At 72.5% G+C, this 56,101-nt stretch carries 56 protein-coding genes and 2 tRNA genes (2 of these 58 cut by a window edge); 28 read left to right on the top strand and 30 right to left on the bottom strand.

Annotated elements, in window-relative coordinates; all coding sequences use genetic code 11:
- Both dnaG and BM237_RS08975 read left to right on the top strand, forming a co-directional pair.
- A protein-coding gene (gene dnaG, locus BM237_RS08980) for a DNA primase (protein WP_093849017.1) crosses the window boundary here: on the top strand, positions 1–388 show its 3' end. The gene continues 1,550 nt to the left of window position 1, outside the view; 388 of the gene's 1,938 nt are visible here — the last part of the coding sequence; its start codon lies beyond the left edge, outside the window; the stop codon is at positions 386–388.
- A 138-nt stretch (positions 389–526) separates the two neighbouring features.
- Positions 527–1,798: an RNA polymerase sigma factor gene (locus BM237_RS08975; RefSeq protein WP_245793506.1), complete on the top strand. Its 1,272-nt coding sequence runs from the start codon at positions 527–529 to the stop codon at positions 1,796–1,798.
- Between the two features lie 58 nt (positions 1,799–1,856).
- Here BM237_RS08975 and BM237_RS08970 read toward each other — a convergent pair whose 3' ends face one another.
- From BM237_RS08970 to BM237_RS08950, 5 genes are all read right to left on the bottom strand, one after another.
- Positions 1,857–3,332, bottom strand: a complete 1,476-nt coding sequence (locus BM237_RS08970; protein ID WP_093849015.1) for an FGGY family carbohydrate kinase — start codon at positions 3,330–3,332, stop codon at positions 1,857–1,859.
- A 44-nt stretch (positions 3,333–3,376) separates the two neighbouring features.
- Complete coding sequence (locus tag BM237_RS08965) at positions 3,377–4,636, bottom strand: cation:proton antiporter (RefSeq protein WP_093849014.1); 1,260 nt, start codon at positions 4,634–4,636, stop codon at positions 3,377–3,379.
- Positions 4,637–4,638: 2 nt separating this feature from the next.
- On the bottom strand, positions 4,639–5,112 hold the full coding sequence (locus BM237_RS08960; protein ID WP_093849013.1) for a cation:proton antiporter regulatory subunit: 474 nt from the start codon (positions 5,110–5,112) through the stop codon (positions 4,639–4,641).
- A gap of 253 nt (positions 5,113–5,365) precedes the next feature.
- Positions 5,366–5,439: transfer RNA gene (locus BM237_RS08955), tRNA-Ile, on the bottom strand.
- Positions 5,440–5,651: 212 nt separating this feature from the next.
- Positions 5,652–5,724, bottom strand: a tRNA-Asn gene (locus BM237_RS08950).
- Between the two features lie 202 nt (positions 5,725–5,926).
- Between BM237_RS08950 and BM237_RS08945 the strand changes: the two genes are divergently transcribed.
- A complete protein-coding gene (locus tag BM237_RS08945; protein ID WP_093849012.1) occupies positions 5,927–6,238 on the top strand; it encodes a YtxH domain-containing protein in 312 nt (103 codons plus the stop codon).
- 20 nt (positions 6,239–6,258) lie between these two features.
- Here BM237_RS08945 and ligD read toward each other — a convergent pair whose 3' ends face one another.
- Positions 6,259–7,152: a non-homologous end-joining DNA ligase gene (gene ligD, locus BM237_RS08940; RefSeq protein ID WP_245793505.1), complete on the bottom strand. Its 894-nt coding sequence runs from the start codon at positions 7,150–7,152 to the stop codon at positions 6,259–6,261.
- A 207-nt stretch (positions 7,153–7,359) separates the two neighbouring features.
- On the opposite strand from ligD, the gene BM237_RS08935 reads away from it, so the two are divergent.
- From BM237_RS08935 to BM237_RS08925, 3 genes are all read left to right on the top strand, one after another.
- Positions 7,360–8,139: an IclR family transcriptional regulator gene (locus tag BM237_RS08935; RefSeq protein ID WP_093849010.1), complete on the top strand. Its 780-nt coding sequence runs from the start codon at positions 7,360–7,362 to the stop codon at positions 8,137–8,139.
- 93 nt (positions 8,140–8,232) lie between these two features.
- Positions 8,233–9,099, top strand: coding sequence for an SMP-30/gluconolactonase/LRE family protein (locus tag BM237_RS08930; RefSeq protein WP_093849009.1), 867 nt, complete (start codon positions 8,233–8,235; stop codon positions 9,097–9,099).
- A 63-nt stretch (positions 9,100–9,162) separates the two neighbouring features.
- A complete protein-coding gene (locus tag BM237_RS08925) occupies positions 9,163–10,155 on the top strand; it encodes an SCO2400 family protein (protein WP_093849008.1) in 993 nt (330 codons plus the stop codon).
- Between the two features lie 75 nt (positions 10,156–10,230).
- Here BM237_RS08925 and BM237_RS08920 read toward each other — a convergent pair whose 3' ends face one another.
- Positions 10,231–10,686: a MarR family winged helix-turn-helix transcriptional regulator gene (locus tag BM237_RS08920; RefSeq protein WP_093849007.1), complete on the bottom strand. Its 456-nt coding sequence runs from the start codon at positions 10,684–10,686 to the stop codon at positions 10,231–10,233.
- 85 nt (positions 10,687–10,771) lie between these two features.
- Here BM237_RS08920 and BM237_RS08915 point away from each other — a divergent pair, with 85 nt between their 5' ends.
- Complete coding sequence (locus BM237_RS08915) at positions 10,772–11,788, top strand: NADP-dependent oxidoreductase (protein ID WP_245793504.1); 1,017 nt, start codon at positions 10,772–10,774, stop codon at positions 11,786–11,788.
- Positions 11,789–11,914: 126 nt separating this feature from the next.
- Here the strand turns inward: BM237_RS08915 and BM237_RS29805 are convergent, their stop codons facing one another.
- The gene (locus BM237_RS29805; RefSeq protein ID WP_245793503.1) at positions 11,915–12,289 is read right to left on the bottom strand and encodes an antibiotic biosynthesis monooxygenase family protein; all 375 of its coding nucleotides are present in this window, start codon (positions 12,287–12,289) and stop codon (positions 11,915–11,917) included.
- 281 nt (positions 12,290–12,570) lie between these two features.
- Here BM237_RS29805 and BM237_RS08905 point away from each other — a divergent pair, with 281 nt between their 5' ends.
- The 5 genes from BM237_RS08905 to arfA all read left to right on the top strand — a co-directional run bounded on the left by BM237_RS08905 (position 12,571) and on the right by arfA (position 18,489).
- Entirely contained in the window at positions 12,571–13,926 is a 1,356-nt protein-coding gene (locus BM237_RS08905; RefSeq protein WP_093849004.1) for an extracellular solute-binding protein, read from the top strand.
- The gene (locus BM237_RS08900) at positions 13,923–14,882 is read left to right on the top strand and encodes a carbohydrate ABC transporter permease (RefSeq protein WP_093849003.1); all 960 of its coding nucleotides are present in this window, start codon (positions 13,923–13,925) and stop codon (positions 14,880–14,882) included. The genes BM237_RS08905 and BM237_RS08900 overlap by 4 nt, the downstream gene beginning before the upstream one ends.
- Positions 14,879–15,775, top strand: a complete 897-nt coding sequence (locus BM237_RS08895; RefSeq protein WP_093849002.1) for a carbohydrate ABC transporter permease — start codon at positions 14,879–14,881, stop codon at positions 15,773–15,775. The genes BM237_RS08900 and BM237_RS08895 overlap by 4 nt, the downstream gene beginning before the upstream one ends.
- A 106-nt stretch (positions 15,776–15,881) precedes the next feature.
- Positions 15,882–16,919: an arabinan endo-1,5-alpha-L-arabinosidase gene (locus BM237_RS08890; protein ID WP_093849001.1), complete on the top strand. Its 1,038-nt coding sequence runs from the start codon at positions 15,882–15,884 to the stop codon at positions 16,917–16,919.
- Positions 16,920–16,980: 61 nt separating this feature from the next.
- Complete coding sequence (arfA, locus tag BM237_RS08885; protein ID WP_093849000.1) at positions 16,981–18,489, top strand: arabinosylfuranosidase ArfA; 1,509 nt, start codon at positions 16,981–16,983, stop codon at positions 18,487–18,489.
- A 99-nt stretch (positions 18,490–18,588) separates the two neighbouring features.
- Here the strand turns inward: arfA and BM237_RS08880 are convergent, their stop codons facing one another.
- The 8 genes from BM237_RS08880 to BM237_RS08845 form a co-directional block, all read right to left on the bottom strand.
- On the bottom strand, positions 18,589–19,770 hold the full coding sequence (locus tag BM237_RS08880; protein ID WP_093848999.1) for an aldose epimerase family protein: 1,182 nt from the start codon (positions 19,768–19,770) through the stop codon (positions 18,589–18,591).
- Positions 19,767–20,972 (bottom strand): multiple monosaccharide ABC transporter permease, encoded by a 1,206-nt coding sequence (gene mmsB / locus BM237_RS08875; RefSeq protein WP_093848998.1) that lies wholly within the window; start codon positions 20,970–20,972, stop codon positions 19,767–19,769. The genes BM237_RS08880 and mmsB overlap by 4 nt, the downstream gene beginning before the upstream one ends.
- Complete coding sequence (mmsA, locus tag BM237_RS08870) at positions 20,969–22,537, bottom strand: multiple monosaccharide ABC transporter ATP-binding protein (RefSeq protein ID WP_093848997.1); 1,569 nt, start codon at positions 22,535–22,537, stop codon at positions 20,969–20,971. The genes mmsB and mmsA overlap by 4 nt, the downstream gene beginning before the upstream one ends.
- A 27-nt stretch (positions 22,538–22,564) precedes the next feature.
- Positions 22,565–23,698, bottom strand: coding sequence for a multiple monosaccharide ABC transporter substrate-binding protein (gene chvE / locus BM237_RS08865; protein ID WP_093848996.1), 1,134 nt, complete (start codon positions 23,696–23,698; stop codon positions 22,565–22,567).
- A gap of 5 nt (positions 23,699–23,703) precedes the next feature.
- Positions 23,704–24,714: a hypothetical protein gene (locus BM237_RS08860; protein WP_175540941.1), complete on the bottom strand. Its 1,011-nt coding sequence runs from the start codon at positions 24,712–24,714 to the stop codon at positions 23,704–23,706.
- Positions 24,715–24,815: 101 nt separating this feature from the next.
- Entirely contained in the window at positions 24,816–25,871 is a 1,056-nt protein-coding gene (locus tag BM237_RS08855; RefSeq protein ID WP_245793502.1) for a zinc-dependent alcohol dehydrogenase, read from the bottom strand.
- Between the two features lie 289 nt (positions 25,872–26,160).
- Complete coding sequence (locus BM237_RS08850) at positions 26,161–27,321, bottom strand: mandelate racemase/muconate lactonizing enzyme family protein (protein ID WP_093848995.1); 1,161 nt, start codon at positions 27,319–27,321, stop codon at positions 26,161–26,163.
- A 112-nt stretch (positions 27,322–27,433) separates the two neighbouring features.
- Entirely contained in the window at positions 27,434–28,402 is a 969-nt protein-coding gene (locus tag BM237_RS08845) for an SGNH/GDSL hydrolase family protein (RefSeq protein WP_245793501.1), read from the bottom strand.
- A gap of 341 nt (positions 28,403–28,743) precedes the next feature.
- On the opposite strand from BM237_RS08845, the gene BM237_RS08840 reads away from it, so the two are divergent.
- Positions 28,744–29,238, top strand: a complete 495-nt coding sequence (locus BM237_RS08840) for a DUF3145 domain-containing protein (protein ID WP_093654684.1) — start codon at positions 28,744–28,746, stop codon at positions 29,236–29,238.
- A 290-nt stretch (positions 29,239–29,528) separates the two neighbouring features.
- Here the strand turns inward: BM237_RS08840 and BM237_RS08835 are convergent, their stop codons facing one another.
- The 5 genes from BM237_RS08835 to BM237_RS08815 all read right to left on the bottom strand — a co-directional run bounded on the left by BM237_RS08835 (position 29,529) and on the right by BM237_RS08815 (position 34,492).
- Positions 29,529–30,791, bottom strand: a complete 1,263-nt coding sequence (locus BM237_RS08835) for a beta-ketoacyl-[acyl-carrier-protein] synthase family protein (RefSeq protein ID WP_093848994.1) — start codon at positions 30,789–30,791, stop codon at positions 29,529–29,531.
- Between the two features lie 87 nt (positions 30,792–30,878).
- Positions 30,879–31,127, bottom strand: a complete 249-nt coding sequence (locus BM237_RS08830; RefSeq protein WP_093848993.1) for an acyl carrier protein — start codon at positions 31,125–31,127, stop codon at positions 30,879–30,881.
- A gap of 86 nt (positions 31,128–31,213) precedes the next feature.
- A complete protein-coding gene (locus BM237_RS08825) occupies positions 31,214–32,218 on the bottom strand; it encodes a ketoacyl-ACP synthase III (protein WP_093848992.1) in 1,005 nt (334 codons plus the stop codon).
- Positions 32,219–32,232: 14 nt separating this feature from the next.
- A complete protein-coding gene (locus tag BM237_RS08820) occupies positions 32,233–33,189 on the bottom strand; it encodes an ACP S-malonyltransferase (RefSeq protein WP_093848991.1) in 957 nt (318 codons plus the stop codon).
- A gap of 100 nt (positions 33,190–33,289) precedes the next feature.
- Positions 33,290–34,492 carry a PucR family transcriptional regulator gene (locus BM237_RS08815; protein ID WP_093848990.1) on the bottom strand — a complete coding sequence of 401 codons (1,203 nt, stop codon included), beginning with the start codon at positions 34,490–34,492 and terminating at the stop codon, positions 33,290–33,292.
- Between the two features lie 153 nt (positions 34,493–34,645).
- Here BM237_RS08815 and BM237_RS08810 point away from each other — a divergent pair, with 153 nt between their 5' ends.
- Positions 34,646–35,215: a Uma2 family endonuclease gene (locus tag BM237_RS08810; protein ID WP_093848989.1), complete on the top strand. Its 570-nt coding sequence runs from the start codon at positions 34,646–34,648 to the stop codon at positions 35,213–35,215.
- Positions 35,216–35,233: 18 nt separating this feature from the next.
- Here the strand turns inward: BM237_RS08810 and BM237_RS08805 are convergent, their stop codons facing one another.
- Complete coding sequence (locus BM237_RS08805; protein ID WP_281253912.1) at positions 35,234–36,505, bottom strand: MFS transporter; 1,272 nt, start codon at positions 36,503–36,505, stop codon at positions 35,234–35,236.
- Positions 36,506–36,578: 73 nt separating this feature from the next.
- Between BM237_RS08805 and BM237_RS08800 the strand changes: the two genes are divergently transcribed.
- The 4 genes from BM237_RS08800 to BM237_RS08785 all read left to right on the top strand — a co-directional run bounded on the left by BM237_RS08800 (position 36,579) and on the right by BM237_RS08785 (position 39,058).
- A complete protein-coding gene (locus tag BM237_RS08800) occupies positions 36,579–37,190 on the top strand; it encodes a CGNR zinc finger domain-containing protein (protein WP_093848987.1) in 612 nt (203 codons plus the stop codon).
- Positions 37,191–37,359: 169 nt separating this feature from the next.
- On the top strand, positions 37,360–37,740 hold the full coding sequence (locus BM237_RS08795) for a type II toxin-antitoxin system RelE/ParE family toxin (protein ID WP_093849218.1): 381 nt from the start codon (positions 37,360–37,362) through the stop codon (positions 37,738–37,740).
- Positions 37,737–38,060: a helix-turn-helix domain-containing protein gene (locus BM237_RS08790; protein ID WP_093848986.1), complete on the top strand. Its 324-nt coding sequence runs from the start codon at positions 37,737–37,739 to the stop codon at positions 38,058–38,060. The genes BM237_RS08795 and BM237_RS08790 overlap by 4 nt, the downstream gene beginning before the upstream one ends.
- A 323-nt stretch (positions 38,061–38,383) precedes the next feature.
- On the top strand, positions 38,384–39,058 hold the full coding sequence (locus BM237_RS08785; RefSeq protein WP_093848985.1) for a pirin family protein: 675 nt from the start codon (positions 38,384–38,386) through the stop codon (positions 39,056–39,058).
- On the opposite strand, the gene BM237_RS08780 is transcribed toward BM237_RS08785, so the two are convergent.
- Positions 39,049–39,294, bottom strand: coding sequence for a hypothetical protein (locus BM237_RS08780; RefSeq protein WP_093848984.1), 246 nt, complete (start codon positions 39,292–39,294; stop codon positions 39,049–39,051). The two genes, BM237_RS08785 and BM237_RS08780, sit on opposite strands and share 10 nt — an antisense overlap.
- A 46-nt stretch (positions 39,295–39,340) precedes the next feature.
- Between BM237_RS08780 and BM237_RS08775 the strand changes: the two genes are divergently transcribed.
- Positions 39,341–39,565 carry a hypothetical protein gene (locus tag BM237_RS08775; protein ID WP_093848983.1) on the top strand — a complete coding sequence of 75 codons (225 nt, stop codon included), beginning with the start codon at positions 39,341–39,343 and terminating at the stop codon, positions 39,563–39,565.
- A 203-nt stretch (positions 39,566–39,768) separates the two neighbouring features.
- Positions 39,769–40,530, top strand: coding sequence for a sensor domain-containing protein (locus tag BM237_RS08770; protein WP_093848982.1), 762 nt, complete (start codon positions 39,769–39,771; stop codon positions 40,528–40,530).
- A 77-nt stretch (positions 40,531–40,607) separates the two neighbouring features.
- Here BM237_RS08770 and BM237_RS08765 read toward each other — a convergent pair whose 3' ends face one another.
- Positions 40,608–42,176 (bottom strand): N-acetylmuramoyl-L-alanine amidase, encoded by a 1,569-nt coding sequence (locus BM237_RS08765; protein ID WP_093848981.1) that lies wholly within the window; start codon positions 42,174–42,176, stop codon positions 40,608–40,610.
- Between the two features lie 854 nt (positions 42,177–43,030).
- Between BM237_RS08765 and BM237_RS08760 the strand changes: the two genes are divergently transcribed.
- Positions 43,031–43,486 (top strand): hypothetical protein, encoded by a 456-nt coding sequence (locus BM237_RS08760; protein WP_425443667.1) that lies wholly within the window; start codon positions 43,031–43,033, stop codon positions 43,484–43,486.
- Positions 43,487–43,570: 84 nt separating this feature from the next.
- Here BM237_RS08760 and BM237_RS08755 read toward each other — a convergent pair whose 3' ends face one another.
- The 3 genes from BM237_RS08755 to BM237_RS08745 all read right to left on the bottom strand — a co-directional run bounded on the left by BM237_RS08755 (position 43,571) and on the right by BM237_RS08745 (position 46,779).
- On the bottom strand, positions 43,571–44,917 hold the full coding sequence (locus tag BM237_RS08755; protein ID WP_093848980.1) for an SGNH/GDSL hydrolase family protein: 1,347 nt from the start codon (positions 44,915–44,917) through the stop codon (positions 43,571–43,573).
- A gap of 244 nt (positions 44,918–45,161) precedes the next feature.
- A complete protein-coding gene (locus BM237_RS08750; RefSeq protein ID WP_093848979.1) occupies positions 45,162–45,875 on the bottom strand; it encodes a type 1 glutamine amidotransferase in 714 nt (237 codons plus the stop codon).
- An 85-nt stretch (positions 45,876–45,960) separates the two neighbouring features.
- Positions 45,961–46,779 (bottom strand): serine hydrolase domain-containing protein, encoded by an 819-nt coding sequence (locus BM237_RS08745; protein ID WP_093848978.1) that lies wholly within the window; start codon positions 46,777–46,779, stop codon positions 45,961–45,963.
- Positions 46,780–46,879: 100 nt separating this feature from the next.
- Here BM237_RS08745 and BM237_RS08740 point away from each other — a divergent pair, with 100 nt between their 5' ends.
- Both BM237_RS08740 and BM237_RS08735 read left to right on the top strand, forming a co-directional pair.
- Positions 46,880–47,407, top strand: coding sequence for a MerR family transcriptional regulator (locus BM237_RS08740; protein WP_093848977.1), 528 nt, complete (start codon positions 46,880–46,882; stop codon positions 47,405–47,407).
- Positions 47,408–47,415: 8 nt separating this feature from the next.
- Positions 47,416–48,441, top strand: coding sequence for an aldo/keto reductase (locus BM237_RS08735; protein ID WP_093848976.1), 1,026 nt, complete (start codon positions 47,416–47,418; stop codon positions 48,439–48,441).
- 69 nt (positions 48,442–48,510) lie between these two features.
- Here the strand turns inward: BM237_RS08735 and BM237_RS08730 are convergent, their stop codons facing one another.
- Positions 48,511–49,407 (bottom strand): DUF4429 domain-containing protein, encoded by an 897-nt coding sequence (locus BM237_RS08730; protein WP_093848975.1) that lies wholly within the window; start codon positions 49,405–49,407, stop codon positions 48,511–48,513.
- A gap of 459 nt (positions 49,408–49,866) precedes the next feature.
- On the opposite strand from BM237_RS08730, the gene BM237_RS08725 reads away from it, so the two are divergent.
- Complete coding sequence (locus BM237_RS08725; RefSeq protein WP_425443673.1) at positions 49,867–50,316, top strand: peptidase inhibitor family I36 protein; 450 nt, start codon at positions 49,867–49,869, stop codon at positions 50,314–50,316.
- On the opposite strand, the gene BM237_RS08720 is transcribed toward BM237_RS08725, so the two are convergent.
- Positions 50,297–51,103, bottom strand: coding sequence for a potassium channel family protein (locus BM237_RS08720; RefSeq protein WP_093848973.1), 807 nt, complete (start codon positions 51,101–51,103; stop codon positions 50,297–50,299). The two genes, BM237_RS08725 and BM237_RS08720, sit on opposite strands and share 20 nt — an antisense overlap.
- A 60-nt stretch (positions 51,104–51,163) precedes the next feature.
- Between BM237_RS08720 and BM237_RS08715 the strand changes: the two genes are divergently transcribed.
- Entirely contained in the window at positions 51,164–51,454 is a 291-nt protein-coding gene (locus BM237_RS08715; RefSeq protein WP_093848972.1) for a hypothetical protein, read from the top strand.
- 107 nt (positions 51,455–51,561) lie between these two features.
- Here BM237_RS08715 and aceE read toward each other — a convergent pair whose 3' ends face one another.
- Positions 51,562–54,294, bottom strand: a complete 2,733-nt coding sequence (gene aceE / locus BM237_RS08710; protein ID WP_093848971.1) for a pyruvate dehydrogenase (acetyl-transferring), homodimeric type — start codon at positions 54,292–54,294, stop codon at positions 51,562–51,564.
- A gap of 420 nt (positions 54,295–54,714) precedes the next feature.
- Here aceE and BM237_RS08705 point away from each other — a divergent pair, with 420 nt between their 5' ends.
- From BM237_RS08705 to BM237_RS08695, 3 genes are all read left to right on the top strand, one after another.
- A complete protein-coding gene (locus BM237_RS08705; RefSeq protein WP_093654740.1) occupies positions 54,715–55,155 on the top strand; it encodes a DUF3052 domain-containing protein in 441 nt (146 codons plus the stop codon).
- 144 nt (positions 55,156–55,299) lie between these two features.
- On the top strand, positions 55,300–55,758 hold the full coding sequence (locus BM237_RS08700) for a peroxiredoxin (RefSeq protein WP_093848970.1): 459 nt from the start codon (positions 55,300–55,302) through the stop codon (positions 55,756–55,758).
- 120 nt (positions 55,759–55,878) lie between these two features.
- Positions 55,879–56,101: the 5' portion of a TerD family protein gene (locus BM237_RS08695; RefSeq protein WP_093848969.1), read on the top strand. 353 nt of this gene lie beyond the right edge of the window; only the first 223 of its 576 coding nucleotides appear in the window; it begins with the start codon at positions 55,879–55,881; its stop codon lies off the right edge, out of view.

Raw genomic sequence — 56,101 nt, 5'->3', positions numbered from 1 at the left:
CTACGGGGCCGACGAGTTCACCGCCGAGCCCTACGCCGAGGTGCGCCGGGCCGTGGAGAAGGCCGGGGGAGTGGAGCGGGCCGACGGGGAGTACCTGACGCGGGTGCGGGACGCCGCGCCGGACGACACCGTGCGGTCGATGATCACCGAGTTGGGCGTCGAGCCGCTGCGCACCCCGCGCGAGCCCGACGAGGCCTATGCCGGGGAGTTCCTGGTCAAGGTGCGGCTGGAGGCGGTCAACCGCCGGATCGCCGAACTGAGCAGCACCCTCGCACGCATGACGAACAGCGGGGACGAGGCCCAGACGGCCGTCGCCGAGCAGCTGTGGACGCTGGAGCGGTACGGCCGTTCGCTGCGCGACCGCGGCGCCGCCGCGCTCTGGTCGTAGGCCGCACGCGGAACGGGCGGGGCGGATCCCGTACCGGCCCGTTCTGTCACGTTCCGTACCCGTTCGGTCACCCGTGAGTCCAGAAACCGTGCGCACGCCCCTCGTGACGGGAGTGTGTCGTACCCCACACTGAGGGAGGTGCCTGAGCCCCCGGAGCGCGTACCCCCCTCGGCGCCGTTCGTCCGCCGCGGTGCGGGCAGCGGTGCGGCCGCGCCCGTCCTCGTCTCGCGTGTCGTCCCCGAACCGGCAGCGACCAACTTGGAGGCCGCCCCCGTGCAGACCCGGACCCTCGCTGCTCCCGCCGCACTCGCCGCTTCCGGCCCCCCGAGCGCTCCGGCCCTGGCCGTCGTACCGCCCGGGGACGGCCCGCGGGCCGTCCCCGGGCGGGAGGCGGCCCCCGGGCGGGAGGCGGCCCCCGGGCGGGAGGCGGAACCGGATGCCGAACGCCTCCGGGCGGAGCCCCCTCTCGCCCCCCGGACGGGCGGACCCGAAGCGACCGGTCCCTCCGCCGACCTCTTCCGCCAGTACCTGCGCGAGATCGGCCGCGTCCCCCTGCTGACGGCCGCCGAGGAGGTCGAGCTCGCCCGGCGCGTCGAGGCGGGGCTGTTCGCCGAGGAGAAGCTCACCCGCACCCCCGGCCTCGACGAGAGCCTCGCCCTCGACCTCGACCGGCTGGTGGTCATGGGCCGGGTGGCCAAGCGCCGCCTGATCGAGGCCAACCTCCGCCTGGTGGTCTCGGTGGCCAAGCGGTACGCCGGCCGCGGGCTGACCATGCTCGACCTGGTCCAAGAGGGCAACCTGGGCCTCATCCGGGCCGTGGAGAAGTTCGACTACACCCGCGGCTACAAGTTCTCCACCTACGCCACCTGGTGGATACGCCAGGCCATGTCCCGGGCGCTGGCCGACCAGGCCCGCACCATCAGGGTCCCGGTGCACGTCGTGGAGCTGATCAACCGGGTCGTCCGCGTCCAGCGCAGCATCCTCCAGGAGCGCGGCTACGAGCCGACGCCCGAGGAGGTCGCGGCCCAGCTCGGCCTGACCGGAGAGCGGGTCGGTGAGGTGCTGCGGCTGGCCCGGGAACCGGTGTCGCTGCACGCCCCGGTGGGCGAGGAGGACGACGTCAGCCTCGGCGACCTCATCGAGGACTGCGACGCCCCCTCACCCGTGGAGACCGCCGCCTTCCTGCTGCTGCGCCGGCACCTGGACGCGGTGCTGTCCACCCTCGGCGAGCGGGAGCGCAGGGTCGTCCAGTTGCGCTACGGGCTCGTCGACGGCCGGCCCCGCACGCTGGAGGAGATCGGCCGCCTCTTCGGCGTCACCCGCGAACGCATCCGCCAGATCGAGTCCAGGACGCTGGCCAGGCTCCGGGACCACGCTTACGCGGACCAGCTCAGGGGCTATCTGGACTGAGCCCCCGGCCCGCCCGGCCCCGGCGGCCCGGCTCCCGGCCGGGGCCGCCGGTGCGGGCTCAGCCGAAAGCACCCGGATGCGTCTGCTCCCGCACCGTCGCGTACTGCTGCCGCACCGCCTGGCCCACCGCCAGCTCCTCGCCCGGTTCCAGGACCCGGCCGGCAGGGGCGGGCCACATCGGGGGCTGCCGCGGCGAGAGCGTGCCCCGGGACACCCCCAGGGCCCAGGCGGCCTGGCGGGCGGCGCCCAGCGCCGTGTAGTCGGCGGGCTCGGGGACCACCACCTGCGCTCCCAGCAGGGCCGGGGCGATCGCCTGTACGGCCGGGAGACCGGCCGCGGCCCCCAGCAGGAAGACCCGGCCGACCGACACGCCCCGGCCGCGCAGCACGTCCAGGGCGTCGGCGAGACCGCACAGCATCCCCTCGAAGGCGGCGCGTGCCAGATGCTCCGGCTTCATGCTCTCGCGCCGCAGCCCGGCCAGCGTGCCGGCGGTGTGCGGCAGGTCGGGGGTGCGCTCGCCCTCCAGATAGGGCAGCAGCACCAGCCCGTGGGAGCCCGGCGTGGAGGTCAGCGCCAGCTCCGACAGGCCCTCCAGGGAGGTGCCGAGCAGTTCGGCGGCGCCGCGCAGCGCCCGTACGGCGTTGAGCGTGTGCACCACCGGCAGGTGCATGCCGGTGGCGTCGGCGAGTGAGGTGATCATTCCGGTCGGCTCGGCCAGCGCCTGATGGTGCACGGAGAAGACCGAACCGGACGCCCCCAGCGAGACCACCGCATCACCCGGGCCGACGCCCAGGCCGAAGGCGGCGGCCATCGTCTCGCCCGTGCCGGCCGAGATCAGCAGCCCTTCGGGGGTGTGTCCGGCGGGCTCGGCCGGACCCAGCACATCCGGCAGCCTCACCGGGTGACCGAGCGCCAGCTCGGCCAGATCCGCCCGCCAGGACTCGGTGGCGGCCGACCAGTAGCCGGTCCCCGAGGCGTCACCGCGGTCGGTGGTGCGGCGCTGCGGACGGCCCAGCAGCTGCCACACCAGCCAGTCGTGCGGCTGGAGGACCTCGGCCACCCGCCGGGCCGCCTCCGGCTCGTTCCGGGCCAGCCAGCGCAGCTTCGCCACCGGCTGCGCCGCCTGCGGCACGGCGCCCACCGCCTGCGCCCACGCCTCGCGTCCGCCGAGCGCGTCGACGAGGTCGGCCGCGGCGGTCTGCGCGCGCCGGTCGTTGCCGACCAGCGCGGGCCGCACCGGGTCGCCCGCCTCGTCGAGCGCGACCAGCCCGTTCTGCTGCGCCGAGACGCCGATGGCCTGGACGCCCTCCAGCACCCCGCCGGCCGCGGCGTCGCCGAGCGAGAGCAGCCACGCCTGCGGGTCGGTCTCGGTGCGCCTGCCCGCGGCCGCTCCGGTCCCGTCCTCCCCGCCGCCGGCGCCCCCGGGCGCGGGATGCGGGGCGTATCCCTGTCTGACGACGGCACCGGTGTCGGTGTCGCAGACGACGATGCGGGTGTACTCGGACGAACTGTCCAGACCGGCGACTGTCCCCATGGAGGAGATGATGCCTCACCGGCCGCGGGCGGCTCCTTCCGGCCCTACGGCTGGGTGGGGGAGTCCGCGCGGGCCGCCGTCTCGGAGGGAGTCCCGGACCCTTCCCTCATTCCGGCCGGCGGCTGCCCCGAGGAGCCGGAGGAGACCGGTACCAGCCGGGGCATCAGGGCCCTGACGGCGGGCTCCGTCCAGCGGGCGGCCAGCGGGCCGATTATCACCATCAGCAGCACGTAGGCGGTGGCCAGCGGACGGATCTCGGTGGCGACCCCGGCCGCCAGACCGGCGATGACGATGGAGAACTCGCCACGCGCCACCAGGGTCCCGCCCGCCCGCAGCCGGCCCCTGGGGCTGATGCCGGCGCGCTGCGCCGCGTACCAGCCGGTGGCGACCTTGGTCACCACGGTCACCACGGCCAGGATCAGCGCCGGGACGAGCACCGGCGGGATGTTGCCCGGATCGGTGGACAGGCCGAAGAAGACGAAGAACACCGCCGCGAACAGGTCCCGCAGCGGGGTGAACAGTCGCTGGGCGCTCTCGGCGACCTCGCCGGACAGGGCGATGCCGACGAGGAACGCGCCGACCGCCGCCGAGACGTGCAGCTGCTGGGCGATCCCGGCGATCAGGACGGTCAGACCGAGCACCACCAGCAGCAGCAGCTCGGGGTTGTCGGAGGAGACGGCCTTGCTGATCAGCCGGCCGTGGCGCAGCGCGACGTAGAGGACCAGGCCGACCGTGCCCAGGGCGACGATCAGGCTGACACTGCCGCCCATCAGGCCGACACCGGCCAGCAGGGTGGTCAGGATCGGCAGGTAGACCGCCATCGCCAGGTCCTCCATCACCAGGACGCCGAGGACGACGGGTGTCTCGCGGTTGCCGAGCCGGCCCAGGTCGGTGAGGACCTTGGCGATGACGCCGGAGGAGGAGATCCAGGTGACGCCGGCCAGTGCCACGGCGGCCACCGGCCCCCAGCCCAGGACGAGGGCGGCGACGGCTCCCGGCGTGGCGTTGAGGACGAAGTCCACCATGCCCGAGGGGTACTGCGTCCTGAGGTTGTCCACGAGCTCGGAGGCGCTGTACTCCAGGCCCAGCAGGAGCAGCAGCAGGATTACGCCGATCTCGGCGCCGATGGCGATGAACTCCTCGCTGGCGCTGAGCTCGAAGATCCCGCCGTGGCCGAAGGCGAGGCCGACCAGCAGGTAGAGGGGGATGGCGGACAGGCCGATCCGCCCTGCGAACCGCCCGATGACCCCCAGACCGAGGATGATGGCGCCCAGCTCGATCAGCAGCATGGTGGTGTCGTGCATGCTCAGCCCCCCGTGATGATCTGGGCGAGTTCCTCGACGCCCTGGCGGGTGCCCACGACCACGAGGATGTCCCCCGCCTCCAGTCTGAAGTCCGGCCCCGGGGCGGGGTGCGGCGCGGTGCGCCGCAGGACCGCGACGATGGACGCCCCGGTGCGGGTACGGGCACGGGTGTCGCCCAGCGGCCGGCCCCGGTAAGGGGACTTGGCGGTCACCGGGATCCGCTCGGTGGCCAGGTCCAGCTCCCCGACGGCCAGATCCGGCGCCTCGGGCTCGGGGGCGATCAGCGCGGCCAGGGAGGCGGCCTCGTCGGAGTCGAGCTGGAAGGAAGCCTGGCAGGTGTCGGGGTCCTCGGGGTCGTAGAAGCCCAGGAAGCGGCGGCCGTCCTGGTGGACGACGACGGACAGGTGCCGCCCGGAGCGGGTGGCGACGTCGTACTGGAAGCCGACGCCCGGAAGCGGTGTGCGTTTCATCGGCAAGGCTCTCCCCCCGTGGAACGGATCGGGCGGTCCCTGGACGTGCGACGCCGCCGGAAGAGCCCGTTCGCGTGGAATGTGGAATGGAGTCAAGTTTCGCACAGGGGGGTCTTCCGGCAGCCGGACGCCGATGCGTATCCGCTGTTCAGGAGAGCGGCCGCGGGCCCGGCCCGGTTCGGTCCGGGCGGCGGGGAGGGGCGGTGGGCGCGGAGCGCCTTCGCCCGGGAGTGTTTCCGCGATCCGGAAGGAGTGAGGGTGGGGCGGGTGGGACTCGAACCCACGGCCGACGGATTATGAGTCCGCTGCTCTAACCGGCTGAGCTACCGCCCCGGGACGGCGCGCCACGCACATCTGTGCGCGCCGTCTGCCGCAGCATAGCCGCTCATACGATCTCCCGCCTGTGTCGGGGTGAGGCAGGGGCGATGGGGCCCGTCACCCTGGGCCGGAGGCCGGTCGCCGGAACGGAGCAGGCCTCCCCGCAGCGGCCCGGACACGCGCCGGGCACACGAAGAAGGGCCCCTCGCGGGGCCCTTCTCGTTCTGCTCCCCCGACTGGACTCGAACCAGTAACCTGCCGGTTAACAGCCGGCTGCTCTGCCAATTGAGCTACAGGGGACTGCTGCTCGGAGGCGCCCGTTCCGGTTTCCCGGGGGCGTTCCCCGCTGGCGAGGAATACAGTAGCGCATGCCGGGGGGTGCTCTGAAATCGGTATTCGCGGCGCGCCTCGGGGTACCCGGTGGAACGTCCGCCGCAGACCGACAGGGCGCACACCCGCGCGGCCGGGGTGCGCCGGGAGAGACCTGAGAAAGGGTGGAGCCATGCGCTACCGGCTCACGTTCGTCGTAGGAGTGGCCGTCGGGTATGTGTTCGGCACGCGAGCCGGGCGGGAGAAGTACGAGCAGCTGCGCGAGAGGGCCCGCAAGTTCGCCGAGAACCCCGCGGTGCGCAACGCCTACGAGTCCGCCGCGCACAACGGGCGGGAGATGGCCGGCAAGGCGCTGAACACGGTCTCCGACCGGATGGGCGACCGGGTGCCGGGACCGGTGTCCGACCGGGTCCGCATGCTGCGCGGCCGTCGTGTCGAGCAGCGCACGCCGTTCGACGACGGCTGGGGCACCGGCAACGCCTGAGGCGCCCCCGTGGCCCGGTGTCAGGGGCCCTCCGGCAGCCGCCCCGCGCGGGAGGGCTCCAGGAGGGGAGCGAGCGGGTCACCGTGCCGCTCCAGCCGGGAGGTCAGATCGCCGGCCGTGAAGACGAGGTCGCCGGGCTGTTCGCAGCCGGCGACCTCGTCCCATGTCACCGGAGTGGAGACGGTCGGCCTCGGCCGTGCGCGCAGGGTGTACGGGGCGGCGGTCGTCCGCGTCCACAGGTTCTGGCCGTGGTCGATGAAGACCTTCCCCTCGCGCAGCCGCCGGGGCACCTGGTCCACGACGAGGTCCGGCAGCGCCTCGGCCGCCTCGCGGGCCAGCCGCTCGGCGTAGCCGGCCACGGCCTCGGAGTCCGCGGGCCGCAGCGGGGCAAGCACGTGCAGCCCCTTGGAGCCGGAGGTCTTGGCGTACGAGGGCAGGCCGTCGCGCTCCAGCAGGTCGCGCAGCCGGCGGGCGACCGCGCAGCACTGGACGATCGTCGCCGGGGGGCCCGGGTCGAGGTCGAACACCAGCCGGTCGGCCATCCCCTCGGCGGGGAGCCGCCACTGGGGCGTGTGCAGTTCCAGGACGGAGAGGTTGGCCGCCCACAGCAGGGTCGGCAGGTCCTGGACGACGACCTGCCGGTCGGTCCTCCCGCCGACGCGGTGGACCTCGCACACCGTCACCCAGTCCGGTGTGCCGGGCGGTACGTGCTTGGCCATGAACGAATCGGCCTCCACGCCGCGGGGGGCGCGGACGAAGGACGCCGGGCGGTCGCGCAGATGGGGCAGGAGCACCTCGGCGACGGAGGTGTAGTAGTCCACGACATCGCCCTTGGTGAAGCCCGAGGCGGGATAGAGGACCCTGTCCAGACTGGTCAGCTCGATCGTGCGGCCTTCCACGACGGTGCTCGTCATGGGGGTGCGGGTTCCACGGTCGGCGCCGTCCATGCGGGCGCCGCGCATCGTGGCGGGGTGGGCCGGGCGCCGGCGGGGGAGGGGTCGTTGCGGGGTGCTTCGGGCTGCGGCTAGCCTGTGTTCGTGATTCCGGTCATTCTTCGGAATCTCGAACGACTGCGGGTGCCGGCGAGCCCGGAGCCCCCAGGGGAGAAGGGGAGGGCTGCCATGGGGCGCCTCGTGCCGGCCGTGACCAGGGCTCTCGACATCCTGGAACTCTTCCTCGACGGGGACGGGACCCTGTCGGCGCCGGAGATCACCCGGAAACTGGGCCTGCCCCGCACCACCGTCCACGAACTGGTGACCACCCTGGCCGCGCGCTCGTATCTGGTGCCCGTGCCCGGGCAGTCCGGACGTTACCGGCTCGGGGTGCGCACCTACCAGCTCGGGAGCCGCTACGCCGAGCAGCTCGACCTGGCCGCCGAGGGGCAGCAGGTGGCCCGGAGCGTCGCCGAGACCTGCGACGAGACCGTGCACGTGGCCATCCTGGAGGGCGCGGACGTCATCTACATCGCCAAGGTGGACAGCACCCACGCGGTCCGCATGGTCTCCGCCGCCGGGCGGCGCCTGCCCGCGCACTGCACCTCGGTGGGGAAGATGCTGCTGGCCTCGCTGCCTCCGGACGAGCTGGACGCGCGTCTGCCCGGCCCCGGCGACGAGCCGCTGCGGGCCATGACGGAGAACTCCATCACCTCGCCCGGGGAACTGCGCGAGGCGCTGGCCGGGATCCGTGAGCGCGGCGTCGCCGTCGAGCGGCGCGAGTCCAACCCCGATGTGAGCTGTGTGGCCGCGCCCGTCCGGGACGGTACGGGGAAGGTGGTGGCGGCGCTCAGCATCTCGGTGCCCATGATCCGCTGGAGCGAGGAGCGGCGCGCCGAGCTGGAGAACCTGGCGGTCGAGGGCGCGGCCGAACTGTCGGCGCGGCTGGGGCACCGCGGCGCGGCGTAGCCGGACGGACGGGGACAGCCGACGGGCGGGCTGACGTCGGCGGGAGCCGGGGCGGACCGCGAGGAGAGCCGACGAGGAGAGGGGCGGGACGGCATGGCCGGAACGGGGAAGACGGCGCGACTCGAGGTCGCGGTGCGGCAGGGGGCGCTGCTGGGCGAAGGGCCCACCTGGGACGCGGAACGCGGGCGCCTGGTGTGGGTGGACATCCTCGCGAGCCGGGTGCACACCTATGCCCCGGCCGACGGCCGCCGCACGGTGCTGGCGACCGAGCAGCACGTGGGCGCGGCCAAGCCGCGGGCCGGGGGCGGCCTGGTGGTCAACCTCCGCGACGGGGTGGGCCTGTACGACGGGGACGGCTCGTTCTCCTGGCTGCACCGCGAGCCCGTCGCGGGCCGCCGGGGCAACGACGCCGCCGTCGCCCCCGACGGCGCGCTGTGGGCGGGCACGATGGCGTACGACGAGCGCCCGGGCGGGGGCACGCTCAGCCGTGTCGCCCCGGACGGCTCGGCCGTCACGGTCCTGGCGGACGTGGGCATCAGCAACGGCACGGGCTGGAGCCCGGACGGGCGGCTGATGTACTACATCGACACCCCCACCCGCCGGATCGACGTCTTCGACACCGACGGCCCCGAGATCCTGGGCCGCAGGACGCTGGCACGGATCGAGGAGGGCGCAGGCTTCCCCGACGGGCTGACGGTGGACGCGGAGGGCTGCGTCTGGGTCGCCCTGTGGGGCGGGGGCGCGGTCCGGCGCTACACCCCCGACGGCAGGCTGGACCGGACGGTCGCCGTCCCGGCCTCCAACACCACCTCGTGCGCCTTCGGCGGACCGGGCCTGCGGGACCTCTACATCACCACGGCCCGGACGGGCGCCGATCCCGCTGCGGAACCGCTGGCCGGTTCGCTGATGGTGCTGCCGGACGCGGGGGAGGGGCTGGTGCAGCCGCCTTTCGCGGGTTGACACCGGATCTTCACAGGGAGTGTCTTCTCCTCTTCCCGCCGAGCCTCGTACCCTGCGGACTCCATGACCTACTGCGTCACATGCCGTCGGCATCTCAACGGCGCCCTCTCCTGCCCGGGTTGCGGCACGCCCAGCCACGGCCTGGCGCCGGCGGACCCCTCGGCTCCGGCCTCCGCCGGTCAGTACGGCCACGGGCCCGGTCCGTACAGCCCGTACGGCACCGGCCACGGGCACCGGGGCGGTCACGGAGACGCCCACCAGGCGTTCGGGCGGGCCGGGGAGGAGACGCCCGGCGAGGAGATCCCCGGCGGGGAGTACGGCCTCCACGGCGGTGCCCGCGGCGCGTACAGCGACACGTACGACGATGTGTACGGCGCGGAGGCGTCCGGCGGGCACGGCGGGTACAGCGAGCGCGATGAGCACGGAGAACACGGCGGTGGTGGTCCGGAAGGCGGCCCGGACGACGGGGCCGGCGAGGGCCGGGCAGCGGCGCGCGCGGCCGCCCGGCGTGGCCGCCGGGCGCGTTCGCGGGCCGGGCGGCGGCGCCGTACCGCCGCCGTGGGCTTGATACTCGGCGCCGGGCTGGCCACCCTCGGCGTCGCGGAGTTCACCACCGAGGGCGTGCTGCATGAGCTGCCCATACCGGGCGTCTCCCCGGACGGCGGCGGGGATGAGCCCGGTGACGGCGCCAACGGCGAGGAGGGTGCCGGATCCGCCGACTCCGACGGCGCCGCCGAGCGGCCGCCCGGGGCGGAACAGCCGGGCGCCGGCCCGTCGGGCCCGCCGTCCGCCACCCCCTCCGCGTCGGGTTCCTCCTCGGCCGAGCCCTCGGAGTCGGCGGACTCCTCGGCGGACCCCTCGGCCTCCGCGGAGCCCTCGACCACCGCGGTCGAGAGCGGCGGCATCACCACGGCCCCCGAACCCACCGCCGACCCCACCCAGGCCCCCGAGCCGCCGCCCCAGGAGACGCGGCCCGCCGATCCGCCTCCGGCGGATCCGGAACCCGAGCCGGAGCCGACGCCCACCTGCGAGCGCTTCCTGTGGTGGTGCACCTAGAGCAGGACCGCTCAGCCCTGCCCGGCCCTGCTCCCGGCCCTGCTCCCGGCGCTGCTCCGCCCCGCCCCGCCCCGTTCAGCCCGCGGAGGTGTCCGGCGAGGCCTCGCCCAGTGTGCGCCTGAGAAGGTCGCGCAGGAGAGCGCGCTCCGCCGGCGTCAGATCGGCCAGGGGCTCGGCGGCGAAGTCCATCGACGCGCGCAGCCGTTCGGCCGTCTCGTGGCCCGCCTCAGTGGCGGCGGCGAGCTTGACACGGCGGTCGGCCGGGTCGGGGCGCCGCTCCACCAGGCCGCGCGACTCCAGCCGGTCGACGATGCCCGTGATGTTGGACGGCTCGCACTTCAGCCGCCGGGCTATCTCCCGCATGGGCAGGCACTGGTGGTGGAGCAGGGTGAGCAGCCGCGCCTGCGCTCCGGTCAGGGAGTGCCTGGCGGCGGCCTCGTCGTACTCCTGGTGGAAGCGGAGGACGACGGAGCCGATCAGCTCGACGACCTCGAGGGTGAGGGGGTCGACGGGGGCGGGACGGGAGGCCATGACCCCAGAGTACCGATTTGCTTGACAGCGTGAAACATTGAGGAGATGGTTGTTTCACACTCTTAAGCATATGGAGGCGTTTCTCATGACGTTGCCCGCCACCGGACGTGAGTGGCACCTGACCGCCCGTCCGCAGGGATGGCCGACGCCGGAGGGGTTCGCGCTGCGCGAGGCCCCCGTACGGGCCCCGGAGGCCGGTCAGATCCTGGTGCGCAATCTCCACCTCTCGGTCGACCCCTACATGCGCGGCAGGATGGACGACGTCAAGTCCTACGTCCAGCCGTTCGAACTGGACCGGCCGATGGACGGCGGCGCGGTCGGCGTCGTGGTCGCCTCCGAGGCCGAGGGGTTCGCCCCGGGCGACCATGTGCTGCACGGCCTGGGCTGGCGCGAGTACGCCACGCCGGACGCGAGGCACGCGACGAAGGTCTCCGCCGAACTGGCCCCGCTGACGACCTATCTCGGGGTGCTCGGCATGCCCGGACTGACCGCCTACGCCGGGCTGCTGGAGGTGGCTTCCTTCAAGGAGGGCGATGCCGTCTTCGTCTCGGGTGCGGCGGGCGCGGTCGGCGGCCAGGTCGGTCAGATCGCCCGGCTCAAGGGGGCCTCCCGCGTCGTCGGCAGCGCCGGCTCGGACGAGAAGGTCGCGCTCCTCACCGGGGAGTACGGCTTCGACGCCGCCTTCAACTACAAGAACGGCCCGGTGGCACGGCAGTTGAAGGCGGCCGCGCCCGACGGCATCGACGTCTACTTCGACAACGTCGGCGGTGAGCACCTGGAGGCGGCGATCGGCTCGCTCAGGACGCACGGCCGTGTCGTGGTCTGCGGAATGATCGCCCAGTACAACGCCACCGAGCCGCCCGCCGCCCCGCGCAACCTCGCGCTGGTCATCGGCAAGCGGCTGAGGATCCAGGGCATGCTCGTGGGCGACCACTCGGAGCTGCGGCCGCGATTCGTCGAGGAGGTCTCGGCCTGGATCCGGTCCGGGGAGCTGAAGTACCACGAAACGGTCGTCCAGGGCATCGAGAACGCGGTGGACGCCTTCCTCGGCATGCTCCGCGGTCAGAACGTCGGAAAGATGGTCGTCAGCCTGGAGGACTGACGGACCGTCGAAGCCGGAGGAGCCGGGGCGCGCCGGACACGGCGCGCCCCGGCCCGTGGCGCCCCGCCCGGCCCCGCCGCGACGCCCCCGGCGGTGCCCGGGGTGCGTGCGGCACGGGGGGTGTGGCTACTCCGGCCCCGGCTCCGCCTCCGCGGCGGAGAGATCGACGACGACGTCGTACAGACCCCGGCTCGAGGTGATCCGCGCACTCGGGTCGTCCTGCGCGGCCTGGGCGCGCTCGCGGAACTCGGGATCCGCCACGGCGGCCTCCCACGCCTCCTGGCTCTCCCAGTGGGACACGTTGACGAGCTGGAACCGGGCCTCCGCGGAACGGGCCCGGTGCAGCCGGGAGTCGATGAAGCCGGGCCTGGAGCGCATGAGCGCGGCACGCTGCTCCCACCGGGCGACGAACGCGTCGAGGTGCTCGGCGGATATCTCGAAGACGTTGATGAAGGTGACGGTGGTGTCCGGCGCGCTGTCGGGCCGGCTGTCTGCGGTCACGGGAACTCCAGCGGTGGGTGAGGTGACCCGATCGGCTCCGGGCGGACGGGCCGCCCGGCGGCTCGGGTTCCGCCGTGCGGGGCGGCGGCTCGCAGCGTAGCGAACTCCTGGGCGGCAAAGGCCCGTTGGGCGGGCCGGGCCCCGATTCCCCGTACCGGACGGCGGCGGCCGCCCGGCAGGGCTGTTTCTGCGCGAACCATTGACGCGAACGGTGTTCGATCCTACTTTCCCGTTCGGAGATCCGATCAACATTCGAGATTTCGAACATGAGGGTGGATCGTATGCGTCGAACCTCCGTGCCGGACCGCGCCCCGAGCCGTCGGCGCGTGCTCGGCGGTGTGGCCGCTCTGGCCGCCATGACGGCCACCGGGACCGCGGGCACCGCGGGATGCGCCGCTCCCGCCGCCGTGGGCGCGGGCCGCACCCGGTTGCGCTTCTGGCATCTGTACGGCGGCGGCGACGGCGTCAACATGCGGACGATGCTGGACGCCTACCGCGCCGCGCACCCCGGGATCGCCCTCCGGGCCTCCACGCTCCAGTGGGGCGCCCCGTACTACACCAAGCTCGGTATGGCGGGAGCCGGCGGCCGGGCCCCCGAGGTCGCCGCACTTCACCTGGCGAGGCTGCCCGGCTTCGGCCCCGGCCGGCTGCTCGACCCCTTCGACCTCGACCTGCTGGCCGAACACGGCCTGTCGGAGAAGGACTTCCCCGCCGACCTGTGGCGGCGCGGCCGGATCGACGGTGCGCAGTACGCCGTCCCGCTCGACACCCACCCGATGGTTCTCTACTACAACACCGACATCTGCCGGAAGGCCGGACTGCTCGGAGCGGACGGGAAATTGAAGCCGATCCGCGGAGCCGAGGAGTTCGCCGCCGCGCTGCGCGCCGCCGGAAAGGCCACCGGCAGGCCCGCACTGGCCGTCGAGACCCTCGGCGCCGGCACCGTCGGGCCCTGGCGGCTGTTCTCCACCCTGTACTCCCAGACCGGCGGCACCCTGCTGGACGAGACCGCCACCCGCATCACCATCGACGACACCAGGGCCTTGACGGTGCTGCGCTTCATGCGGCGGCTCACCGAGGAGGGCCTGGCCCACCGCCGCCTCGACTACAACGGCACGGTCGGCGTCTTCGGCGGCGGGGAGACCGCGTTTCTCCTGGGCGGCGAATGGGAGGTCAGCACCTTCACCAACCTGGACCTGCCGTTCTCCATGACCCGGGTGCCGAACCTGTTCGGGCGCCCCACCGCCCAGGCCGACTCCCACTGTTTCGTCCTCCCGCACCAGCGCGACCGCGGCGGCGAGAGCAACGAGGCGGCCCACGCCTTCGTCGCCTGGATGCTGAAGAACACCGTCGAGTGGGCCAAGGGCGGCCACGTTCCCGCCTATCTGCCCACCCTGGAGAAGCCCGGCTACCTCGAACTGGAACCCCAGTCGGAGTACCGGTCGGTGATCGACGACGTCGTCCTGGACCCGCCCGCCTGGTTCGCGGGCTCGGCGTCGTCCATGTGGATCGAACTCGGCGCGGTCCTCTCCGGGGTGCTCACCGGCTCCCGCACCCCGCAGGGCGCCCTCGACGAGGCCAGGGCCCGGCTCCAGACCCTGCTCGACACTCCCGACCCGCTCGGAGGCGACGCATGACCGCGACCGCGCCCACCGCTCCGGCGCCACCGGCCCGGACGGCCGCCCGCACCGGGGCCGGCCCCCTGGCCGCGGGCCGCCACTGGACCGAGCACGGCCTGGTCTTCACCGCGCCCTTCCTGCTGCTGTACGCGCTCTTCCTGGTCTGGCCGGTGCTGCTGGGCCTGAAGATGAGCCTGGGCGACGACAACATCGCCGGCACCGACAGCGAGTTCACCGGCCTGGACAACTACGCCGAGGCCCTGCGGGACCCCGAGATGTGGTCGTCGCTGTGGAACACGGTGTGGTTCACGCTGCTGTCCACCGCGCCCCTGGTCGTCACGGGCCTCGTCCTCGCACTGCTCGCGCACCATCTGCGGGTGGTCCAGTGGCTGTGGCGGCTGAGCTGGTTCGCGCCGTTCCTGCTGCCGTCGGGCGTCGTCGGACTGCTGTGGCTGTGGATGATCTACCCGTCCGACTTCGGCCTGGCCGACCTGCTGCTGAACTCCCTCGGCCTCGACCCCGGCATCGGCTGGCTGACCGACACCCGCTACGCGATGCTCTCGATCGCCGCGACCACCGTGTGGTGGACGGTCGGCTTCAACTTCCTGCTCTACCTCGCCGCCCTCCAGGCCATCCCCCGGCATCTGTACGAGGCCGCCGAGCTGGACGGCGCCGGGGCCTGGCGGCGGCTGCTCCACATCACCGTGCCGATGCTCAGCCGCACCACGGGGGTGGTGGTCGTCCTCCAGCTCCTCGCCTCACTGAAGATCTTCGACCAGGTCTACATCATGACCGGCGGCGGCCCCGACGAGAGCACCCGCCCGGTCCTGCAGTACGTCTACGACGCCGGCTTCACCGGCTACCGGATCGGCTACGCCTCGGCCGTCTCCTACGTCTTCTTCGCCCTGATCGTGATCGTCTCGCTGATCCATCTGCGGATGACCCGCCGTTCTCGTGAGGAGGCCGCCAAGTGAGTGCGACCGCGAAGGCCGTGAACCCGGCCGCACCGTCCGCCGGACCCGCCGGTGAGGCCGGCAGGCGGCCGCGCTGGACCCCGGGCCGCGTCGCGCTGCTGGCCGCCGCCCTCGTCCTGGCGGCGCTGTGGGTGCTGCCGCTGGCCTGGGCGGTGGCCACCTCGCTCAAGCCCGAGAACGAGACGACGCGCACCTCGCTGGAGTGGATCGGCTCACAGATCACCTTCGACGCCTATGAGAAGGTGTGGGCCTCCGGGGACCTGGCGCGGTGGATGCTCAACTCGGCCTACATCTCGGTCGTGACGACCGCGCTGACCGTCGCGACCTGCGCCATGGCCGCCTACGGCTTCTCGCGCACCGCCTTCCGCGGCCGGAGGACGCTCTACGGGCTCGTACTGGCCGGGATCATGGTGCCGCCGCAGGTGCTCATCGCCCCGCTCTTCGCCGAGATGGTCTCCCTCGGACTGGTCGACACCTACTGGGGCGTGATACTGCCCCAGGTCGCCGTCCCCGCCATGGTGTTCATCCTGGTGAAGTTCTTCGAGGGGGTGCCGCGGGAACTGGAGGAGGCCGCCCACGTCGACGGCGCCGGACGCTGGCGGGTGTTCTGGACGGTCGTGCTGCCGCTGTCGCGGCCGGTCCTGTCCGCCGTCGCCATCTTCACCTTCATCCAGACCTGGAACAACTTCCTGTGGCCGTTCCTGGTGACCACCGACCCGAACGCGATGACGCTGCCGGTCGGCCTGGTCAACGTCCAGTCCACCTACGGCGCCCGCTACGCCCAGGTGATGGCCTCGCTGGTGATCGCCGGGCTGCCGCTGCTGCTGGTCTTCGCCTTCTTCCAGCGGCAGATCGTGCGCGGCGTCGCCCACACCGGGCTGGCCGGCCAGTGACGGAAGGCCGGCCCGGCCCGGCCCCGCCCCGATTCGCGGGACAGGAGAGGAGGTCCCAAAAGGCCGTGAACCCCGACCGGTTACCGAGAACTTCCGAAGGAGCCCGATGAACAGTCACACCACCCCCCACACCACCCCCCACACCACCCCCCACCGCGCGTCCCCCCGCAGGCCCGCCCGCCGACGCCTGACAGCCCTGGTCGCCGCCCTGCTGGGCGCGCTGATGGCCCTCGTCCCCGGCAGCGCCTCCGCCTACCCGGGGCCCGGCCGGGTGACCGGCGACATCTCCGTGCACGACCCGTCGATGGTCCGCCTCGACGACGGCCGGTACATCCTCTACTCCACCCACAACGGCCCCCAGGCGCGCATCTCCACCGACCGGACCCACTTCACCCACGCCGGGGCGGCGTTTCCCAACCCGCCCTCCTGGTGGAGCCGGTACTCGCCCGAGCGCAGCCCCTGGGCCCCGGACGTCTCCAAGCAGGGTGGCCGGTACTGGCTGTACTACTCCCTGTCCACCTTCGGCTCCAGCCACTCCGCCATCGGCGTGGCCACCAGTCCCAGCGGACTGCCCGGCACCTGGACCGACCACGGCCCGGTGCACACCACCACCACCGGCTCGGACCACAACGCCATCGACCCCAACCTGTTCGTCGACGACGACGGCAAGTGGTGGATGACCTTCGGCTCCTGGTGGACGGGGATCAAGATGATCCGGCTCGACCCGTCCACCGGCAAGCAGCACCCCGGCGACCGCACCCTGTACTCCGTGGCCGCGCGCAACCCCACCAGCAACGGCATCGAGGGGCCGACCCTGGTCAAGCGGGGCGGTTACTACTACCTGTTCGCGTCCTTCGACAAGTGCTGCGCGGGCACCGACAGCACCTACAGCATCCGCGTCGGCCGCTCCGCCGGCCCCACCGGGCCGTTCCGCGACCGGAACGGCAGGGACATGCGCGACAACGGCGGGACGGTCGTCCTGGAGACCCACGGCCGGGTCGTCGGCCCCGGCGGCCAGTCCGTCATGTCCGACGTCGACGGCGACCTGCTCGTCTACCACTACTACGACCGCGACAACAACGGCTCGCCCACCCTCGGCGTCAACCTGATGCGCTGGGAAGGCGGCTGGCCGGTAGTTTACTGAAACCTTTCAACCCGGGGTGGGGCCCCACCGGGCCCCACCCCGCCCCCGACGGAAGGAATCCATGAGCACCGCCCACCCGGCCCGGTTCACCCTCGACCCCGCCTTCACCGTCGGCGAGGTCGACCCCCGGCTGTTCGGCTCCTTCGTGGAGCACCTCGGCCGCTGCGTCTACACGGGGGTCTTCGAACCCGGGCACCCCCGTGCCGACGAGCAGGGCCTGCGCACCGACGTCCTGGAACTGGTCCGCGAACTGGGTGTGACCGCCATCCGCTACCCCGGCGGGAACTTCGTCTCCGGCTACCGCTGGGAGGACGGCGTCGGCCCCGCCGAGCAGCGCCCCCGCCGCCTCGACGCCGCCTGGCGTTCGGTGGAGAGCAACCGCTTCGGCCTGGCCGAGTACATCGACTTCGTCCGCAAGGCGGGCGGCGAGCCGATGATGGCCGTCAACCTCGGCACCCGCGGCGTGGCGGAGGCTCGCGAGCTGCTGGAGTACGCCAACCACCCCGGCGGCACCGCCCTGTCCGACCTGCGCGCCGCCCACGGCGACAAGGAGCCCTACGGCATCCGGCTGTGGTGCCTGGGCAACGAGATGGACGGCCCCTGGCAGACCGGCCACAAGACCGCCGCCGAGTACGGCCGGCTGGCCGCCGAGACCGCCCGCGCCATGCGCCAGCTCGACGACTCCCTCGAACTGGTCGCCTGCGGCAGCTCCAGCCAGGCGATGGACACCTTCGCCGCCTGGGAGGCCACCGTCCTGGCCGAGACCTACGACCTGGTCGACCACATCTCCCTGCACGCCTACTACGAGGAGATCGACGGCGACCGCGACTCCTTCCTGGCCTCCGCGGTGGACATGGAGTCCTTCATCGAGAACGTGGTGGCCACCTGCGACCACGTCGGGGCCCGTCTGAAGTCGCCCAAGCGCATCAACCTCTCCTTCGACGAGTGGAACGTCTGGTACCAGCGCCGCTTCCAGGCCGGGCCGCTGCCCGACTGGGAGGAGGCGCCCCGGCTGCTGGAGGACAACTACACCGTCACCGACGCCGTCGTCCTCGGATCCCTGCTCATCGCCCTGCTGCGCCACGCCGACCGGGTGGCCGTCGCCTGCCTGGCGCAGCTCGTCAACGTCATCGCCCCGATCATGACCGAGCCCGGCGGCCCGGCCTGGCGGCAGACCACCTTCTTCCCCTTCGCCCAGGCCTCCCGCCACGGACGCGGGCGGGTGCTGGAGGTACGGGTGCAGTCGCCCACGTACACCACGGCCAGGTACGGCGAGGTGCCGCTGCTGCACGCCACCGCGGTACGGGACGAGGCCACCGGTGCCGTCACCGTCTTCGCCGTCAACCGCGGCCGGCACGGCGCCCTGCCGCTGGAGGTCGCCCTGCACGGGCTGAACCTGGAGCGGGTCGCCGAGCACAGCGTGCTGGCCGACGCCGACCCCGAGGCCCGCAACACCCTCGCCGACCCCGAGCGGGTCGCCCCCCGCCGGGGGGAGGGTACGGAGCTGGACGGCGGGACGCTGCGCGCCACCCTGGAGCCGATGTCGTGGAACATGATCCGGCTCGTGTGACGGGCTGACGTGCTGACGGACTGACGGCAAGGCGGCGGGGGCAGCCCGGTCCGGACCGCCCCCGCCTTACGCGTACCCGCCTTGCGCGCCCTGCCCGGTCTACTCGGCGCGGAAGGAGTGGACGGTGGTGGAGCGGTAGGTGTGCCCCGGCCGCAGCACGGTGGTGGGGAACGACGGCTGGTTGGGGGAGTCGGGGAAGTGCTGGGTCTCCAGGCAGAAACCGTCGCTCTGCCGGTAGACCCGCCCCGAGGTGCCCTCCAGGGTGCCGTCGAGGAAGTTGCCGCTGTAGAACTGCACGCCCGGCTCGGTGGTGGCGATCCGCATCACCCGGCCCGAGACCGGCTCGCGGACGGTGGCGAAGTGCTCGGGCTCGGCGGTGATGCCCTTGTCCAGCACCAGGTTGTGGTCGTAGCCCTGCCCGTACAGGATCTGCGGGTGCGCCTTGCGGATGTCCGTCCCGATCGGCTTGGCCCGCCGGAAGTCCAACGGCGTGCCCGCCACCCGCTCCAGCTCGCCGGTGGGGATCAGCGTCTCGCCCACCGGCGTGTAGCGGGAGGCGGCGATCTCCAGCTCGTGCTCCAGGACGCTGCCGGAGCCCTCGCCGGCGAGGTTGAAGTAGGTGTGGTTGGTGAGGTTGACGACGGTGGGCCGGTCGGTGGTGGCCTCGTAGTCGATGCGGAAGTCGCCGCGGCGGTCCAGCGCGTACTCCACCCGGACCTCCAGCCTTCCGGGGAAGCCCATCTCGCCGTCCTCGCTGGTGCGCGTCAGCACCAGCCCCACCTCGCCGCGCCGGGTGAACGGCTTCACCGCCCACATCCGCTTGTCGAAGCCGCGGTCGCCGCCGTGCAGGGTGTTGTCGCCGTCGTTGCGCGGCAGTTCGTAGGTGCTGCCGTCCAGGGTGAAGCGGCCCTGCGCGATGCGGTTGCCGTAGCGGCCGATGAGCGCGCCGAAGTAGGGGGAGCCGGCCTCGTAGGAGGCCGGGTCACCGAAGCCGAGCGAGACGTTCGCGAGCCGGCCGTGCCGGTCGGGCACCTCCAGGGACTGCACGATGCCCCCGTAGGACAGCACCCGCAGCCGGGTGCCTCCGTACGACAGCGTCCAGACGTCCACCTCCGTGCCGTCCGCCAGCTCGCCGAAGCGGCCGCGACGCGGCGCGGACGGCCGCCCACCCGGACCGCCCGGCTTCGCCTGCGCGGCCCCCGCGCCCGGTCCCGCGGTCGTCGCCGCCGCCAGTCCGGCTGCCGCGGCCGCGCCGATCACATTGCGTCTGCTGGTGCTCACGAGCCCACCTTTCTCTTGTTCCAGACGTCGAATCCCACCGCCGCCAGCAGGACCAGGCCCTTGATGACCTGCTGGTAGTCGGTGCCGATACCCACCAGGGACATGCCGTTGTTGAGCACGCCGAGCACCAGGCCGCCGATGATGGCCCCGAGCACGGTACCCACGCCGCCGCTCATCGAGGCTCCACCGATGAACGCGGCGGCGATCGCCTCCAGCTCGAAGTTGATGCCCGCCTGCGGGGTGCCCGCGTTCAGCCGGGCGGCGTACACGCAGCCCGCCAGCGCCGCCAGCACGCCCATGTTGACGAAGACCAGGAACGTGACCCGCCTGTCCTTCACGCCCGACAGCCTGGCCGCGGCCCGGTTGCCGCCGAGGGCGTACACATGGCGGCCGACGACGGCGTTGCGCATCACGAAGCCCAGCCCGATCAGGATGCCGCACATGATCAGCAGCACCACCGGGACGCCCCGGTAGCTGGCCAGGGTCAGGGTGAACGCCACCACCGCCGCCACGATCGCCACGCACTTGAGGACGAACAGGCTCAGCGGCAGCACCTCCAGCTCGTACTCCCGCTGCCGGCGCCGGCCGCGCCACTCCTGGAACAGCACGATCGCCACCACGACCACACCGATCAGCACCGTCAGGTCGTGGTAGTTCTCCAGCGGGCCGCCCTCGGGCAGGAAGCCCTGGCTGATGTTCTGGAAGCCGCGCGGGAAGGGCGCCAGCGACTGCCCCTCCAACAGGATCTGGGTGCCGCCGCGGAACAGCAGCATCCCCGCCAGGGTCACGATGAACGACGGGATGCCCACATAGGCGATCCAGAACCCCTGCCAGGCGCCGGCCACCGCGCCGATCAGCAGCGAGCAGGCCAGCGCCGCCGGCCAGGACATGTCGTGGTGGACCATCAGCACGGCCGCCGCGGCCCCGACGAAGGCGGCCAGCGAGCCGACCGACAGGTCGATGTGGCCGGCGATGATCACGATCATCATGCCCATGGCCAGGATCAGGATGTAGCTGTTCTGCTGGACGATGTTGGAGACGTTGACGGGCTTGAGCAGATTGCCGTCGGTCCATATCTGGAACAGCACGACGATCAGCGCCAGCGCGACGAGCATCCCGTACTGCCGTGTGTTGGCGCGCACGGTGCGCACCAGCAGCGCCCCGGCGGTTCCGCCCTTCCCGGCGGTGGTCTCTTTCGTCATCGGGCGCTCCGGCTTCCGTCCTCGGTCATGAGTCGCATCAGTACTTCCTGGCTCGCGTCCCCGCGGGCCACCTCACCGGTCAGCCGTCCGGCCGCCATGGTGTAGATCCGGTCGCACATCCCCAGCAGCTCCGGCAGCTCCGAGGAGATCACCAGCACCGCCCGGCCCTGTGCGGCGAGCCGGTCGACGACGGTGTAGATCTCGTACTTCGCCCCGACGTCGATGCCGCGCGTCGGCTCGTCGAGGATCAGCACCTCGGGATCGGTGTGCATCCATTTGCCGAGCACGACCTTCTGCTGGTTGCCGCCGCTGAGCCGGCCGACCTGCTCGGAAACGGTCGGGGTCTTGATGCTCAGCGAGGTGCGGTACCGCTCGGCGACCTGCCGCTCCCGGTGCTCGTCCACCACCCCGGCCCGGGCCAGCTTCGGCAGCGAGGCCAGTGAGACGTTGCGGCTGACGGTGTCGATCAGGTTCAGCCCGTAGGTCTTGCGGTCCTCGGTGACGTACGCCAGCCCGTGCGCGACCGCGGCAGGGACGGTACGGGTGTCCGCCTCCCGGCCGCCGAGGCGGACGGTGCCGCCGTCGTACACCCCGTAGGAGCGGCCGAAGACGCTCATCGCCAGCTCGGTGCGGCCGGCCCCCATCAGCCCGGCGATGCCGACGATCTCGCCGCGCCGCACCGTCAGCGACACGTCGTCGACGACCTTGCGCTGGTGGTCGATGGGGTGGCGGACCGTCCAGCCGGAGACCTCCAGCGCGAGGTGTCCGGCGTCCGGGCCGTCGTAGCGGGTGCGCTCGGGGAAGCGGTGGTCCAGGTCGCGGCCCACCATGCCGCGGATGATCCGGTCCTCCGAGAGCTCCGCCGCCGCCCCGGGGGAGGCGCGGACGGTGAGCGTCTCGACCGTCCGCCCGTCGCGCAGCACGGTGACGGTGTCGGCGATACGGCGGATCTCGCCCAGCTTGTGGGAGATGACGATGCAGGCGATGCCCTGGGAGCGCAGCTCCAGGATGAGGTCGAGGAGCTTGGCGCTGTCCTCGTCGTTGAGCGCCGCGGTCGGCTCGTCCAGGATCAGCAGCCGCACGTCCTTCGCCAGCGCCTTGGCGATCTCCACCAGTTGCTGCTTGCCCACGCCGATGTCGGCGACCCGGGTCTGCGGGTTCTCGCGCAGCCCGACCCGCCGCATCAGCTCGGCGGCGCGGCGGACGGTGTCGTTCCACCGGATGACGCCCCGGGAGGCGTGCTCGTTGCCCAGGAAGATGTTCTCGGCGATGGACAGGTAGGGCACCAGCGCCAGTTCCTGGTGGATGATGACGATGCCGCGCCGCTCGCTGGCCCGGATGTCCCGGAACGCGCACGGCTCGCCCTCGAAGAGGAACTCCCCCTCGTAACTGCCGTGCGGATGGACGCCGCTGAGTACCTTCATCAGTGTCGACTTGCCCGCCCCGTTCTCCCCGCACAGGGCGTGGATCTCGCCGGGGCGGACGGTGAGGTCGACCCCCGACAGCGCTCTGACCCCGGGGAAGGTCTTGGTGATCGAGCGCATCTCCAGAACGCTGCTGCTCATGGCTGTTCCTCGGTGGTCCGGCGCGGGCTACGCGAGCTGGTCGGCGGTGTAGTAGCCCTCGTCCACCAGTAGTTGAGTGTTGGACTTGTCGATGCTGACCGGGTCCAGCAGGTAGGCGGGGACGGTCTTGACGCCGTTGTCGTAGGACTCGGTGTCGTTGACCTCGGGCTTCGTCCCGTTCAGCACGGCGTCGGTCATCCGCACGGCCTGCTTGGCCAGTTCGCGGGTGTCCTTGAAGACGGTCTGGGTCTGCTGGCCCGCGATGATCGACTTGATGGAGGCCAGCTCGGCGTCCTGCCCGGTGACGACGGGGTAGGGCTTGGCACCGGTGCCGTAGCCCGCGCTCTTCAGGGCGGAGATGATGCCGATGGAGATACCGTCGTACGGGGAGAGGACCGCGTCCACGCGCTCGCTGCCGTAGTAGCGGCTGAGCAGGTCGTCCATGCGCTTCTGGGCGGTGCCGCCGTCCCAGCGCAGGGTGGTGACCTGGTTCATCTCGGTCTGGCCGCTGCGCACGACCAGCCGCTCGTCGTCGATGTACGGCTTCAGGACGCTCATCGCGCCGCGGAAGAAGAAGTTGGTGTTGTTGTCGTCGGGCGATCCGGCGAACAGCTCCAGGTTGAACTTCTCCGCCCCGCCCTTCTCCTCCAGCCCGAGCTTCTCGGCGATGTAGCTGCCCTGGAGCTCCCCGACCTTGAAGTTGTCGAAGGTGGCGTAGTAGTCGACGTTCTCGGTGCCGCGGATGAGGCGGTCGTAGGCGATGACGGGGATGCCCGCGTCCTCGGCGCGGCGGAGCACGTTGGTCAGCGAGGAGCCGTCGATCGCGGCGATCACCAGCGCGTCGTGCCCCTTGGAGATCATGTTCTCGATCTGCGCGACCTGGTTCTCCACCTTGTCGTCGCCGTACTGCAGATCGGTCTTGTAGCCCTTGGTCTCGAACTGCTCCACCATGTTCTCGCCGTCGGCTATCCACCGCTCGGAGGACTTGGTGGGCATGGCGATGCCGATGGTGCCCCCCTCGGAGTCGTCCCCGGCGCCGCCGTTCCCGCCGCCCTCGGAGTTCTGGCCGCAGGCGGTGAGGGACAGGGCGAGGGCGGCGCAGGCGCCGACGGCGGCTCTGCGGGCGCGGGTGCGGGCAAGGGCACGGATGCGGTCGCGCATGGTGGTCAGTTCCCTTCGGGCGTGGCGGCTGCGGCGGATGTTCCGGTTTCGTCGGGGAAGCGGTTCAGGGGGCCGGGCAGACGGGAGCCGGGCGGAGACATCCCGTCCCCGGCACCGAGGCGGGCCAGCAGGTCCAGGGCGAGCCGGCCGCGGCGGACCCGCTCGCGGGCGGTGTCCAGGGTCGCGTCACGCAGGTGCGCGCCGTAGGGGTAGATGGCGGGAGCCTTGCTGAGCCCGAACTTGAGGTAGACCGGCGCGCCGCGCCGGATCAGCTCGGCGGCGTCGTACATCCGCACATAGCCGCCGAGGTCGTCGGGGGCCTCCAGATAGAAGTCCATCGGGGCGCGGCTGACCCGGCGGATCTCGGTCAGGTGCTCCAGGGTCAGATCGGAGGGCACGTTGACCGAGTCGGCGCCCAGCCGCTCGAAGACGGCGTACGAGGCCGGGTTGACCGGGCCGATCAGCGCCGACACCTTGAGGGTGGTGTCAGCCGGCAGGACGCCGCGCGTCCGCATCCGGTGCAGTGTGTACAGCACGCCCTCGTCGGCCACCAGCAGGCAGCGCACACCGAGTTCGGTGGCGCGTACGGCGTCCTCGACGCATCCGGCGAGCGCGTCGTGGCCGCGGGCGCGCAGCCCGGCGCCGCCGGAGGGAGTGCGGGTGCCGGCGCCGGCGTCCCAGGTGCCGCGCGGCCCGGTGAACAGGCACAGCTCCACGTTCCGCTCGGCGCAGGCACCGGCCATCTCGGAGATCTCGGCGTCGGTGAGCATCCACACGCCGCTGCCCTGGCTGACGCGGTGGACGGGGACGTCCAGGGCCTCGGCCTCCTTCAGCACGGTGGCCAGCGCCTCGGGTCCCTCGACGGAGGGGATCTCGGTGCGCCAGGTGCCGCCGTCGGGGAAGGTGTGCGGGGAGGAGTCGCGGGGGTCCCGGTCGGGGCAGGGGTGGCCGAGGGAGGCGAGGGCGGCCTCGCCGGGGCGGCGGGGGCCGGAGGGTTTGATGGACGCGTCGGTCACGATGCTCCCTGGTTCGATCTGACTCGATCTCGTTCGGTATTTCGTACGTCGTTCGTATTCGAGGGCGCGGGCCGGGGCCGCGAGCGGCCGGAACGGCGGGGTCAGGGCCGCAGCAGAACCTTGCCGACCCGGGGATCGCCGCCGCCGACCAGCGCGACGGCCGCGGCGAAGTCCTCCAGCGGCAGCTCGTGGGTGATCAGGGGCGTGGGCGCGAGCAGCCCCGCGCCGAAGGCCCGCACCGCATGGGCCCAGGCGGCCGGCGGGGCGCCGAAGACGGACCGGACGGTGAGCTGGCTGACGGACAGATGGACGGGGTCGATGCCCCGCGCGCCCGGCCCGGGCAGCCCGGTCAGCACCACCCGGCCGCCGCGCCGGGCCAGCAGACAGGAGTCGTGGGCGGTGGTGGGCGCGCCGGCGGTCTCCACCACCAGGTCGTAGCGGCTGCGCAGACCGGCGGCCTCCGGCGGGGCGCACACCCCGGTGGCGCCCATGGGCAGTGCCTGCTCGGCGCGTTCGGTGCGGGGGTCGACGACCAGCAGCTCGGCGGGGGAGACCGCGGCCAGCAGCTGCACGGCCAGCAGGCCGAGCGTGCCCGCCCCGACCACGGCGATTCGCTCGCCCGGGCGCGGTCCGCCCGCCAGCACCGCCGCCGCCACCACGGCGGCCGGCTCCAGCAGGGCGGCCGAGCGCAGGTCGGCACGGTCGTCGAGGATGTGCAGCAGCCGGGCGGGCAGGACGAGGAAGTCGGCGAAGGCGCCGGGTCGGGTGAAGCCGGTCTCGTCGTAGCCGCCGGTGCACAGACTGGTGGCGCCCTCGCGGCAGCGGTCGCAGACCAGGCAGGCGCGGAACCCCTCGCCCACCACCTTCCGCCCCACCAGCGCCGGATCGGCCCCGGGACCGACCGCCTCCACCGTGCCGGACCACTCGTGGCCGGGCACGACGGGGTAACGGACGTAGCCCTCGGCGCGGTTGCCCGCGTACACCTCGCGGTCGCTGGCGCAGATCCCCGCCGCGTACACGGCCACCCGCACCTCGCCAGGGCCGGGTTCGGCGCGGGGCGCCTCCACCAGCCGGTGGCGGCCGGGCCGCTCCACGAGGACGGCGCGCCCGGCGGCGCGGACGTCGTCCGGCACCGGGGCGTGTGCGGATGCGTTCACCACTGGCTCCTCCCCGCGTCGCGCGGACCGCCGACGCCCCTGGCGCCCGCCGGAGGACGGACGGCCGCCCCCCGCAGTGGATTCTGCGCCGGATACCCGGACGTGTCACCACCGCCCGGGAGGCCGGCCGCCGTGTGGCCGGACGCGCCGCACCGGCCCGCGCCGCACCGGCGAGCCCGGCGCGTACGGGACCGCGCGCCATCCCCGGCTTCCAGAGGCGCGCCCGCGCACCGGTGTGCGGCAGGGGCGTGAGGCCCGGCCGCCGTGAGCCCCCGGTGCCCGCACCGCCTCACGACCGGGCTCCGCGCGGATCCCGCTTCTCCCAGCCCTCGGCCCACAGGTCGAAGCGGGCCTGCTGCTGCGGGAACTCCGCGGCCGCGTCGGTGTCCAGCTCCACCCCCAGGCCGGGAGCGTCGGGGAGGGAGAAGTAGCCGTCCACGACCTCCGGCGCGCCCCTGACCACCTTCTTGATCTCGGCGTCGGCGAAGTCGTTGAAGTGCTCCAGGATCTTGAAGTTCGGCGTGCAGCCGGCCAGTTGGAGGGAGGCGGCCGTCAGTACCGAGCCGCCCACGTTGTGCGGCGCCACCAGCGTGTAGTGGGTCTCGGCGGTGGCGGCGAGCTTGCGGGTCTCCAGGATGCCGCCGATGTGGCCCAGATCCGGCTGGATGATGTCGGCGGCCTGGGACTCGAACAGCTCGCGGAACTCGATGCGGTCGTGGATGCGCTCGCCGGTGGCGATGGGCATGTCCACCTTCTCGGCCACCTTGGCCAGCGCCTTGAGGTTCTCCGGCGGCACCGGCTCCTCCAGCCAGCTCGGCCGGAACGGCTCGACCTCGCGGGCGATGCGGACGGCCGTGGCGGGGCTGAAGCGGCCGTGCATCTCCAGCAGCAGCTCGCACTCCGGCCCGATCGCGTCCCGCACCGCCTCCACCAGCGCCACCGAACGCAGCGTCTCGGCGTGGTCCAGCTCGAAGTGGCCGGTGCCGAACGGGTCCAGCTTGAGCGCCCGGTAGCCGCGCCCGACGACCCGCAGGGCCGCCTCGTGGAACGCCTGCGGGGTGCGCTCGACGGTGTACCAGCCGTTGGCGTAGGCCTTGACCCGGTCGGTCACCCTGCCGCCCAGCAGCTGCCACACGGGCACGCCCAGCGCCTTGCCCTTGATGTCCCAGCAGGCCATCTCCACGCAGGCGATGCCGGACATCACGATCTCCCCGGCCCGCCCGTAGTCGCCGTACTTCATGCGCCGCACCAGATCCTCGACCGCGAAGGGGTCGGACCCGGCGATGTGGTTGGCCTCGGCCTCGCGCAGGTAGCCGACCAGGGCATCGGTGTGCCCGAGCATCCGGGTCTCGCCGACGCCGGTGAGCCCCTCGTCGGTGTGCACCTGGACATAGGTCAGGTTGCGCCACGGAGTACCGACGACATGCGTGCTGATCCCGGTGATGCGCACAGCGGCTGCCCTTCTCTGTCGTTCGATATCTCGTCACACGTTCGAAATGCTGGCGCGAATGTAATGACGGGGCTCGACCGGCGTCAATGGGGCGGGCGCGGATTTCCGCCGCTCAGGCGGGCGGGGAAACGGCGGTGACCTGTCGGTGCGCGATCTCGGCGAGCGCGCGCTGGCCCTCCGGGCCGGGGTGGAACCAGTCCCAGGAGCTCAGCTCACGGACGGTGAAGCGGTAGCCGTGCACCGCCCCGCCGTCGTGCCGGCAGCGCCTGTCGCGCTCGCAGACCTCCGCCAGCGCGGCGTTGTACGCCCGCACCCGTGCCGACACCTTCGCGCGGCGCTCCGCCGCCTCGGCGTCCGAGGCCCCCGCCCCGCCCAGCATCGACGGGCAGATGCCGAGCTGCCACACCTGTGCGGCCACCGGATGCGACCGGCCCAGGGACCACAGCCGCTCCAGGTCCGGCACGCCGGCCACGTACACCTGGGTCCTCGGCGAGGCCCGGCGCAGGATGCGCAGCGCCTCGGCGAAGTCGGCGCGGAACTCCTCCACCGGCGTCATCCGCCCCACTGTCGCCCGGCAGGCGTCGTTCGCCCCGATCAGCACCGTCACCAGCTCCGGCCGGTGCGTCGCCGCCCTCCGGGCCTGGGCGGGCAGCTCGGCCATCAGGGCGCCGGAGCGCGCGTGGTTCCAGGTCGCGTCGGCGGGGACGCCCAGCCGCCGCGCCAGGCTGTCCACCTCCGGGGAGGTGCCGGTGGCCCAGGACGCCTCCGGGCAGTCGTCCAGCAGCGAGCAGGCGTCGAAGGCACGGGTGATGGAGTCGCCCAGGGCCGCCAGTGAGCCGGGGCCGGTGTCCCATGAGGGAGAAGGAGAGGGCGAGGGAGAGGGCGAGAGGGACGGGGAGGAGGGGCGGGCGCCGGCGGACGCGCCCCGGGAGTGCGGCGCACCACCGCCGGAACCACCGCACGACACGGCGAACACGACGAGGGCCACGGTGGCGGCGACCGCGGCCCAGGCGGCGGGCGGCAGCCCCTTGCGGCGGGTGCGCCCCGTGGGCGGAGGGCCGGACGGCGTGTTGTCTCGCACGGGCGCTCCCCCGTTCCTTCCGGTGTCCCGGTGGGGTGATGGTTCGGACGGGTGGGTTGACCGCCTCGGCCGACGGTACGTCACCCCATGGGTGCCGTGGCACGGTAGCTTTTGCCATGACGGTCCGAAAATGGCCGCCGGACACGTTTGACAGATTACATCGCGTCACTTGCTGTCCCTTTTAGGGAGAATCGGCACGGATAGTGTTTACTGTTCGTAACTTCGGGAGCCGGAAGACACGTGACCGATGGGACAGGATGTCAACCGGTGACCCGGCGCATGGCCGGCAGGGATTCGAGGCCGCCACGGAAGGTCGCACTCGAACCACACAGGAGGTCCCGGTGACGACACGTGGAGTTCTGTACGTGCACTCCGCCCCCCGCGCACTGTGCCCGCACGTCGAATGGGCCGTCGCGGGAGTGCTCGGCGCACGCGTCAGCCTCGACTGGATCAAGCAGCCCGCCTCCCCGGGCACCTGGCGCGCGGAGCTGTCCTGGCAGGGCGAACCCGGCACCGCCTCCAAACTCGCCTCCGCGCTGCGCGGCTGGCGCATGCTCCGCTTCGAGGTGACCTCCGAGCCCTGCTCCACCGCGGAGGGCGAGCGTTACAGCTCCACCCCCGAGCTGGGCATCTTCCACGCCGTCACCGGCATGCACGGCGACATCCTCATCCCCGAGGACCGGCTGCGCGCCGCCGTGGACCGTGCCGCGCGCGGCGAGACCGAGCTGGAGGCCGAGATCTCCAAGCTTCTCGGCAAGCCCTGGGACGACGAACTGGAGCCCTTCCGCTACGCGGGCGAGGGCGCCCCGGTGCGCTGGCTGCACCAGGTGGTCTGACACCGGCGCGGCCGCGCGACGACGCGGCCGTACCCACCGGGCCCGGAGCCCGTCCGGGCCGTACACCCCGTCCGGCCGAGCCCGGTGGACAGGGAGGGTGCCCGCCCGTCCCCGGTGCCGGCGCCACGGGCGCGGTGACGGCTCACGGCCTCCCGCGCCGGCCCGGCCTCCGCCTCCGCCTTCTGCGGCCGACCCCCGTCCGGCTCCGTGTCCTCCGCACGCCCGAGGGGCCCGCCGGACGGTGTCCGGCGGGCCCCTCGGGCGGTGTTCAGCCCGCGTTCAGGCGGTGCTCAGGCGGTGCGGAAGGCCACGACGACGTTGTGGCCGCCGAAGCCGAAGGAGTTGTTGACCGCCACCAGCGGGCCCTCGCCCAGCGAGCGCGGTCCGCCGGTCACGATGTCGGCGTCGATCTCCTCGTCCAGGTCGTCGACGTTGATGGTCGGCGGCGCCGTGCGGTGGTGCAGAGCCAGCACCGTCGCCACCGTCTCGATACCGCCCGCGCCGCCCAGCAGATGGCCGGTCATGGACTTGGTGGCGGAGATGGCGACATGGTCCAGGTCGGAGCCCAGCACCTTGCGCAGCGCCTTGATCTCGGCGACGTCGCCCTGCGGGGTGGAGGTGGCGTGCGCGTTGAGATGCGCGATCTCGGAGGGGTCGAGGCCGGTGCTCTCCAGCAGCCCCTGCAGGGCGTCGGCGATGCCCCGGCCGGCCGGCTCGGGCTGCGCGATGTGGTGGTTGTCCGCGGACAGACCCTGCCCCAGCACCTCGCAGTAGACCTTCGCGCCGCGCCGGGCGGCGTGCTCGGCCGACTCCAGCACCACGACACCCGCGCCCTCGCCGAGCACGAAGCCGTCGCGGGCCTTGTCGTAGGGGCGCGAGACCTTCGCCGGGTCACCCTCGTTCTTCGACAGCGCCATCATGTTGGCGAACGCCGCGATGGGCAGCGGGTGGATCGCCGCCTCGGTGCCGCCCGCGACGACCACGTCGGCGCGCCCGGAGCGGATCATCTCCACGGCGTAGCCCACCGCCTCGGCGCCCGAGGCGCAGGCGCTGACCGGGGCGTGCACGCCCGCCTGGGCGCCCACCTCCAGGCCCACGTTGGCCGAGGGGCCGTTGGGCATCAGCATCGGCACGGTGTGCGGGGAGACGCGGCGTACGCCCTTCTCCTTGAGCACGTCGTACTGGTCGAGCAGGGTGGTGACACCGCCGATGCCGGAGGCGACGACGGTGCCGAGCCGGCCCGGGTCCACCTGGCCGTTCTCCCCGGCCCGGCCTTCGAAGCCGGCGTCCGCCCATGCCTCGCGGGCCGCGATCAGCGCGAACTGCGCCGAGCGGTCCAGCTTGCGGGCGAGCGGACGGGGCAGGACCTCGGACGGGTCGACCGCCGCCCGCGCGGCGATCCTCACGGGCAGTTCGGCCGCCCACTCCTGCTCCAGGGCCCTGACCCCGGAGCGGCCGGCGAGCAGGCCCTCCCACGTCGATGCGCTGTCGCCACCCAGCGGTGTGGTTGCGCCGATACCGGTGACGACCACGGTGTGGTGGGTCGCGTTCACAGGAATTTCTCCACTGGTAGGGGAAGTGCGGTCATCCGCCACCGCGGAGCGGGTGGCGACAAACGCTTCAACGGGCGTGCGGACCGGTCAGTCCTGGTGGTTGAGGATGTAGTCCACCGCGTCGCCGACGGTCTTGAGGTTCTTGACGTCGTCGTCCGGGATCTTGACGCCGAAGCGCTCCTCGGCGGCGACGACGACCTCGACCATGGACAGCGAGTCGACGTCCAGGTCGTCGGTGAAGGACTTGTCCAGCTGGACGTCCTCGGTCGGGATGCCGGCGATCTCGTTGACGATCTCGGCGAGACCCTCGACGATCTCTTCCTTGGTGGCGGCCATGGTGGCGCTCCTTCGTGTCGTGTTACGCGTGGTGGGTTGTGGTCCGGTGTACTGCGGTCCGGCGTACTGCGGTGCGGAACATCCGGCTATGGGAGGGTAACGACCGTCGCCGCGTAGACGAGACCCGCCCCGAAGCCGATGACGAGCGCGGTGTCGCCGCTCTTCGCCTGCCCGGTCGCCAGCAGCCGCTCCATGGCGAGCGGAATGGAGGCGGCCGAGGTGTTGCCGGTGGTCTCCACATCGCGGGCGACCGTGACGTGCTCCGGCAGTCCGAGGGTCTTCACCATCGAGTCGATGATCCGCATGTTGGCCTGGTGCGGGATGAAGACGTCCAGGTCGTCGGAGGTGATCCCGGCCGCCTCCAGCGCCTGCTGGGCGACCTTGGCCATCTCGAAGACGGCCCAGCGGAAGACCGTCTGGCCCTCTTGGCGGAGCGCCGGGAACTTCTCGACCCCGCCCTCGCGGTAGTCGTCCCAGGGCACCGTCTGCGAGATGACGTCCGCCTTGTCGCCCTCCGAACCCCACACCGTGGGGCCGATGGCGGGCTCCTCGGACGGGCCGACGACGGCCGCCCCGGCGCCGTCGCCGAAGAGGAAGGCGGTGGTGCGGTCCGTCAGATCCGTCAGGTCCGACAGCCGTTCGACGCCGACGACCAGCACGTACTCCGCGCTGCCCTCCACCACCAGGCCCTTGGCGATGGTCAGGCCGTAGCCGAAGCCCGCACAGGCCGCGGAGATGTCGAACGCGGCGGCCCTGCCGGTGCCCAGCCGGTGGGCGACCTCGGTGGCGATCGAGGGCGTCTGCTTGAAGTGGGAGACGGTCGAGATCACGACCGCGCCGATCTGCTCGGGGGTGATCCCCGCGTCCGCGATCGCCTTGCCCGCCGCGGCGAGCGTCATCTCGGCGACGGTCTCCTCCGGGCCGGCCCAGTGCCGGGTGGTGATGCCCGAACGGGAGCGGATCCACTCGTCGGACGAGTCGATGTGCTTGAGGATCTCCTCGTTGGGCACCACGCGGGTCGGACGGTAGCCGCCGACGCCGAGGATGCGCGCATACGGTGCGCCCTTCGCGGGCCTGATCTTCGCGGTCATGCTCTCGCAAGCTCCTATCGACTGCTGTCCGGCCGCTGGGCCGCGGGAGAGGCGTGCTCGGCGATCAGCTCACGGGCCGCGTCGAGGTGCTCGGGGGTCTTCAGCGCCAGCGTCTTCACACCCGGCAGGGCACGCTTGGCCAGGCCGGTGAGGGTACCGCCGGGGCACACCTCGATCAGCGCGGTGACGCCCATCCCCTTGAACGTCTCCATGCACAGGTCCCAGCGCACCGGACCGGCGACCTGCCGAACCAGCCGCCGCAGGATCTCGCCGCCGTCGGCGACCGCCTGCCCGTCCCGGTTGGAGACGTAGGGCACGCGCGGGTCCTTGGGCGCCACGCCCTCGACGGCCTTCGCCAGCACGTCGACGGCCGGGGCCATGTGGTGGGTGTGGAAGGCGCCCGCCACGGACAGCGCCTTGACCATCCGCACACCCTCCGGCTTGTCCTCGGCCAGGGCGGCGAGCTGCTCCATGGTGCCGGCGGCGACGATCTGGCCGGCGCCGTTGACGTTGGCCGGGGTCAGCCCCAGCCCCTCCAGATGCGCCGTCACCGTCTGCGGATCACCACCGATGACGGCGGTCATACCGGTCGGGGTGACGGCGGCGGCCTCGGCCATCGCCCGGCCGCGGGTGCGCACCAGCGCCATCACGGCCTCGGGGGCGAGGACTTCGCCGACCGCGGCGGCGGTCAGCTCGCCCACGCTGTGGCCCGCGACGGCGCCGAGGGAGTCCAGCGGGACGCCCTCCAGCAGTGCCTGCGCGGAGACCAGACCCGCGGCCACCAGCAGCGGCTGGGCCACGGCCGTGTCGCGGATCTGCTCGGCGTCGGCCTCGGTGCCGTAGTGCACCAGGTCCAGGTCGATGGCGGCCGACCACTCACGCAGCCGGTCGGCGACGCCGGGGAGTTCGAGCCAGGGGGTCAGGAAGCCGGGCGTCTGGGCGCCCTGGCCGGGAGCGACGAGTACGAGCACTCTCACACTCTCTCTTGTCGACGGATGTCCACGCCGGTGGGGACCGGCACGAAGAACGGTCAGGGGAATTGTGGGAGGCCGACAAAACCGATGGGCATGACTATATCTGCCCGCCCCCGTCTGCCAGGCGACCCAGGATCAGCGCGACGCGCAGAGTGAACGCCGAACGGACGTCCGAGGGGGACCATCCGGTGACGTCCGTCACACGTCGCAGCCGGTAGCGAACGGTGTTGGGGTGCACGAACAGCATCCGCGCGGCCCCCTCCAGACTGCTCGCCTGCTCCAGATAAACACTCAAGGTTTCCAGGAGGGCGGCCCCGGCCTCCTGGAGCGGTCTGTAGATCTCCTCCACCAACAGCGCCTGCGCGGTGGGATCCGCGGCCATCGCGCGCTCGGGGAGCAGATCGTCCGCGAGCACCGGGCGCGGCGCGTCCGGCCACGCGGCGCACGCCTTCAGCCCGGCGGCGGCCGCCTGCGCCGAACGCGTCGCCGACCGCAGGTCGCCCACCACGGGACCGGCCACCACCGGGCCCGCGGCGAACGGGCCGATCAGCGATTTGGCGACGTGCAGCGGATCGTCCGAGCCGCCGGCGACGACCACCAGCCGGTCGCCCAGCACCCCGGTCAGCACCTGGAGTTTGGAGTGCCGGGAGGCACGCCGGATCGCCTCCACCGTCAGTTCGCTGTCCCCGTCGGGCGCGGTGCCCAGTACGACCGTCACATGCTCGGGGGAGTTCCAGCCCAGCGCCGCCGCGCGGGAGACGGTCCCCTCGTCGGCCTCGCCGGAGAGCACGGCGTTGACCACCAGCGACTCCAGCCGCGCGTCCCAGGCGCCGCGCGCCTCGGCGGCCTGCGCGTACACCTGGGCGGTGGCGAACGCTATCTCGCGGGCGTAGACCAGCAGCGCCTCGCGCAGCACGCTCTCGTCGCCGGGTGCGGCGACCTCGTCGATCGCCGCCTCCACGACCTCGATGGTGGTGCGGACCATCTCCACGGTCTGCCGCAGCGTGATCGCCCGCGTCAGCTCGCGCGGCGCGGTGCCGAACACGTCGGTGCTGATCGCCTGGGGCGTCTCGGGGTGCCGGAACCACTCGGTGAACGCCGCGATGCCCGCCTGTGCCACCAGGCCGATCCACGACCGGTTCTCCGGCGGCATCGCCCGGTACCAGGGCAGTTGCTCCCCCATGCGGGTGAGGGCGGCGGCGGCCAGCTTGCCGGAGGACTGCTCCAGCCGCCGCAGCGTCGCGGGGTGCGGGTGGGGGCGCTGCTTGTCGGGTGCTGGTGTCTGAGTGGGTTCTGGCACGGGACAAGACTGCCCTATTGGTACGGCCGTATGGGTGGCGGGTGTCGGATCCGTACAACGGAGGGGTCCGGAACGGTGCCCGCCCGGCGCCGGCGCGTACGGCCTACGATGACGGCGGAGCCGGTCAGGGAGTTCTGTTCCCAGGGGAGCGCTATGTCCGTCGACTACGAGCGTATGACCGAGATCGCCGAGGAGCTGAGCAGGCACCTCCCCGAGGAGGTCCGGGCCGTCGAGATCAGCGGCGAAGAGATCGTCATGATGATGTCCCCGGGCAATCAGCACGAACTGATCGTCCGCCGGGTGGGCAAGCAGCTCGACGCCCAGATCGAGCGGCAGGGGGTGGATCTCATCGCCCACGGCGGTGCCGACCTGGAGGACCCCGCTGTGGGGGTCAGACGGCGGCCGGACGTGATGGTCTTTCCCGAGAGCTGCCTGGAGACGGGCGAGGCCGTCCACCCCCGCGATGTCGAGGTCGTGGTCGAGGTCGTCTCGAGGACCAACCCGGAGAACGACTACGAGGGGAAGACCCGCGACTACCCGGCGATGGGCATTCCCTACTACCTGTTGCTCGACCCCCGGAAGGGCACCGGGGCACTCTACTCCGGCATCCACCGCACCCCGGAAGGTCCGCGCTACGGCACCTCCACGGAGTTCGCCTTCGGCGAGACGGTGCGGGTGGGCGACTGGACGGTGGACACATCCGTCTTCCCGACGTACGGCTGAACGCCCCGGCGCGGAGGCTCAGCCGGAGGTTCGCTGCCCGCGGGCCGGGGCACCGGCCCGGGCGGCCGGCTTCCCGGCCGGTCGCGGACGGGGACGCAGGAGGCGGTGGAGCCCGGCGGCGGCGAACTGGAGGGCCGCGATCCCCAGCAGCAACAGCTGTGGTGGCAGCCCCGCCGCGGCTCCGGCGAGTGCCGAACCGCAGGCCGCCGCCGAGATCTTCAGCCCCGCCCCGATGGTGAAGACCTGCGCCCGAACCCCGGGTGGGGAGTGGTCGGCGCGGATACGCAGCGTGGCGCTCAGCAGCGGCCCCTCGAAGACGCCCGCCACCGCGAACAGCGCCACCTGCACGGCGAACGAGGGCGCGGCAGCGGCGGCGGCCAGGCCCAGGCCCGCACCGGTCAGGCAGAGGGGGACCAGACGCCGGGTGGGGAATGACCGCAGCCACCGGGCCACCGCCAGGGACCCTGTCAGCGCCCCGAGCGCCAGCGCCGTCATCAGCACGCCCCCGGCGTCCGGGCGGCCCCGGACGCCGGCGAGGAGCACCGCGGTGGTGGTCAGGCCGCCGACGCCGACGAAGGCCAGGGAGGTGGCGGCGGTGACCGCCCGCAACTCCCGCACGTGCCACATCGCCGCCAGGCCCGCCCCGAGGTCGGCCGGCAGCGTCCTGCGGGACTCCGGGCCGGGCGCCGCGGTCCCGTCCCCGCTTTCGCCTTCGCCCGCATCCGCCCGCCCGTACGGCAGCGCCGCCGCGGTGACGGCCGCACTCGCCGCCGAGATGGCCAGCAGCAACACGGCCGGGGCGGGCGAGGCCAGCGCGGCGATCACGCTCACCAGGGCGGGACCGGCCACCGACACGGCGTTGTAGGTGGCCGCGTCCAGGGCGTACGCGCGGTCGCGGCCGGTCTCCTCGGGCACCAGACGGGCCAGCAGGCCGGACAGCCCGCCGGTGGCCACCGGGCCGCAGCCGCCGCCGAGGGCGGCGACGGCCAGCACCACGGGCAGGGGCGCGCGTCCGGTGATCGCCGCCAGCACCGCGATGCCGGCCGCCATGCCGCCCAGCGCGCACAGGTAGAACAGCCGGGGATCGCGGGCCCGTTCGGCCAGCGCCCCCGTCAGCGGCGCGGCCAGTACGTGCGGTGCCATCCAGGCGGTGAGCACGAACGCGCCCTGCGCGGCGCTGCCGGTGCGGTGCATCGCCAGCATCACCACGGCCACCGCCATTCCCTCCCCGGCGAGCCGCGCGAGGAGGGCGGTGACCAGATAGGGCCTCAGCCCGGTGTGCGGACGCACGGGCGCCTCCCGAGATGTAACGCCATTCAGAAAAAAGACGTTACCCTGTGTGGGCCGGTGAGGGGAGAGATACATGAACGACGTGGTCGCCGGACGCGGATTCCGGCCGGCCCGGCGGCTGGTCGAACTCGCCAACGCCCTCCGCGCCGACCCGGAGCTGCCCCGGGAAGAACTGGCCGTACTGCTCGCCCGCCACGGTGAGCGGCCCGAGGACCTCACCGAGGAGGCGTTCCCGTCGGCCTGCGCGGCCGAACTGCGCTCCGCCGTCGCCCGTATGACGGCCGTACTGGCCGAGACCGACACCGGCCGGGCCGCCCGCGCGCTCAACGGGATCCTCGCCGAGTGCGGTGCCCGCCCCCGCCTGACCGACCATGGCGGGCGCCACCCCTGGCACCTCCACGTCGACCGGGACGAGGACGCGGGCTGGGTCGACTGGTTCCTGGCCGCGAGCGCCCTGGCCCTGGCGCAGATCCTCACCGAGTACGGCCGCGCCGCCTGGGGCGAGTGCGCCGCCCCCGGCTGCTCCGCCTTCTACCTGGACACCGGCCCCGGCAGCGCCCGCCGCTACTGCTCGGCCACCTGCGCCTCCCGCGCCCGCGTGGCGGCCCACCGACGCCGCCGCAGGGAGGACGGCAGGGGCGACCCGCCCGCCCGGCCGGATGGGCGGGCGGGCGGTGCGAGGTGAAGTGGAAGAGTCGGCCGCCTTCCGGGTCGGCCGGTCTTTGACCTTTGGGTGTTGCCTTGTGTCAGTTTCGCCGATCTGATCACTCGATCGGGTGGCTGTCGCCAGTGCAACGAAGGCTGACGGAAGGCATCGGGTTTAGTGATTGCTAAACCCGATGAAGGGGTGCAGAGTGGAGGACCGGTGGGATGTATACCTGACCGACGAGGTGGATCAATGGCTTCATGAGCTCGAGAAAGTCGACTCCGAGTCGTATGCGCTGGTCAACCAGGACATCTGGGCCCTGGCGTGCAGCGGTCCGGCTGAAGGGCGCCCTCTCGTCGATCGGGTCAAAGGGTCGGTGCTGCATAACCTCAAGGAGTTGAGGCCGGGATCGGCAGGGCGCAGCGAGGTGCGCATCCTGTTCATGTTCGATCCATGGCGTTCGTCGGTTCTGCTGGTCGCGGGTGACAAAGCCGGCAACTGGAGCACTTGGTACCGCGAAGCGATTCCCCGAGCGGAACGGTTGTACGCGGTCTATCTGGCTGAGCGCGAGGAGGAGATGGGACAGTGAACGGTTTCGTCAAGTGGTCGGAGAGCGGGCATCGTCAGCGTGCGGAGGAACTGGCCGGGGGGAAGGCGGAGTTCGAGGAGGGTGCACGCCGTCTGCTGGTCGAGGCGCGAGCCTGGAGGCTGGTCGAGATGAGGCGGGAGCGCGGCTTCACCCAGACCGAGGTGGCCGAGCGGATGGGGATCAGCAAGGGGCGTGTCTCGCAAATCGAAAGCGGTCAGGTGTCGGGGAGTGGGGTTATCGCGCGATATGTCCAGGCGCTCGGTGGCAGCCTCATGATGGTCGCCGTCTTCGACGACGGGGACCTGCGCAAGGTGGGCTGAGCCCGTTCGCTCGTTCGCACGGAGAGACTCGGCGGAATCCGTGGAGGAAGCCGCCCCGGGGGAGCCGCCGAAGGCCCGCAGCCGCCTCCAGCGGGCCCGGCGGCGGACGACCCCACCGGGCCGGGGGTTGCTCCCCTGCGTTCCCCGCAGGGGGGAGGGGGCGGGCGGTATGGACCGGAGCATCCGCACAGTGGAGGACGTACTGAGGCCGCTGGACGGGCTGCTCCCCGGGGGGCGACCGCTGGACGGCCCTGTTCCGCCGGGAGGCGGGAGGGCGTACGGGCGTCGTGTGGGATGTCGGCCCGTCCGCGTACCGTGGAGGAATGCTGCACATATGGCGCGATGCGGACCGTTATCGGGGCGGGGATCCGGCAGTCGGCATCGAGACACGGCACGCCTTCTCCTTCTCCGGCTTCTACGACCCGTCCAACACGCGCTTCGGGCTGCTGGTCGCCTGCAACGAGGAGCGCCTCGCACCGGGCGCGGGCTTCGCCGAGCACCCGCACGCGGACGTGGAGATCGTCTCGTGGGTGGTCGAGGGAGAGCTGACCCACGAGGACTCGGCCGGCCGCCGCGTGACCGTGCGGCCCGGGGACGTGCAGCGGCTGAGCGCCGGCCGCGGCATCCGGCACGTGGAGCGCAACGCGGGGGGCGAGCCGCTGCGGTTCGTGCAGATGTGGCTGGTGCCGGGGGTGTTCGGGGGCGAGGCGGAGTACGAGGTCGTGCGCGGCATAGCGGACGGCACCCCGTACGCCCTGGACCGTGCCGACGCGGTGCTGCACGTGCGGCGGCTGGGCGCCGGGGAGCGCACCGCGGTGCCGGACGCGCCGTGGGTGTACGTGCACGTGGTGCGCGGCGGGCTGCGCCTGGGCGGTGAGTCGCTGGAGGCGGGCGACGCGGCGCGGATCGGGGGCGCGCAGGGGCTGGAGGCGTCCGGGGGCGGGACCGGGGCCGAGGCGCTGGTCTGGGAGATGCACTCCGAGCCGTCCTACGGCTGAGACCGCCCCTCCACGGCGGGCTCCACGGCGGAATCCCGTACGGCCGGCTCCGGGGCCGGGAGCGCGCCGGAGCAGGTGGCTCGCCCGTAGGACCCGAAGGCGGTGGAGCGCTGGACGTGCCTGCCGCGGATGGCGAGGGTGCAACTGGCCTCGCCGCCCTCCTCGCCGAGGAGGATGCTGACGGTGGGCTCCTCGCCCAGGGGCACCTCCACGGTCTTCTTCCACGGCAGCGTCACGTCCGAGGCGATGGTGGCCTTCCCGGCCTCGCTGCGGGCGAGGTAGGTGGCCGGGGAGGCGCACCGCGGTGAGGCGGAGGCCGGGTTCCCGGACCTGGCGGAGGAGTGCCGCAGGGCCGCCGGTGAAGGGCTGTGGGTGCTCTACCGGGAGGCGGCCTCGGGAGACGCGGAGGCTGCACTGGACGTGTTGGAGTTCGCCGACCCGGATGAGCAGCGGTTCCACCACTTCCGCTCCGCCCTGGAGCGGCGTACGGGGAAGCGGCGATCCTGAACCGGGCACTGAACCGGGCGGGCGGGGTGCGTGGGCGCGGCCGCTTGTTCGGTCCTCCGACGGTGTGACAGCGTGTGCCGACCGTGGAGCACGGGGCGGCGGATGTTCCGCCGGGCGGTTGCCGGTGATCGTACGAGGCCGCCTCGGCGGTGGATCCCCGCGTGTGCGAGACGGTGAACGGACAACGGGAGATGGGAAGTTCGGTGGGGAAGAGCAGAGCCCTCCTGGTGGCCGCGATGGTGGCGCCGCTGCTGGCGTTCACGGCGGCGTGCGGTGGTTCGGACGACGCCTCCGGCAAGGACGCCGAGAAGCGGCCGGGGAGCGGGAGCAGTGCGTCGCCGGAAGCGGGGGAGCAGAACGGGAAGGCCGCGGGGCCGGTCCTCGACGAGGCGGCGCTGAAGAAGGCGCTACTCGCCGACGGCGAGGTGAAGGGGTATCAGGTCGCCGCCGCCGACCAGGAGTCGGTGACGCCGAAGGCGGACCGGGACGAGTGCCGACCGCTGGCCGACCTGACCGCCCACGGCACCGGGCGTACGCCCCGGGCGCGGGCGTTCGCCACCCAGGGGTTCGCCGGGACGGGGCAGGGGACGGCCGGGCGGATCGTGACGGTGTCGCTGCTGTCCTACGACGGCGACGGCGCGGCCCGGACGGTGGAGGGCGTGCGGTCGGCGATCGAGGCGTGCGGCGACGGTTTCACCACCTCGGGCAACAACGGCGGGGAGACGGTCCGCTACACGGCCGTGGAGGAGATCGAGGCGCCCGAGGGCGGCGACGAGGCGGTCGCGGTGCGGCTGGTGGGTGAGGCGGAGGGCACCGAGGTGCCGATGCACTTCGCGGTGGTGCGCTCCGGGGCGTCGCTGGCGCAGTTCATGGGCCTGAACATCAAGTCGCCGTCGGGTGCTTCGGTGCCGCGGGACATCGTCACCGCGCAGGTGGACAAGCTCGCCGGGACCGCCGCCGGCTGAGCAGGGGGTGAATACGGGACCGGCCGCCCCGGTGTACGGGGCGGCCGGTCCTGTTTCCGGTCAGTCGTGGGAGTGGGTCAGGAGGAGGAGGCGGCGGCCCTGGTGCGGATGGCCGGGAGCTGGGAGTAGAGGTCCGCTCCCGGGCACAGGGTCGCGTAGCCGTCACGGTGGCCGGAGATCCGGTACAGCGTCGCCCGCTCGCCGTTCTTCCAGACGCCGGTGTCGGCGGCCGCGGTGAGCGTCACCTTGCCGGCCGGGTCGGCGCCGTACAGGCCGAGCTTCCAACCGGAGATCCGGGCGATGGCGTCCAGCGCGGCCTGGGTGGGCCGGCCGCCGTCCTCGTAGTTGCCGAGCAGGGAGACGCCCGCGGAGTTGCCGTTGAAGCCATAGGTGTGGGCGCCCCGGACCGCCTTGTCGACGCCTCCCGCGCGGCCTTCGAAGATCGTGCCGCACTTGTCGACGAAGAAGTTGTAGCCGACGTCGTTCCAGCCGTTGGTCTTGACGTGGTAGGTGAGGATGCCCCGGATGATGGAGGCCGACTGGGTGCAGGTGTAGCTGTTCGTGCCGGCGGTGTGGTGGACGAAGACGGCGTCCACCCGGCTCATGTAGGAGGGCGGGTCCTCCACCAGCGACTCGTCGGCGCCCCACTGGGCGCGGCTGACGATCCGCGGCGTCTGCGGCTCGGACGGCGAGGGGGCCGGGGCGGTGGTGGACGGCTCACCGGTGGGTTCGGTGCTGGGGTCGGCGGACGGTTCGCCGGTGGGTTCGGTGGAGGGTTCCGGTGTCGGCTCTCCGGTGGGGGTCGGGTCGGTGGAGGGTTCCGGGCTCGGCTCCCCGGTGGGTTCGGTGGAGGGTTCCGGTGTCGGCTCCCCGGTCGGCTCCCCGGTGGGTTCGGTGGAGGGTTCGCCGGTCGGGTCGGTGGAGGGTTCCGGGCTCGGCTCTCCGGTGGGAGCCTCCGTGGTGGGCTGCTGCGACGGCTCCTGGCTGGGCTCGGGCTCCTCCGTGGCGGAGGCGGAGGGGGACGGCTCCGTGGAGGACTCGCCCTGGCTGGGCTCCGGCGTCGGCTCCGTGGTGGGCTGCTGCGACGGCTCCTGTGAGTTCCCGCCCCCGTTCATGTCGCCGACCTTGCGCCAGCCCTTGCCGATGTCCTCGCCCAGCACGCCGGGGTCGATCATCACCAGGCGCAGTCCGCCGGGCAGTTCGGCCGACTCCCCGCCTTCCGCCAGGACCCGTGCCTCGACTCCGTCGGACTCGCCGACCCACAGGGGCTCGGAGGCTCCACGTACTCCGCTGTCCTGGCCCTCGTCGGTCTCCGGCGGCCGTATGCCGAGGTCGAGGTCCTGCCACCGCGTCCACTGGCCGCTCTGCGCGCTGCGGGTGCGGATCTGGGCGGTGCCGTCGAGTTCGGCCTCCGGGTCCTCCCAGGAGACGCCGAGCATGGAGAAGGGCCGGGTGTCCTTGCGCGGCACCGAGCGCTTCCCCGGGTCGCCGCCCTGGAACGTCTCGGTGTAGGCGGCCACGGGCCGCATCCTCTCGCTGCGGGCCTGTTCGTCCGAGGTGTCCGAGGTGGTGGCGACGGCGACCGTCGCCACCACCGACCCCCCGAGCACGACGGAGCCGACTGCCAGCCAGGTCCGGCGCTTCATGTTCGCCGGCCTGCGGCCGCGGCCTCTGTTCGATCCCACGTGTTCCAAACCCCCTCTGGAAGATCCCGGTGCGTCCGGTGGCCGCCGCTCTGTCTCCGCCCCTTCGGCGGTCGGAGGGCTTGGGCCCCGACGCGGACAGCGGACGGGAGCGGCGGCTCGTCGTACGTGCCGGGGCGTTCCGCCCGCACGGCTCGCGGGACGCGGGCCGTCCTGCCCTCCCCGGTGTGCGGTGACGGCTCCCGGCCCGGGGCAGCGGCGGCACCGCGCCCCGCGACCGGTACGCACGGCAGGCCGGGGTGCGGCCGGCCCTCCGTTCACTGTCGGACGGGCCGGTTATACCCCAGGGCGTCACCGTGCGTCATTCGTGCAGAGAAAAGCCTGAAAAGGGCGCATAGCGGCGTGCTGAAGGGGAGGGGCAGCGGGCGGCCACCGGTTCCGGTGCGTCCGATGGGCGCCGCCCGCACCGGAACCACAGCGCCCGGGAAGTCTGCTGCCACCAGGGGGTTCGTGAGAGCCGGCACTGGGTTTGAGGTGGTGGCGACGGAACGGGGGCGCGGTTCCGCATGGCCGCACGGAGCACGCGCACCCCCCGTGCCGCCCGGGCTCCGGCGGACGTTGTGTACGGCTGAAGTTCACATGGAATTCCCCTGGGCGCGAAGGCGGTGCGGCCCCTCTCCCCGGCTCGGTTCCGGGAGCTTCGCCGACACCGCGTAAACGTGAGTACCGCCACACCATGAGGGCGTGACCAGGCAGTATGCGGCGGCGCTGGGTGAGAGGGGGAGGGTGGATCCCTCCCCGGGCGGCGTCCGGGGTGCCGCCGCCCGCTGCCGAGCCGAACGCGAGGGGAGACGCTCATGGGCACGGAGACCACGGCGAGACCCACGGCCGGAAGGATGCGCGGGCATGTGGCGCACTTCGTCACGGACCTGACATCGGGGAGGGCCGGGCACCGGCTGCCCCTGGACTACTCGGTGAACAGTCTGCGCATCGTGGACGCGGTGATCGAGGGCATGCGCCGCCAGGGTGCGGAGCCCGCCGGACGTGTGGCGGAGGTCCTGTTCGGTCTGGGCGGATACCTGGGGGAGGTGATGGTCCGGCAGGCCGGGGCCGTCTGGGTGGACTTCGACGCCGGGCAGTGCGAGCGGTTCGGGCAGCCGGTGGGTGTGCGGATGCCCGACGGGCGCGTGTGGAATCCGCTGGGCAGAGTGGCCAACCGCTTCGCGTACGGCTCGCGGGAGTCGGTGCGGACGTTCTACCTGATGCTGCACGGCCGGCACCGTCCCGGCGAGGCCGGCTCCGAAGCCGCCTGACGGCTTCGGCCCGTCCACGGACACCGCGCGTGCGGTCGTGGACGGGCCGGAGGCCGGCGCGGACGGCCGGCGTGGGCGGCCGGACTAGCGGAACAGGCGCCCGGGTACGGCGGCGGCCAGCCGGCCGTAGCCGGCGGGGTTCAGATGGAGCCAGTCGCCGTCGTGGAGGCCGGGGTGGAGCCGCTCGGGGTCGGCGGGGTCGCGGACGGCGCGGTCGAAGTCGATGACGGAGTCGAAGCGGCCGCTGGTGCGGATCCAGTCGTTGACCGTCCGCCGGGCGCTCTCGCGGTGCCCGGCCGGGTCGTCGTACATCTCGTTGCCGCCGAAGGGCAGCAGCGTCGCGCCGTGGACCTCGATGCCGTGGGCGCGGGCGCGGGTGACGATCTGCTCGTAGGCGGCGATCAGATCGGCCGCGACCCGCTTCTGCGCGGCCTCGGCGGCCGCCGCGGTGCCGATGTCGTTGACGCCCTCGAAGACGATCAGCGATTCCACCCCGGTCTGCGCCAGCACATCGCGGTCCAGCCTGGCCAGGACGTTGGGGCCCAGCCCGTCGTTGAGGACGCGGTTGCCGCCGGCGGCCTGGTTGAGGACGGCGAGGCGGGCGGTGCCGCGGCGGGTCTGGAGCCGGTCGAACCACTGGTCCGTCCAGCGGTCGTTGCCGTTGGTGGTGGAGCCGCGGCCGTCGGTCAGGGAGTCGCCCAGGACGGCGACCGCCCGGGTGGACCTCGCCGACCAGGTCTCGACTCCGCTGAGGAAGTACCAGTGGTTCGTCGCCGTCGCGCCCGGCAGGTCCTCGGCCGCGAGGTGGTCGCCGCGCAGGAGGTGGGAGGTGGTCCGGGAGCCGGGGTGGGAGGTGATGTCGTTCGACGCCTGGCCGTCCGCCAGATAGAGGGTGACGGCGAGATTGGCCCCCGCGGCCACCTTCATGTCCACCGGGTCGGAGACCACCTGTGCTCCGACCGGGACGAGAGCCGAGGGCCGGCCGCTGAAGGTCAGCGGGCGGGAGGTATCCGGGAGTATCGCGTCGGTCCCGGCTCTCCCGCCCTCGGGGAAGGCCACGGAGGCGGCGGTGATGGGCAGGTCCGCGCCGCCGAAGGCGTTGGAGAAGCGCAGCCGCACCTTGTCGCCGCCGACCGTGACGCGGACGGTCTGCCGCAGCGTGGTGTCGTCCATGACCAGCCCCTCCTCGGTGAAGGGGGCGGGCGGCATGTTGTGGGGCTCGGTGAGCTGCGGCATCGACGTCCAGGTGTTCACCCAGTGCCGCGCGGCCCGCTTCGACGCCGCCGAAGCGGCGGAGGAGTGGGTGCCCGCGCGGTCCCCGGCACCGGGAGCCGCGCTGTCCAGGGCGCCGGTGGCCTGGGAGGCCACGAGCACGGTCGCCGCGAGGGCTCCCGCGGTGAGCAGGCTCGTCAGGGACGATCTCCGTCTCATGGGCACTGCGACCTCCAGGGTCCGTCGACGTCCGGTGGGCGTGAGCGACCCTAATGGGCTCGGACGGAAAGACAAGAGGAATTCGTGAACTCGCCTGATTAATTTGCTCGGTGGGGACCGGGGAAGTACCGGGGAGCGCCGGGCCGGGATCTGCGGGACGCCCGGAGCGCGGGAGGGGGAGAGGAGGCTTTGCGACCGTGTTGTCCGAGGCTTTGCCGAACGGCGGACCGCGCAGCTCAGCAGCTCAGCCGCCGTGTACGAGCGAGGCGAAGCGGAGGGCGACCGTGCGCCACACCTCGGCCGAGGCGGGCTCGTCGGCCTCCGCCCGGCGTACGGTCTCGGCGGGGTCGAAGCCCAGGCGCCGCAGTCGCTCCGGATCCCACCCCCGCACCTGTGCGGCCGTCACCTCGGGGTGGAACTGCGTGCCCCACGCCCGGTCGCCCACGGCGAACGCCTGGTACGGACACCGCTCGCTCCGCGCCAGCCACCGGGCGCCGGGCGGTAGTTCGGTGATGGCGTCGACATGGTTCTCGATCGCGGCGGTACGGCCGGGCAGCCCGTGGAAGAGGGGGTCGCCCGCGGCCTCGGGCCGCAGCGTCAGCGGTGTGCTGCCGACCTCCGGCTCGCCGTGCTCCGCCGCGACCTTGCCGCCCGCGACCTGGGCCAGCATCTGGCCGCCCAGGCAGATCCCGAACACCGGGACGCCGCCGTCCAGTGCCCCGGCGACCAGGGCGCGGGTGGGGGCGAGCCAGGGGGCGCGCGTGTCGTCGTCCGGCAGATAACCGCCGCCGAGCACGAGGACGCCCCGGTGGCGGTCCGTCCGGGCGGGCAGCGGCTCGCCGTCGTACGCGCGGACGACGTCCAGCGCCAGGCCTTTCTCGGCCAGCCAGGCGCCGAACCGGCCCGGCCCGCCGTTCGGGGTGTGCTGCACCGTCAGTACGCGCGGCTGCCCGCCCATGTGCCGCTCCTTCTCGCGCCGGCCTGGGGCCGGGTCCGTGGTCGGTCCGTGCCGTTCCTTGCCGGTCTATGCCGGTCGGCGTGTCTCAGCGCCCGCGCAGTTCGGCCAGCACCGCGTCGGTGAACGGCGGCCACGCCTCGATCGCCCAGGGACCGAACGCCCGGTCCGCCAGGGCCACACAGGCGGCGCCCGCGTCCGGGTCCACCCACAGGAACGTACCCGCCTGCCCGAAGTGGCCGAAAGTACGCGGTGAGGAGGAGGCACCCGTCCAGTGCGGGGACTTGCCGTCGCGGATCTCGAAGCCCAGCCCCCAGTCGTTGGGCTTCTGGTTGCCGTAGCCGGGCAGGACACCGGGAAGGCCCGGGAAGACCACGGACGTGGCCTCGGCGACGGTGCGCGGATCCAGCAGGCGCGGGGCCTGGAGCTCGGCGGCGAAGCGGACCAGATCGGCCAGGGTGGAGACGCCGTCCTTGGCCGGGGAGCCCGGCAGGTCGGTGGCGGTCATGCCCAGCGGGACGAGGACGGCCTGGCGCAGATACTCGGGGAAGAGGATGCCGGTGGCCTTGGCGATGTGGTCGCCGAGCACCTCGAAGCCGGTGTTGGAGTAGATCCGGCGGGTGCCCGCGGCGGCCATCGTGCGGTGCTCGTCGAAGGCCAGGCCGGAAGTGTGGGCGAGCAGATGCCGCACCGTCGAGCCCTCGGGACCGGCCGGCTCGTCCAGCTCGATCGCGCCCTCCTCGACGGCGATCAGCGCCGCGTACGCCGCCAGCGGCTTGGTGACCGAGGCGAGCGCGAAGCGGTGATCGGCGGGGCCGTGCGTTCCGGCCACCGTGCCGTCGGCGGTCACGACGGCCGCCGCCGCCGTCGCGGCCGGCCAGTTCTCGATCATGCGCAGGCTGTCCATGCTCCTGAGCCTAACGTGGGGCCCGGTGGGCCGGCGTGGCGGGATTTCGCCCCCGTTATTCGCTTGCCTGGAGCGCACTCGAACTCCGTAGCGTTCCCCCATGACCGTGACGCAGACGCAGACGCAGACGCAGACGCAGGTGCAGACGGGGACGGACACGGGCACGGGCACGGAGGCCGATGGGGAGACCGGGGAGCCGCGGGCGGATGTGTGCGCGACGACCGGCGTGTCCCATCCGCGGCCGGACGGACGGGACCGTTACACGATCAGCGAGGTCGCCGCGTTCACCGGCCTGAGCGCCCACACGCTGCGCTGGTACGAGCGGATCGGGCTGATGCCGCACATCGACCGCTCCCACACCGGACAGCGCCGCTTCACCAACCGCGACCTGGACTGGCTGGTCTTCGTCGGCAAGCTGCGCCTGACGGGAATGCCGGTGGCGGACATGGTGCGCTACGCGGAACTGGTGCGCGCGGGCGACCACACCTTCGAGGAGCGGCAGGAACTGCTGCGCGCGACCCGCGAGGACGTCATGCGCAGGATCGGCGAGCTGCGGAGCACACTGGCGGTCCTCGACTTCAAAATCGACTTCTACGCGGATGCCCGCCGGGCGTCGGAGAGGTTCTGAGGAGCCGGATGAGCTGGGATGGAAGTGAACGGATCGCCACGGCGCGGCTCGGCGCGGATGGGCCCGAGGTGGGCGTCCAGGGACTGGGCTGCATGGGCATGAGCTTCGCCTACGGGCCGACGGACGCCGGTGAGGCACGCGCCGCCCTCGAGCGTGCCCTGGAACTGGGCGTCACGCTCTACGACACCGCCGACATGTACGGCTTCGGCGAGAACGAGAGGTTCATCGCGCCCTTCGTGAGGGCACACCGGGACGAGGTGGTGGTGGCCACCAAGTTCGGCATCGTCATGGACCCGGCGGACCCGGCGAAGCGCGACATCCGCAACGACGCCGCCTACATCAGGCAGTGCGCCGAGGGCAGTCTGAAGCGGCTCGGCGTCGACGTCATCGACCTGTACTACATGCACCGCCGCGACACGCGCGTGCCGATCGAGGAGACCGTCGGTGCCATGGCCGAGCTGGTGGCCGAGGGCAAGGTCAGGCGGCTCGGGCTGAGCGAGGTGACCGGCGGCGAACTGCGCGCGGCGCACGCGGTGCACCCGATCGCGGCGATCCAGTCGGAATGGTCGGTCTTCAGCCGCGACGTGGAGCGCACGGCGGTGCCCGCCGCGAAGGAGCTGGGTGTCGCCTTCGTGCCGTACTCGCCGCTGGGGCGCGGTTTTCTGGCCGGGGCGTTCACCAACGCGGCCAAGGAGCTGAGCGACGACGACTTCCGGCGCACGATGCCGCGCTTCACCGGCGAGAACGCGGCGGCCAACGCGGTCCTGCGGGAGCCGCTGCACGCGATCGCGAGGACGCGCGGGATCACGCCCGGGCAGGTCGCCCTGGCGTGGGTGCAGCAGCGGGCCGCGGTGCACGGGCTGCCGGTCGTCCCGATCCCCGGTACACGCCGGCGTGCCCGGGTCGAGGAGAACACCGCCGCCACCCGCGTCGAGCTGACGGCGGACGAGCTGGCTGCGCTGGAGCCGATCGCCGGCCGTGTGGCCGGCGGGCGCTACGCCGACCCGGGGTTCACCTCGGCGGGGCGGGAGTAGGGGCGGGCCCGTCGTGCCTCACGGCCCGGTGCGGCCCACGGCCCGGTGCGCCTCGCGAGGCGGCACGGCTCACAGCTCGGCGAGGAGTTCGGCCTTCTTCGCGCTGAACTCCTCCTCGGTGAGCAGCCCGGCTCCGTGCAGCTCGCCCAGGTGCCGGATGCGGTCGGCGATGTCGGCGGGGGCGGGCCGGACCGTGGCGACCGGGTCCGACGCGCGGGAGACGGGAGCCGCCGCCTCCGGGACCGGGGCGGGCCCGGCCGCCCGTACCGCCTCCAGCACCGAGGCCGCCAGCGGCAGCGACTCGTGCACCAGGCCGTAGCCGAGGCCGAAGACGACGGCGGCCGGGTCCTGGTCGGGCTCCGGGAGCTCCCGATCCGCCGCCTCGCCGCGGCGGACCAACCGCAGATGGCCGCCCACGACCTCCGGCGAGCGCCATCGGACGTCCTGCAACTCGCCCACCGGGAACGACTGGTCGCCCGCCTTCCACTTCGCCGAGGAGGCCCCGGTCCAGAACCAGCGGAAGGACACCGTCCGGCCGTCGAAGGAGACCTTGCCGTCGTACGCCTTGAACTGCAGCGGGGCGGCGGGCGCGGCGACCAGGTGGCGGTCTGCCGGTTCCTGTGCCCGGGGGCCGAGCACGGAGGACAGCTCGCTGACCCAGGCGGCGGCCAGGGGCTCGTGCTCGGCGGGGAGCACCAGGCGGTACGGGTCGCTGGTCTCCCTGAGCTGCCCGGCGGCGGCCTCCATCAGCGGATCGGCGCCCGGGCGTGGCTCGGCGCGCAGCACGACCGTGCCCCGTCTGGTGCCGGGGGTCAGTTCGACAGACCTCAGCGCCTCGTGGGGGACGCGCCGCTCACCGAGCACGTGGAACAGCTTCGGAGTGCGGATGCCCCGTTCGAAGCGGATGAGCACGGAGTCGGTGTCGAACTCCCAGGAGGAGTTAATTCCGGCCAGCACGTCACCCATACGGGTCATCGTATGCGTCGACGCGTGGGTCTTCCTCCCCTGCCGCGCCGCATACGTCACACCTCGTCCACCCGGTGGCAGCCGCCCGTACCGACGGCCGTCATGCCGGCCGGACACCGGGAGCCCGGCCCGCGTCCGGGGCGCGGGCTCACCGGAGCGGGTGGACCGTGCCGGGGCGCGGGCGCCCGGCCACCTCCTGCCGTCTCGAAAGGTGCCGGTCACCCTACCCGTGAGCCGGGCTTCAGCCGCTCGGCGCGGAGCCGGGCTGTGGACAACCGGGCGGTTGTGGAGAACTCCGTTACCCGTCCCGGTGAAACGGCCGGTCCGCTCTTGGCAGGCCGGCCGGCCCGTGTCGAAGCTGATCACACAACGACCGACACGAAGGACCGGCACGGGGGAGAGACCCACATGCGTCACGTACACCGCACTCGCCGCACCCGCAGCACCTGCACCCACAGCATCCGCACCCACAGCATCCGCGCCCACGGCATCCGCGCCCACGGCATCCGCGCCCACCGCGGTCACAGGGCCCGACGGGCCGCACTGACCGCGCTCCTGACCGCGGCCGCCGCGGTGCTCACGGCCCTGACACCGCAGACGGCCGTGTCGGCGGCAGTGCCGGCACCGCGGCTGGGGGAGTGCGCGGCCGGGGAGCTGTGCCTGTGGGAGCGTGTGGACTTCAAGGGGCCGCGCCGCACCCACGAACTGGCGGACACCGACATCGAGAGCTGTGTGCCACTGCCACGGGGCGCCTCCGTGGCCTCGCTCGCCAACCGCACCGGGCGGCCCGTCACGGCCTACCAGAGCGCGGAGTGCGCCGAGACCGGCGAGTTCGACACCTACCCGTCGGGCAGTTGGGCGCCGCGGACGGACTACCGGGTGCGGGCCGTCAAGATCTGGGAGAACTGACGTGGTCCGCCGCGCCCGTCACCGTCCCGTCCCCGGGGCCACCGGAGCCCGCGGACCCGCCCCGCAGCTCCGCGACCTCCGCCCGCAGAGCGCGTACCTCGGCCGTCAGATCCTCGATCGCCGCTGTCTGCCGCCGCTCCGAGGCCTCCTCCTCGTCGAACCGGGCGATGAACCACGCCGCGATATTGGCGGTGACCACACCGAGCAGCGCGATCCCGGAGAGCATCAGCCCGATGGCCAGCAGCCGGCCCAGGCCGGTGGTCGGCGCCAGATCGCCGTAGCCCACCGTGGTCATGGTGGTGAAGGACCACCACACCGCGTCGCCGAGTGTCGTGATGTTGCCGTTCGGGGAGTCCCGCTCCACCTCCAGGACGGTCAGCGAGCCGAACACCAGCAGCCCCAGGCACGAGCCGGCCACATAGGTGGTCACCCTCACCCGGGATGCCATCCGGGCACGCTGCCCGACCAGCAGCAGCGCGGAGACCAGACGCAGCAGTCGCAGCGGCTGGAGCAGGGGAAGCAGTACGGCCAGCAGCGCGAGCGGCTGGCTGCGCACGAAGTCCCACCGCCGCGGGGCCAGCCTGAGCCGTACCGCGTAGTCCAGCGCGAACGCCGCCCAGACCCCCCACTCCACAGCCCTGCACGCGTCCCGCACCCACGGAGCGAGATCCGTGCGCATGATCGGTACGGCATAGGCGACGGCGAAGAGGACGGACAGCAGCAGCAGCGGCCCCTGCGTCCGGTGTTCCCAGCGTTCCTTGGCCCGTATGTCCGCCATGCCCGGCATCGTACGGGGCCCCCGGGGTATCCGAAGCCACAGCCCGGTCCGACGACCCTGGGAGGGAAGATGACGGGCACGCGGTATTTCGAAGGCAAACGGCGTGGCGGCGGAGATCTCACCGGGGACGAGCGCTCGACGTTCGGCGTCATCGGTGCGGTCTGCGCGGTCGTCGGGCTCTTCGTGATGGGGTTCGTACTCGGTCCCATCGCGATGGTCTGCGGCTGGCTCGCCATGGGGCGCCGCTGGAACACCCGTTCCAAGGCGGCGGTGGTGGCCGTGGTCCTGGGCGCGCTGGACATCGTCTTCGGCCTGATATGGCTCTTCACCGCCTCCGGCTCGTGGGGGCTGTGGCTGTGACGGGCGCGGCGGCGCGCAGCATGTGACGCGCCTCGGCCCCGGCTCGGAAGCCGGGGCCGAGGCACATCAGCGGCACATCAGCGAAACCCGCCGGTCGCGGCCGGGGATCAGGCGTCCCCGCCCGCCGGGCCGGGGTCGGCGGCGGCCACATCGAGCAGCCGGTACCGGTCGATGGCCTGCTTGAGCACCGAGCGGTCCACCTTCCCCTCCCCGGCCAGTTCGGTGAGCACGCCCAGGACGATCGACTCGGCGTCGATGTGGAAGAAGCGCCGGGCCGCGCCGCGGGTGTCGGCGAAGCCGAAACCGTCCGCGCCCAGCGACTGGTAGCGGTTCGGCACCCAGCGGGCGATCTGGTCGGGCACCGAGCGCATCCAGTCCGAGACGGCCAGCACCGGACCCTCGGTCCCCTGGAGCTTGCGGGTCACATACGGCACACCCTGTTCCTCCTCCGGGTGCAGCAGGTTGTGCCGCTCCACCGAGACCGCCTCACGGCGCAGCTCGTTCCACGAGGTCGCCGACCAGACGTCCGCCCGGACGTTCCAGTCCTCGGCGAGGATGCGCTGGGCCTCCACGGCCCAGGGCACCGCCACGCCGGAGGCGAGGATCTGCGCTGGGACCGACCCGGCCTCGCCCCGCCGGTACCGGTACAGCCCCTTGACGATGCCCTCGGCGTCCACGCCCTCGGGCTCGGCGGGCTGCCTGATCGGCTCGTTGTAGACGGTCAGGTAGTAGAAGACGTCCTCGGCGTTCTCGCCGTACATCCGGCGCAGACCGTCCCGCACGATGTGGGCGATCTCGAAGCCGAAGGCCGGGTCGTAGGCGACGCAGGCCGGGTTGGTCGAGGCCAGGAGCTGGGAGTGGCCGTCGGCGTGCTGCAGACCCTCGCCGGTCAGCGTGGTGCGGCCGGCGGTGGCGCCGAGCACGAAGCCGCGCGCGAGCTGGTCGGCCATCTGCCAGAACTGGTCACCGGTGCGCTGGAACCCGAACATCGAGTAGAAGACGTAGACCGGGATCAGCGGCTCGCCGTGGGTGGCGTAGGCCGAGCCGGCCGCGATCAGCGAGGCCGTGCACCCGGCCTCGGAGATGCCGTCGTGCAGCATCTGGCCGTTGGGGGACTCCTTGTACGCCAGCAGCAGCTCGCGGTCCACCGACTCGTAGGTCTGGCCCAGCGGGTTGTAGATCTTGGCCGACGGGAAGAACGAGTCCATTCCGAAGGTGCGGTACTCGTCGGGGGCGATCAGCACGAACCGCTTGCCGATCTCCTTGTCCCGCATCAGGTCCTTCAGCAGCCGCACGAACGCCATCGTGCTGGCGACCTGCTGCTGGCCGGAGCCCTTCTTCACCGTGGCGTAGGTCTTGTCGCCCGGAAGCACCAGCGGCTTGGAGCGGTCCACGCGCCTGGGCGTGAAGCCGTCCAGCTCGCGCCGCCGGTCGTGCATGTACTGGATCTCCTCCGACTCCCGCCCCGGGTGGTAGTAGGGGGGCAGGCCGGACTCCAGCTCCTTGTCGGCGATCGGCAGGTGCAGCCGGTCGCGGAAGCGCTTGAGGTCCTCGACCGTCAGCTTCTTCATCTGGTGGGTGGCGTTGCGGCCCTCGAAGTTCGGGCCGAGCGTCCAGCCCTTGACCGTCTGCGCCAGGATCACCGTCGGCTGGCCCTTGTGCTCCCGGGCCGCCTTGTAGGCCGCGTACACCTTGCGGTGGTCGTGACCGCCGCGTCCCAGATGCAGGATCTGCTCGTCGGTCATGTTCTCGACCATCTTCCGCAGCCGGTGGTCGCCGCCGAAGAAGTGCTCGCGGATGTACGCGCCGGTCTCGGTGGCGTACGTCTGGAACTGGCCGTCGGGGGTGGTGTTCAGCTTGTTGACCAGCACGCCGTCGCGGTCCTGCGCCAGCAGCGGGTCCCAGGAGCGGTCCCAGATGACCTTGATCACGTTCCAGCCGGCGCCGCGGAAGGCCGACTCCAGTTCCTGGATGATCTTGCCGTTGCCGCGCACCGGGCCGTCGAGCCGCTGGAGGTTGCAGTTGACCACGAAGGTCAGGTTGTCCAGGCCCTCGCGGGCGGCGAGGGAGAGCTGCCCCAGGGACTCGGGCTCGTCCATCTCGCCGTCGCCGAGGAAGGCCCATACATGGCAGTTGGAGGTGTCGGCGATCCCGCGCGCCTGCATGTAGCGGTTCATCCGGGCCTGGTAGATCGCCCCGATCGGGCCGAGCCCCATGGAGACGGTCGGGAACTCCCAGAAATCCGGCATCGACCGCGGGTGCGGGTAGCTGGACAGACCGTCGGGCGCCTTCGACTTCTCCTGGCGGAATCCGTCGAGCTGCGCCTCGGTGAGCCGGTCCAGCATGAAGGCGCGGGCGTAGATGCCGGGGGAGGCGTGGCCCTGGAAGAAGATCTGGTCGCCGCCGTCACCGCCGTCCTTGCCGCGGAAGAAGTGGTTGAAGCCCACGTCGTACAGCGAGGCCGAGGAGGCGAAGGTGGCGATGTGGCCGCCCACCCCGATGCCCGGCCGCTGAGCGCGCGAGACCATCACGGCCGCGTTCCAGCGGGTCGCGTTGAGGATCTTGCGTTCGATCTCCTCGTTGCCGGGGAAGAACGGCTCGTCCTTGGTCGCGATGGTGTTGACGTAGTCCGTGCTGCGCATCTCCGGCACGGCCACACGCTTCTCGCGGGCACGCTCGATGAGGCGGAGCATCAGGTAGCGGGCACGTTCCCGGCCCCGCTCGTCGACGGCGGCGTCGAGCGAGTCGAGCCATTCCCGGGTCTCCTCGGGATCGAAGTCCGGGACCTGGCTGGGAAGGCCACCAATGATGATCGGGTTGCGATCGGATCCGGAAGCCACGCTATTCCTTCGCTGTTCGGTCTTGCTCTGCTGGGATGTCGCGCCGTCTCCCATCGTGTACCGCTGGGGCGGATACGTCATCTCTACCGAGGGGTAACCCCACTCCGTGAGACGCCCGGGTGCCCGGGCCGGTGCGGCCGGGGCGTGAGTCGGCCGAACGGCAACCCTACGCCCAAGGCCGCCGCGGTCCGCGCACGGCCGTTCGATCCCATCTTATTCCCCACTCATTGGGGCAAAATAGGCGTACGGGTGTGCCGTGTGCCACAGCGGTTCAGGTGGTGTGCGGCGACACGTCAACGTTTGGGCGGGATCGGCGGCCGGGTACTTGCGCGATCGGTCCAGCCCGTGTGGACTACGCCCACATGCCCCGCGCGCCCGCGCGGGCACCACCTACTTTCGAAAGATGACAGGAGGCAATCCGTGAGCGCGACCGCGGACCACGCGGAGGAGCGGACCAACCCCGCCGCGAGGCTGGGTTTCCAGCCCGGGCAGGTGGTCCAGGAGCTCGGTTACGACGACGACGCCGAGCAGGCCCTCCGTGAGGGAATCGAGGCCATCACGGGCCAGGAACTCGTCGACGAGGACTACGACGACATGGCCGACGCCGTGGTGCTGTGGTTCCGCGAGGATGACGGCGACCTGACGGACGCGCTGGTGGACGCCATCACGTTGGTCGAGGACGGTGCCCCGGTCTGGCTGATGACGCCGAAGACCGGACGGCCCGGGTACGTCGAGCCGAGCGAGATCGGCGAGGCGGCCCAGACCGCCGGCCTGGCCCAGACCAGCACCGTCAACGCTGGCAAGGACTGGACCGGCAATCGCCTGGTCACCCCGAAGACCGCCCGCACCGGCAAGCGGTGACTCAGCACTGACCCCCGGCCTCCCGAAGGCCGGGTCGAGCCCCCGGTACGGCGCCCGCCGTACCGGGGGCTCGGCGCTTTTCGAGGAGGCCGGGCGAGCCCTGCGTAGGGTGGAGGCGTCACCTACACCGAAGGGAACGCGTCCATGGCGATCGAGGTGGGCACCAAGGCCCCGGAGTTCGAGCTGAGAAACCAGCACGGCGAGACCGTGCGGCTCGCGGACTTCAAGGGCGAGAAGAACGTCGTCCTGCTCTTCTACCCCTTCGCCTTCACCGGGGTGTGCACCGGCGAGCTGTGCGCCCTGCGTGACGAGCTGCCCCGCTTCGTCAACGACGACGTCCAGCTCCTGGCCGTCTCGTGCGACTCGCCCTTCACGCTGCGCGTCTTCGCGGAGCAGGAAGGGCTCGACTACCCGCTGCTGTCGGACTTCTGGCCGCACGGCGACACCGCGCGCGAGTACGGCGTCCTCGACGAGGAGAAGGGGTGTGCGGTGCGGGGGACCTTCATCATCGACAAGGAGGGCGTGGTGCGCTGGGCGGTCGTCAACGCGCTGCCCGACGCACGTGATCTGAACGAGTACGCGAAGGCCCTCGAGAGCCTGTAGGGCCGCGTACCCGCAGGGCCGTGTGAAGGCAGGGAACCGATCACTAGGATCGGCTCGTTATCGAACGGCATCCACGCAACGGGGGCACATCGTGCTCCTTATGACCAAACGGGAGGACTCGTGGGAGTCAGCCTCAGCAAGGGCGGCAACGTCTCGCTGACCAAGGAAGCCCCCAACCTGACCGCCGTGATCGTCGGTCTCGGCTGGGACGCCCGCACCACCACGGGCACGGACTTCGACCTGGACGCCAGCGCGCTGCTGACGAACGCCGAGGGAAAGGTCGTCTCCGACCAGCACTTCGTCTTCTTCAACAACCTCACCAGCCCCGACGGCTCCGTGGAGC

The sequence above is a fragment of the Streptomyces mangrovi genome (assembly GCF_900114215.1).
Classification (GTDB): domain Bacteria; phylum Actinomycetota; class Actinomycetes; order Streptomycetales; family Streptomycetaceae; genus Streptomyces; species Streptomyces barkulensis.
This window is presented reverse-complemented; position numbering and strand designations above follow the sequence as displayed.

Coding starts and splice junctions, on each gene's coding strand:
- BM237_RS08700 (WP_093848970.1), top strand. CDS start 55,300: ATGGCGATCGAGGTGGGCACCAAGGCCCCGGAGTTCGAGCTGAGAAAC.
- BM237_RS08825 (WP_093848992.1), bottom strand. CDS start 32,218: ATGACCGCGAAGATCAGGCCCGCGAAGGGCGCACCGTATGCGCGCATC.
- BM237_RS08750 (WP_093848979.1), bottom strand. CDS start 45,875: ATGGGCGGGCAGCCGCGCGTACTGACGGTGCAGCACACCCCGAACGGC.
- BM237_RS08720 (WP_093848973.1), bottom strand. CDS start 51,103: ATGCCGGGCATGGCGGACATACGGGCCAAGGAACGCTGGGAACACCGG.
- BM237_RS08930 (WP_093849009.1), top strand. CDS start 8,233: ATGGCCGGAACGGGGAAGACGGCGCGACTCGAGGTCGCGGTGCGGCAG.
- BM237_RS08735 (WP_093848976.1), top strand. CDS start 47,416: ATGAGCTGGGATGGAAGTGAACGGATCGCCACGGCGCGGCTCGGCGCG.
- BM237_RS08970 (WP_093849015.1), bottom strand. CDS start 3,332: ATGGGGACAGTCGCCGGTCTGGACAGTTCGTCCGAGTACACCCGCATC.
- BM237_RS08905 (WP_093849004.1), top strand. CDS start 12,571: ATGCGTCGAACCTCCGTGCCGGACCGCGCCCCGAGCCGTCGGCGCGTG.
- chvE (WP_093848996.1), bottom strand. CDS start 23,698: ATGCGCGACCGCATCCGTGCCCTTGCCCGCACCCGCGCCCGCAGAGCC.
- BM237_RS08810 (WP_093848989.1), top strand. CDS start 34,646: ATGTCCGTCGACTACGAGCGTATGACCGAGATCGCCGAGGAGCTGAGC.
- BM237_RS08715 (WP_093848972.1), top strand. CDS start 51,164: ATGACGGGCACGCGGTATTTCGAAGGCAAACGGCGTGGCGGCGGAGAT.
- BM237_RS08760 (WP_425443667.1), top strand. CDS start 43,031: ATGGGCACGGAGACCACGGCGAGACCCACGGCCGGAAGGATGCGCGGG.
- mmsA (WP_093848997.1), bottom strand. CDS start 22,537: ATGAGCAGCAGCGTTCTGGAGATGCGCTCGATCACCAAGACCTTCCCC.
- BM237_RS08900 (WP_093849003.1), top strand. CDS start 13,923: ATGACCGCGACCGCGCCCACCGCTCCGGCGCCACCGGCCCGGACGGCC.
- BM237_RS08915 (WP_245793504.1), top strand. CDS start 10,772: ATGACGTTGCCCGCCACCGGACGTGAGTGGCACCTGACCGCCCGTCCG.
- BM237_RS08785 (WP_093848985.1), top strand. CDS start 38,384: ATGCTGCACATATGGCGCGATGCGGACCGTTATCGGGGCGGGGATCCG.
- BM237_RS08745 (WP_093848978.1), bottom strand. CDS start 46,779: ATGGACAGCCTGCGCATGATCGAGAACTGGCCGGCCGCGACGGCGGCG.
- BM237_RS08830 (WP_093848993.1), bottom strand. CDS start 31,127: ATGGCCGCCACCAAGGAAGAGATCGTCGAGGGTCTCGCCGAGATCGTC.
- arfA (WP_093849000.1), top strand. CDS start 16,981: ATGAGCACCGCCCACCCGGCCCGGTTCACCCTCGACCCCGCCTTCACC.
- BM237_RS08890 (WP_093849001.1), top strand. CDS start 15,882: ATGAACAGTCACACCACCCCCCACACCACCCCCCACACCACCCCCCAC.
- BM237_RS08965 (WP_093849014.1), bottom strand. CDS start 4,636: ATGCACGACACCACCATGCTGCTGATCGAGCTGGGCGCCATCATCCTC.
- ligD (WP_245793505.1), bottom strand. CDS start 7,152: ATGACGAGCACCGTCGTGGAAGGCCGCACGATCGAGCTGACCAGTCTG.
- BM237_RS08740 (WP_093848977.1), top strand. CDS start 46,880: ATGACCGTGACGCAGACGCAGACGCAGACGCAGACGCAGGTGCAGACG.
- BM237_RS08945 (WP_093849012.1), top strand. CDS start 5,927: ATGCGCTACCGGCTCACGTTCGTCGTAGGAGTGGCCGTCGGGTATGTG.
- BM237_RS08935 (WP_093849010.1), top strand. CDS start 7,360: ATGGGGCGCCTCGTGCCGGCCGTGACCAGGGCTCTCGACATCCTGGAA.
- BM237_RS08755 (WP_093848980.1), bottom strand. CDS start 44,917: ATGAGACGGAGATCGTCCCTGACGAGCCTGCTCACCGCGGGAGCCCTC.
- BM237_RS08800 (WP_093848987.1), top strand. CDS start 36,579: ATGAACGACGTGGTCGCCGGACGCGGATTCCGGCCGGCCCGGCGGCTG.
- BM237_RS08920 (WP_093849007.1), bottom strand. CDS start 10,686: ATGGCCTCCCGTCCCGCCCCCGTCGACCCCCTCACCCTCGAGGTCGTC.
- mmsB (WP_093848998.1), bottom strand. CDS start 20,972: ATGACGAAAGAGACCACCGCCGGGAAGGGCGGAACCGCCGGGGCGCTG.
- BM237_RS08925 (WP_093849008.1), top strand. CDS start 9,163: ATGACCTACTGCGTCACATGCCGTCGGCATCTCAACGGCGCCCTCTCC.
- BM237_RS08730 (WP_093848975.1), bottom strand. CDS start 49,407: ATGGGTGACGTGCTGGCCGGAATTAACTCCTCCTGGGAGTTCGACACC.
- BM237_RS08765 (WP_093848981.1), bottom strand. CDS start 42,176: ATGAAGCGCCGGACCTGGCTGGCAGTCGGCTCCGTCGTGCTCGGGGGG.